General features: G+C 44.0%; 56 protein-coding genes, 4 tRNA genes and 1 other RNA gene (2 of these 61 running past the window's edge). 29 read left to right on the top strand and 32 right to left on the bottom strand.

The features are described 5' to 3' along the window. On the bottom strand, window positions 1-71 hold the start of the coding sequence (locus L2096_RS09810) for a hypothetical protein (RefSeq protein ID WP_004936107.1). The gene continues 256 nt to the left of window position 1, outside the view; only the first 71 of its 327 coding nucleotides appear in the window; it begins with the start codon at window positions 69-71; the stop codon falls past the left edge of the window. A 291-nt stretch (window positions 72-362) separates the two neighbouring features. Between L2096_RS09810 and L2096_RS09805 the strand changes: the two genes are divergently transcribed. From L2096_RS09805 to L2096_RS09755, 11 genes are all read left to right on the top strand, one after another. After that, entirely contained in the window at window positions 363-1,238 is an 876-nt protein-coding gene (locus tag L2096_RS09805; protein ID WP_250365315.1) for an urease accessory protein UreD, read from the top strand. Window positions 1,239-1,350: 112 nt separating this feature from the next. Next, window positions 1,351-1,653, top strand: a complete 303-nt coding sequence (gene ureA / locus L2096_RS09800) for an urease subunit gamma (protein ID WP_004936114.1) — start codon at window positions 1,351-1,353, stop codon at window positions 1,651-1,653. A 19-nt stretch (window positions 1,654-1,672) separates the two neighbouring features. Beyond that, window positions 1,673-1,987 carry an urease subunit beta gene (locus L2096_RS09795; protein WP_004936116.1) on the top strand — a complete coding sequence of 105 codons (315 nt, stop codon included), beginning with the start codon at window positions 1,673-1,675 and terminating at the stop codon, window positions 1,985-1,987. Window positions 1,988-2,011: 24 nt separating this feature from the next. Beyond that, entirely contained in the window at window positions 2,012-3,712 is a 1,701-nt protein-coding gene (ureC, locus tag L2096_RS09790) for an urease subunit alpha (RefSeq protein WP_104124426.1), read from the top strand. Between the two features lie 12 nt (window positions 3,713-3,724). Next, window positions 3,725-4,303, top strand: coding sequence for a histidine phosphatase family protein (locus tag L2096_RS09785; protein ID WP_004936122.1), 579 nt, complete (start codon window positions 3,725-3,727; stop codon window positions 4,301-4,303). Between the two features lie 11 nt (window positions 4,304-4,314). Beyond that, window positions 4,315-4,794, top strand: a complete 480-nt coding sequence (ureE, locus tag L2096_RS09780) for an urease accessory protein UreE (RefSeq protein ID WP_004936128.1) — start codon at window positions 4,315-4,317, stop codon at window positions 4,792-4,794. Continuing rightward, window positions 4,784-5,446 carry an urease accessory protein UreF gene (locus tag L2096_RS09775; protein WP_004936129.1) on the top strand — a complete coding sequence of 221 codons (663 nt, stop codon included), beginning with the start codon at window positions 4,784-4,786 and terminating at the stop codon, window positions 5,444-5,446. Before ureE ends, L2096_RS09775 begins: the two co-directional genes overlap by 11 nt. 68 nt (window positions 5,447-5,514) lie before the next feature. Beyond that, window positions 5,515-6,129 (top strand): urease accessory protein UreG, encoded by a 615-nt coding sequence (gene ureG / locus L2096_RS09770; RefSeq protein ID WP_004936147.1) that lies wholly within the window; start codon window positions 5,515-5,517, stop codon window positions 6,127-6,129. Between the two features lie 9 nt (window positions 6,130-6,138). Further along, a complete protein-coding gene (locus L2096_RS09765; RefSeq protein WP_151746102.1) occupies window positions 6,139-6,708 on the top strand; it encodes a HupE/UreJ family protein in 570 nt (189 codons plus the stop codon). A gap of 60 nt (window positions 6,709-6,768) precedes the next feature. Continuing rightward, window positions 6,769-7,227 (top strand): hypothetical protein, encoded by a 459-nt coding sequence (locus L2096_RS09760; protein WP_151746103.1) that lies wholly within the window; start codon window positions 6,769-6,771, stop codon window positions 7,225-7,227. A 188-nt stretch (window positions 7,228-7,415) separates the two neighbouring features. Beyond that, window positions 7,416-7,598, top strand: a complete 183-nt coding sequence (locus tag L2096_RS09755) for a hypothetical protein (RefSeq protein WP_025095247.1) — start codon at window positions 7,416-7,418, stop codon at window positions 7,596-7,598. Between the two features lie 96 nt (window positions 7,599-7,694). Here the strand turns inward: L2096_RS09755 and rsmD are convergent, their stop codons facing one another. Both rsmD and mrdA read right to left on the bottom strand, forming a co-directional pair. Next, window positions 7,695-8,243, bottom strand: coding sequence for a 16S rRNA (guanine(966)-N(2))-methyltransferase RsmD (rsmD, locus tag L2096_RS09750; RefSeq protein WP_088458736.1), 549 nt, complete (start codon window positions 8,241-8,243; stop codon window positions 7,695-7,697). Further along, window positions 8,243-10,276: a penicillin-binding protein 2 gene (gene mrdA, locus L2096_RS09745; protein ID WP_004946192.1), complete on the bottom strand. Its 2,034-nt coding sequence runs from the start codon at window positions 10,274-10,276 to the stop codon at window positions 8,243-8,245. The genes rsmD and mrdA overlap by 1 nt, the downstream gene beginning before the upstream one ends. 237 nt (window positions 10,277-10,513) lie before the next feature. Here mrdA and L2096_RS09740 point away from each other — a divergent pair, with 237 nt between their 5' ends. The 3 genes from L2096_RS09740 to adk all read left to right on the top strand — a co-directional run bounded on the left by L2096_RS09740 (window position 10,514) and on the right by adk (window position 13,151). Beyond that, window positions 10,514-11,032 carry a hypothetical protein gene (locus tag L2096_RS09740; protein WP_233746606.1) on the top strand — a complete coding sequence of 173 codons (519 nt, stop codon included), beginning with the start codon at window positions 10,514-10,516 and terminating at the stop codon, window positions 11,030-11,032. Window positions 11,033-11,095: 63 nt separating this feature from the next. Further along, window positions 11,096-12,412: a DUF445 domain-containing protein gene (locus L2096_RS09735; protein ID WP_250365314.1), complete on the top strand. Its 1,317-nt coding sequence runs from the start codon at window positions 11,096-11,098 to the stop codon at window positions 12,410-12,412. A gap of 79 nt (window positions 12,413-12,491) precedes the next feature. After that, a complete protein-coding gene (gene adk, locus L2096_RS09730) occupies window positions 12,492-13,151 on the top strand; it encodes an adenylate kinase (protein ID WP_004936171.1) in 660 nt (219 codons plus the stop codon). A gap of 288 nt (window positions 13,152-13,439) precedes the next feature. Here adk and nth read toward each other — a convergent pair whose 3' ends face one another. From nth to L2096_RS09660, 14 genes are all read right to left on the bottom strand, one after another. Continuing rightward, window positions 13,440-14,126: an endonuclease III gene (nth, locus tag L2096_RS09725; RefSeq protein ID WP_048763648.1), complete on the bottom strand. Its 687-nt coding sequence runs from the start codon at window positions 14,124-14,126 to the stop codon at window positions 13,440-13,442. Continuing rightward, complete coding sequence (locus tag L2096_RS09720) at window positions 14,127-14,924, bottom strand: RnfABCDGE type electron transport complex subunit B (protein WP_250365313.1); 798 nt, start codon at window positions 14,922-14,924, stop codon at window positions 14,127-14,129. It lies immediately after the preceding gene. 162 nt (window positions 14,925-15,086) lie between these two features. Beyond that, on the bottom strand, window positions 15,087-15,851 hold the full coding sequence (locus L2096_RS09715) for an META and DUF4377 domain-containing protein (RefSeq protein WP_250365312.1): 765 nt from the start codon (window positions 15,849-15,851) through the stop codon (window positions 15,087-15,089). A gap of 171 nt (window positions 15,852-16,022) precedes the next feature. After that, a complete protein-coding gene (locus L2096_RS09710; protein ID WP_004936181.1) occupies window positions 16,023-16,799 on the bottom strand; it encodes a dioxygenase family protein in 777 nt (258 codons plus the stop codon). A gap of 94 nt (window positions 16,800-16,893) precedes the next feature. Then, on the bottom strand, window positions 16,894-17,373 hold the full coding sequence (gene rlmH / locus L2096_RS09705) for a 23S rRNA (pseudouridine(1915)-N(3))-methyltransferase RlmH (RefSeq protein ID WP_004936183.1): 480 nt from the start codon (window positions 17,371-17,373) through the stop codon (window positions 16,894-16,896). A gap of 316 nt (window positions 17,374-17,689) precedes the next feature. After that, the gene (lon, locus tag L2096_RS09700) at window positions 17,690-20,116 is read right to left on the bottom strand and encodes an endopeptidase La (protein WP_004946209.1); all 2,427 of its coding nucleotides are present in this window, start codon (window positions 20,114-20,116) and stop codon (window positions 17,690-17,692) included. Between the two features lie 109 nt (window positions 20,117-20,225). Continuing rightward, a complete protein-coding gene (locus L2096_RS09695; protein WP_119025480.1) occupies window positions 20,226-20,891 on the bottom strand; it encodes a 5-formyltetrahydrofolate cyclo-ligase in 666 nt (221 codons plus the stop codon). Between the two features lie 164 nt (window positions 20,892-21,055). Beyond that, on the bottom strand, window positions 21,056-22,699 hold the full coding sequence (locus L2096_RS09690) for an ArnT family glycosyltransferase (protein WP_250365311.1): 1,644 nt from the start codon (window positions 22,697-22,699) through the stop codon (window positions 21,056-21,058). A gap of 5 nt (window positions 22,700-22,704) precedes the next feature. Continuing rightward, window positions 22,705-23,109, bottom strand: a complete 405-nt coding sequence (locus tag L2096_RS09685) for a GtrA family protein (RefSeq protein ID WP_250365310.1) — start codon at window positions 23,107-23,109, stop codon at window positions 22,705-22,707. Further along, window positions 23,093-24,073, bottom strand: a complete 981-nt coding sequence (locus L2096_RS09680) for a glycosyltransferase family 2 protein (protein ID WP_151814972.1) — start codon at window positions 24,071-24,073, stop codon at window positions 23,093-23,095. The genes L2096_RS09685 and L2096_RS09680 overlap by 17 nt, the downstream gene beginning before the upstream one ends. After that, complete coding sequence (locus tag L2096_RS09675) at window positions 24,073-24,867, bottom strand: ChbG/HpnK family deacetylase (RefSeq protein WP_151795763.1); 795 nt, start codon at window positions 24,865-24,867, stop codon at window positions 24,073-24,075. The genes L2096_RS09680 and L2096_RS09675 overlap by 1 nt, the downstream gene beginning before the upstream one ends. Before the next feature lie 345 nt (window positions 24,868-25,212). Continuing rightward, window positions 25,213-25,397: non-coding RNA, 6S RNA (gene ssrS, locus L2096_RS09670), on the bottom strand. Window positions 25,398-25,497: 100 nt separating this feature from the next. After that, entirely contained in the window at window positions 25,498-25,782 is a 285-nt protein-coding gene (locus L2096_RS09665) for a cell division protein ZapA (RefSeq protein WP_004936208.1), read from the bottom strand. After that, on the bottom strand, window positions 25,779-26,327 hold the full coding sequence (locus L2096_RS09660) for a hypothetical protein (protein ID WP_004936212.1): 549 nt from the start codon (window positions 26,325-26,327) through the stop codon (window positions 25,779-25,781). Before L2096_RS09660 ends, L2096_RS09665 begins: the two co-directional genes overlap by 4 nt. Before the next feature lie 64 nt (window positions 26,328-26,391). Between L2096_RS09660 and L2096_RS09655 the strand changes: the two genes are divergently transcribed. From L2096_RS09655 to L2096_RS09635, 5 genes are all read left to right on the top strand, one after another. Next, a complete protein-coding gene (locus tag L2096_RS09655) occupies window positions 26,392-27,024 on the top strand; it encodes a UPF0149 family protein (RefSeq protein WP_250365309.1) in 633 nt (210 codons plus the stop codon). Between the two features lie 54 nt (window positions 27,025-27,078). After that, window positions 27,079-28,404 (top strand): Xaa-Pro aminopeptidase, encoded by a 1,326-nt coding sequence (gene pepP / locus L2096_RS09650; protein ID WP_250365308.1) that lies wholly within the window; start codon window positions 27,079-27,081, stop codon window positions 28,402-28,404. 54 nt (window positions 28,405-28,458) lie between these two features. Continuing rightward, a complete protein-coding gene (locus L2096_RS09645) occupies window positions 28,459-29,634 on the top strand; it encodes an FAD-dependent monooxygenase (protein ID WP_250365319.1) in 1,176 nt (391 codons plus the stop codon). Beyond that, window positions 29,631-30,863 carry an FAD-dependent monooxygenase gene (locus L2096_RS09640; protein ID WP_250365307.1) on the top strand — a complete coding sequence of 411 codons (1,233 nt, stop codon included), beginning with the start codon at window positions 29,631-29,633 and terminating at the stop codon, window positions 30,861-30,863. Before L2096_RS09645 ends, L2096_RS09640 begins: the two co-directional genes overlap by 4 nt. A 172-nt stretch (window positions 30,864-31,035) precedes the next feature. Then, window positions 31,036-31,284 carry a hypothetical protein gene (locus L2096_RS09635; RefSeq protein WP_004936225.1) on the top strand — a complete coding sequence of 83 codons (249 nt, stop codon included), beginning with the start codon at window positions 31,036-31,038 and terminating at the stop codon, window positions 31,282-31,284. Window positions 31,285-31,329: 45 nt separating this feature from the next. Here the strand turns inward: L2096_RS09635 and rsmI are convergent, their stop codons facing one another. Beyond that, window positions 31,330-32,175 (bottom strand): 16S rRNA (cytidine(1402)-2'-O)-methyltransferase, encoded by an 846-nt coding sequence (rsmI, locus tag L2096_RS09630; protein WP_151791029.1) that lies wholly within the window; start codon window positions 32,173-32,175, stop codon window positions 31,330-31,332. 13 nt (window positions 32,176-32,188) lie between these two features. Between rsmI and L2096_RS09625 the strand changes: the two genes are divergently transcribed. The 4 genes from L2096_RS09625 (at window position 32,189) to L2096_RS09610 (ending at window position 35,202) form a co-directional block, all read left to right on the top strand. Continuing rightward, window positions 32,189-33,127, top strand: coding sequence for a penicillin-binding protein activator (locus L2096_RS09625; protein ID WP_250365306.1), 939 nt, complete (start codon window positions 32,189-32,191; stop codon window positions 33,125-33,127). Further along, window positions 33,124-33,546 carry a YraN family protein gene (locus tag L2096_RS09620; protein ID WP_004936234.1) on the top strand — a complete coding sequence of 141 codons (423 nt, stop codon included), beginning with the start codon at window positions 33,124-33,126 and terminating at the stop codon, window positions 33,544-33,546. The genes L2096_RS09625 and L2096_RS09620 overlap by 4 nt, the downstream gene beginning before the upstream one ends. 86 nt (window positions 33,547-33,632) lie before the next feature. Next, a complete protein-coding gene (locus L2096_RS09615; RefSeq protein WP_004946240.1) occupies window positions 33,633-34,325 on the top strand; it encodes a BON domain-containing protein in 693 nt (230 codons plus the stop codon). Further along, a complete protein-coding gene (locus L2096_RS09610) occupies window positions 34,315-35,202 on the top strand; it encodes an alpha/beta hydrolase (protein ID WP_250365305.1) in 888 nt (295 codons plus the stop codon). The genes L2096_RS09615 and L2096_RS09610 overlap by 11 nt, the downstream gene beginning before the upstream one ends. A 10-nt stretch (window positions 35,203-35,212) precedes the next feature. Here L2096_RS09610 and nudC read toward each other — a convergent pair whose 3' ends face one another. From nudC to dnaQ, 3 genes are all read right to left on the bottom strand, one after another. Next, a complete protein-coding gene (nudC, locus tag L2096_RS09605) occupies window positions 35,213-35,962 on the bottom strand; it encodes an NAD(+) diphosphatase (protein WP_004936241.1) in 750 nt (249 codons plus the stop codon). Further along, window positions 35,962-37,611, bottom strand: coding sequence for a chemotaxis protein (locus L2096_RS09600; protein ID WP_250365304.1), 1,650 nt, complete (start codon window positions 37,609-37,611; stop codon window positions 35,962-35,964). Before L2096_RS09600 ends, nudC begins: the two co-directional genes overlap by 1 nt. A 116-nt stretch (window positions 37,612-37,727) precedes the next feature. Next, entirely contained in the window at window positions 37,728-39,062 is a 1,335-nt protein-coding gene (gene dnaQ / locus L2096_RS09595; protein WP_250365303.1) for a DNA polymerase III subunit epsilon, read from the bottom strand. Between the two features lie 211 nt (window positions 39,063-39,273). On the opposite strand from dnaQ, the gene L2096_RS09590 reads away from it, so the two are divergent. The 6 genes from L2096_RS09590 (at window position 39,274) to L2096_RS09565 (ending at window position 49,351) form a co-directional block, all read left to right on the top strand. Next, on the top strand, window positions 39,274-42,483 hold the full coding sequence (locus tag L2096_RS09590; RefSeq protein WP_250365302.1) for a LysM peptidoglycan-binding domain-containing protein: 3,210 nt from the start codon (window positions 39,274-39,276) through the stop codon (window positions 42,481-42,483). Between the two features lie 40 nt (window positions 42,484-42,523). Beyond that, window positions 42,524-44,350: an extracellular solute-binding protein gene (locus L2096_RS09585; protein WP_228146730.1), complete on the top strand. Its 1,827-nt coding sequence runs from the start codon at window positions 42,524-42,526 to the stop codon at window positions 44,348-44,350. A gap of 15 nt (window positions 44,351-44,365) precedes the next feature. Beyond that, window positions 44,366-45,433, top strand: a complete 1,068-nt coding sequence (yejB, locus tag L2096_RS09580; protein WP_119689666.1) for a microcin C ABC transporter permease YejB — start codon at window positions 44,366-44,368, stop codon at window positions 45,431-45,433. After that, window positions 45,433-46,443: an ABC transporter permease gene (locus L2096_RS09575; protein ID WP_048764143.1), complete on the top strand. Its 1,011-nt coding sequence runs from the start codon at window positions 45,433-45,435 to the stop codon at window positions 46,441-46,443. Before yejB ends, L2096_RS09575 begins: the two co-directional genes overlap by 1 nt. After that, window positions 46,421-48,004 (top strand): ABC transporter ATP-binding protein, encoded by a 1,584-nt coding sequence (locus tag L2096_RS09570; protein ID WP_250365318.1) that lies wholly within the window; start codon window positions 46,421-46,423, stop codon window positions 48,002-48,004. Before L2096_RS09575 ends, L2096_RS09570 begins: the two co-directional genes overlap by 23 nt. A 102-nt stretch (window positions 48,005-48,106) precedes the next feature. Then, complete coding sequence (locus tag L2096_RS09565; RefSeq protein ID WP_004936266.1) at window positions 48,107-49,351, top strand: NADH:flavin oxidoreductase/NADH oxidase family protein; 1,245 nt, start codon at window positions 48,107-48,109, stop codon at window positions 49,349-49,351. Between the two features lie 99 nt (window positions 49,352-49,450). Here the strand turns inward: L2096_RS09565 and L2096_RS09560 are convergent. From L2096_RS09560 to L2096_RS09510, 11 genes are all read right to left on the bottom strand, one after another. Then, a tRNA-Glu gene (locus L2096_RS09560) sits at window positions 49,451-49,526 on the bottom strand. A gap of 24 nt (window positions 49,527-49,550) precedes the next feature. Continuing rightward, window positions 49,551-49,626, bottom strand: a tRNA-Glu gene (locus L2096_RS09555). 160 nt (window positions 49,627-49,786) lie between these two features. Continuing rightward, on the bottom strand, window positions 49,787-50,671 hold the full coding sequence (locus tag L2096_RS09550; protein ID WP_250365301.1) for a hypothetical protein: 885 nt from the start codon (window positions 50,669-50,671) through the stop codon (window positions 49,787-49,789). A gap of 104 nt (window positions 50,672-50,775) precedes the next feature. Then, window positions 50,776-51,684 carry a lipase family protein gene (locus L2096_RS09545; protein ID WP_250365300.1) on the bottom strand — a complete coding sequence of 303 codons (909 nt, stop codon included), beginning with the start codon at window positions 51,682-51,684 and terminating at the stop codon, window positions 50,776-50,778. 133 nt (window positions 51,685-51,817) lie between these two features. Next, window positions 51,818-53,233: an amino acid permease gene (locus tag L2096_RS09540; protein ID WP_004946267.1), complete on the bottom strand. Its 1,416-nt coding sequence runs from the start codon at window positions 53,231-53,233 to the stop codon at window positions 51,818-51,820. A gap of 126 nt (window positions 53,234-53,359) precedes the next feature. Next, window positions 53,360-53,435, bottom strand: a tRNA-Glu gene (locus L2096_RS09535). Window positions 53,436-53,741: 306 nt separating this feature from the next. Then, window positions 53,742-53,817, bottom strand: a tRNA-Glu gene (locus L2096_RS09530). Between the two features lie 18 nt (window positions 53,818-53,835). Further along, window positions 53,836-54,501, bottom strand: coding sequence for a ribonuclease T (gene rnt, locus L2096_RS09525; RefSeq protein ID WP_004936280.1), 666 nt, complete (start codon window positions 54,499-54,501; stop codon window positions 53,836-53,838). Continuing rightward, on the bottom strand, window positions 54,486-55,520 hold the full coding sequence (pyrC, locus tag L2096_RS09520; RefSeq protein WP_076032785.1) for a dihydroorotase: 1,035 nt from the start codon (window positions 55,518-55,520) through the stop codon (window positions 54,486-54,488). The genes rnt and pyrC overlap by 16 nt, the downstream gene beginning before the upstream one ends. A gap of 189 nt (window positions 55,521-55,709) precedes the next feature. After that, the gene (gene argG / locus L2096_RS09515) at window positions 55,710-57,053 is read right to left on the bottom strand and encodes an argininosuccinate synthase (RefSeq protein WP_004936287.1); all 1,344 of its coding nucleotides are present in this window, start codon (window positions 57,051-57,053) and stop codon (window positions 55,710-55,712) included. Between the two features lie 220 nt (window positions 57,054-57,273). After that, a protein-coding gene (locus L2096_RS09510; protein WP_004936290.1) for a LysR family transcriptional regulator crosses the window boundary here: on the bottom strand, window positions 57,274-57,671 show its final stretch. It continues 463 nt past the right edge of the window; the window shows 398 of its 861 coding nt (coding positions 464-861); its start codon lies off the right edge, out of view; the stop codon is at window positions 57,274-57,276.

Genomic DNA, 57,671 nt, shown 5'->3' with positions numbered 1-57,671 from the left:
ACTTCATTTGAGCTTCCGATTACACAACCAGAGAGTGCGGCACAACTTATTAATATTGTCAGGGTTTTCATTATCAGAACAATTAGGTTAGGGTGGTCGTTAAGCCCGCTATTCTATCGGTATTGTGGCGCTAAAACCTTGTCATTATTTGTGAAAATTGACTAAATTTTGGCTAATCAATATCACAAAATCATCTCAATCACTTGATTGAAAAAAATAACACAAGAAAAGTACCAAAAATTATGCTATTGAAATGTATGTAAAATAAACGTTTAAGCAATCCTTTTAAAAAATTGCCAATTCTTGGTGCAAAAATTGCTTAACTGATCAGACCAGTAGAACATGTCGCATAAAGGAACAGCATGAATCAGCCACAGGACTTTCACATCCAAAGATCCAAAGCTTTGTGGTATGCCCAACTCGAATTAGGCTTTCATGATGATGGTGAGCGCACCATTATGAAGCATAGAAAGCATCACGGACCTGTTCGGGTGCAAAAAATGCTATGGCCTGAAAAAACGGGTGTATGTCATGCAATATTGGTGCATCCACCAGCAGGTATTGCGGGGGGAGATCATTTAACTTTTCAGATATATACAGAAGAAGGCGCACATGCAGTTGTGACGACTCCAGGAGCTGGAAAATGGTATCGCACCAATGGTAAACCAGCTGCGCAACATATTTATTTAAATGCACGAGGACGTTCGATTTTAGAATGGCTTCCTCAGGAAACCATGCTCTACGATGGTGCAAATGCGCAGTCGGAAACCACCATTCATCTTGATCAAGCCGCCAGTTTTATTGGATGGGATATGCTGGTTCTTGGGCGTCAGGCTCGCGCGGAGACATTTTCTGACGGTGCTTATCGCAATATATTTACGTTATATCGTGATCAGAAACTACTGGTTGCCGACACACTGCGCTTTACAGGAAATGATCGCTGGTTACGATCATGTTTAGGCATGAACGGACACGCCGTAATGGCCAGTTTGTGGGCGGTTGCACCTGAAACACATCGCGCTAAAGTCGATCTTGAGCAGCATGTTGAGCTGATTCGAGAATTGATTATGCGTATGGATGCACCGGTAACACTGACGCTACTCGATGATGTGCTCTGTGCCCGTTATTTAGGTGATGATGTTCGGCAATGTCATGATGCATTTGCTGCCATACGCGCTCGATTGCGTCGTTACTGGCTCAATTTAGATGAAGAATTTCCGCGAATTTGGCGCACTTAATTGTAGGCGAGTAGTGGGTTTATCAACCAGAAGATAAATAAACAAAGCTTCAATGCCACATGTGTGCACATATTTTGCTTTAAAGACACTTAATGAAACTAGGTATATCGAAATGGAACTGAATCCAACCGAAAAAGACAAGATGTTGATTTTTACTGCAGGTTTGGTCGCTGAGCGTCGTAAGGCACGTGGTTTAAAGTTAAATTATCCTGAAGCAGTCGCATTTATTTCAGCAGCACTGTTAGAAGGTGCGCGTGATGGAATGAGCGTTGCAGAATTGATGCATTACGGCACCACCTTACTCAGTAAAAATGATGTGATGGATGGCGTGGCCGAAATGATTGCTGAGGTACAGGTCGAGGCGACTTTTCCAGATGGTTCAAAACTTGTGACGGTTCATCAACCCATTGTTTAATCATTCAGAGGAGAACATCATGATTCCTGGAGAAGTGCTCACTCCCGATAGTATTATTGAACTCAATGTCGGCCGACCAACGCTCAAAATCAGTGTTGCCAATACTGGCGACCGTCCTATTCAGGTCGGATCACATTTTCATTTTGCAGAAGCCAATGATGCACTGGAGTTTGATCGTGAACAAGCTAGAGGCTATCGTCTAAATATTGCCGCAGGAACCGCGGTTCGATTTGAACCGGGACAAAACCGAGAGATTGAATTGGTTGCACTGGCAGGCAAGCGAGAAGTATATGGATTTGCCGGTCGTGTGATGGGCGCACTGGACTCAGAATGAAAACAATGTGGAAGGCCTTTTAATATGAAAATGTCGCGTCGTGCATACGCTGAAATGTTTGGCCCAACGGTAGGAGATCGAGTCCGTTTAGCCGATACCGAACTATTTATTGAAGTAGAACAAGACCTCACCACTTATGGCGAAGAAGTCAAATTTGGTGGTGGTAAGGTGATTCGCGATGGCATGGGGCAATCGCAGTTACTTGCAGATCAAGTGGCAGATACCGTAATTACCAATGCATTGATTGTTGATTGGTGGGGCATTGTAAAAGCCGATGTGGGCCTTAAAAATGGTCGTATCTGGAAAATTGGTAAAGCTGGAAATCCAGATATTCAGCCAGACATTACCATTCCACTCGGCGCAGCAACAGAGGTCATTGCAGGTGAAGGGCAAATTCTGACCGCAGGCGGAATTGACACTCATATTCACTGGATTTGTCCTCAGCAGGTAGAAACGGCATTGATGTCTGGTGTGACTACTATGGTGGGTGGTGGTACTGGACCGGCAGCAGGAACGTCAGCCACGACAGTTACACCTGGCCCATGGCACATTGGTACCATGTTACAAGCCATTGACGATTTACCCATGAATATTGGTTTGCTGGGTAAAGGCAATATTAGTTTACCGGATCCGATTCGTGAACAGATTAAAGCGGGTGTGGTGGGGCTTAAACTGCACGAAGACTGGGGCTCGACGCCTGCTGCAATTGATAACTGCCTGAGTGTGGCCGATGAGTTTGATGTGCAGGTTGCTATTCATACCGATACACTCAATGAAGGCGGCTTTTTGGAAGAAACGCTCGGGGCATTTAAAAACCGAACCATTCATACCTATCATACCGAAGGTGCTGGCGGTGGGCATGCCCCCGATATTTTAAAAGCGATCGGGCAGGCCAACGTACTGCCATCTTCGACCAATCCAACACGCCCATATACTATCAATACCATCGATGAGCATTTGGATATGCTGATGGTGTGTCATCATTTGGATCCTGCAATTGCAGAAGATGTGGCATTTGCTGAAAGTCGTATTCGTCGTGAAACCATTGCAGCAGAGGATATTTTACAAGATCTAGGTGCTATTTCGATGATGTCGTCAGACTCTCAGGCCATGGGCCGCGTGGGAGAAGTGATTATTCGGACATGGCAAACTGCACATAAAATGAAGGTACAACGCGGCGCACTTGAAGGAGACAATGAGTTTCATGATAACAACCGAATTAAGCGTTACATCGCCAAATACACCATCAATCCTGCTATTACACACGGTTTAAGCCATGAAGTGGGGTCAATAGAAGAAGGAAAGTTGGCCGATTTAGTGCTTTGGAAGCCCGCATTTTTTGGGGTTAAACCCTCGATGATTATCAAAGGCGGGATGATTGCCGCAGCACCGATGGGCGATATCAATGCTTCAATTCCAACGCCACAGCCTGTGCATTATCGTCCGATGTTTGGTTCTTATCCACGTGCTGTACATAACACGTGTATCACCTTTTTGCCGCAAGTGGCAATTGATGAAGGCGTCGATCAGAAGTTGCAACTTAAAAAGTTGATCAGCCCGTGTAAAAACACGCGCAACATTACCAAACATGACATGAAACATAATACTTACTGCCCCGTGATGGATGTGCATCCTGAAACATACGAAGTGCGCGCCGATGGGGAACTGCTGACCTGTGAGCCAGCCGATGTGCTGCCAATGGCTCAACGTTATTTCTTGTTTTAAGGATAATATGACGTGATTTATTTGATTCGGCATGCACAAAGTAAAGCGAATGTAAATTTGAGATGTACATCTCATGCCAATATTGAATTGACCGAACAGGGCAAATTACAATCTGAGCAACTTGCAATTAAACTTCCGCATGCCGATCGAATTTTTATTTCATCCTTTACGCGCACGTTGCAAACTGCAAAGCCTCTTGCAGTAAGAGATCAGTTAAATCCAGAAGTTTTCGATATTCATGAGTTTTCATATTTGTCTGACGTTAAATGTCAAAATACAACACTTGAGGAACGTAAGCCATTTGTAGATGCTTACTGGACGTTAGCTGATCCATATTACAAAGATGCAGAAGATGCAGAGTCTTTTGCTGAGTTTTATCAGCGAGTTGAAAATTTTTCTGGGCTATTGAATGATCTAAAATATCTTTATCAAGTTAAAAACCTAATGATATTTAGTCATGGACAATTTCTTACTTTATTGAAATTGATCGCATTCGAACATCAAGAATTATCTAAAAATCTTATGAATGAGTTTCGTAAGCGTACGATTGATAATCCAATCCAGAACACAGATTTTTTTATTTACGCATAGGGTTTTCTCTTATGAAAATTTATACCCAACGTCTGGATGAAATTTCATCAGACCAAACATTTGAAACGGTCGAACTGAACTTTGATACCCGTCAAAAATCGCGTTTTCGTGCAACCTTAAAAGACGGTACCGATATCGGTGCCGACTTGCCGCGCACGGGTATTTTACGCAGTGGCTCATTTATTGCGACCCATGACGGCGATATTCTGCGTGTAGATGCCAAACCAGAACGTTTAATGCAGGTCACGGCCAAAACGGATTTTGAATTGCTCAAAGCGGCTTATCATTTAGGGAATCGTCATGTTCCATTAATGCTTACACCGTACGCGCTTTATTTTGAACCAGATCACGTACTGGCAGAAATGGTTGAAGGTTTGGGATTGGTTGTTAAAGAAGTTGAACATATGTTTGAACCTGAAAGTGGTGCTTATGCACAGCATGCACATGATCATCGTTTAAGCCCAATCAAGTCATTGCATCATGTCCATTAATGCTGCTCAACTGCTCAAGCTACTGACACTGTCTTCTACGGCATTGCCTGTAGGGGCTTACTGCTACTCACAAGGTGTAGAAAGCGCCATTCAGGTGGGGCTTGTGCATGATGAAGAGAGCAGCAGTGCTTATTTTGAAGAAGTGCTTGAGATGTTGCTGGTGCGCTTTGAGCTGCCATTGCTCAAACGGCTGATGCTACATTTTAATGATGACGAGCAGTTTTTAAAGTGGGCGCATCTCTATAGAGCGAGCCGTGAAAGTAAAGAGCTCTTGGCAGAATCCCAGCAATTGGCATTTTCTTTGAACGCTTGGATTAAGGCCGTACTCAAGATGCCTGTAGAGGTAAAAAAGCAGTTTGGTTTTGTACCTGTATATGCCCAGTTGTGCGGACGCCTTGAACTTAATCCGGCAGAGGTTTTAACAGCATATACCTTTAGCGTGCTTGAAAATCAGGTTTTGGCCGCAGTGAAAACGGTTCCACTTGGGCAAATGAGCGGCCAGCGAATTTTATGGCATTTACATGAAAAAGTGCCGCAAGCTGTCGAGCAGGCGTTGTTATTGCAAGACGACCAAATCAGTAGTGCATTGCCTCAGTATGCAATGCTAAGCATGCAACATGAAACCCAATATTCGAGACTATTTCGATCTTAACCCTTGATTTGGCAAAGTAATAAAATTGAACTGCTAAATCAAAATGTGACATTTTAAAGGAAATAAACATGACAGAACGTAGCCCATTACGCGTTGGCATTGGTGGTCCGGTTGGATCGGGTAAAACAGCATTGACCCTTAATCTGTGCCGTGCCTTACGTGAAAAATACAATATGGCTGTCGTCACCAATGATATTTACACTAAAGAAGATTCAAACTTTCTGACCCGAAACGAAGCCATGACACCAGACCGAATTGTGGGGGTTGAAACGGGTGGATGCCCGCACACCGCTATTCGTGAAGATGCATCCATCAACTTGGCTGCAATTGATGATCTTTGTGAAAAATTTGACGGTCTGGAACTCATCATTATTGAAAGTGGTGGAGACAACTTGGCTGCAACGTTTAGTCCAGAACTTTCAGATCTGACACTCTATGTGATTGATGTCGCCGGTGGAGAAAAGATTCCACGCAAAGGTGGCCCTGGCATTACTAAATCTGATTTATTAATTATTAATAAAACGGATCTGGCGCCAATGGTTGGAGCGAATTTAGACATTATGGAACAAGATGCCAAGCGGATGCGCGGCGATAAACCGTTTTTATTTTCGAACATGAAAACAGAAGATGGTTTAGCACAAATTATTGAATTTATTGAAAAGCAAGGGCTTTTTAAGGCTTAAGGAGGCGCCATGCGCTCAATCACAAAACAACTGCTCATCATCTTGATATCGGCTTTGCCTGTTGCAGCGATGGCACACCCCGGACATGCTTCACAAGCAGGTTTCTGGACAGGATTTATTCACCCCTTCACTGGACTTGATCATTTAACCATGGCAATCGGCTTTGGCGTATTGCTCTGGACAGTTGCAAAAAAATGGAAAGTTTTAGGTATTGTGGGGTTGAGTTTAAGCCTCGTTTTTGGTTTTGTTTTGGGCGCAAACGGTATTATCGCTGACGCGATTGCTGAATATGGCATTGTGACATCGTTAATCGTACTGGCTGTTGCACTGTGGAGTAAGTCTTATCGTGTATTGCCATTTGTTGCATTGCTAATGGCGAGCTTTCACGGTGCTGCGCACGGCGTTGAGCTTGCACCTCAAGGCCACGTCATTGCTTTGATCTCTGGTATGGTGCTCGGTATGGCAACGTTGTATACGATCGGCTTGGTGGTAGGTGAGTTGATCAATCGCCATGTACCGTACGGACGTAAAGTCTTGTCTGCTTTAGCCATGTTGGTCGCAATTATCGGTTTAGCCTAAGCGGTTTCATCTTGTCAAAAGGTAGCGTATGCTACCTTTTTTACTATATCTTTTTAAAAAATGATGAGGTTGTCTGTTTTATTAAGACTGACTGTATTGTTGGCATTAAGCTGTTATTCATCCTGGGGACAGGCTTATGATTTTTTCTCACAAGCAATGCCTGACAACACAGTGAATCTGGATGTAAATCTTGAAAATAAAGACTTGAATCAGGAGCAGAAGCACCTTGCCGAGCAACATGATCAAGAAGAAAACAATTATAAAGTGCTTAAAAATCTTTTCTATGCAAATGAGCGAATCAGTATTTATAACTATACGGTGTATAACATGGATGATTTGAAAAGTAAGATGATTGAGAGATCTCCCGATGCGGTTGGTCTACACGATTTATCTATTTCGTTTGGTTATGGCATGAGTTATCGACTTAAAGATGATACAAAGCTAGGCTACGAGTACGTTTCTAATTTTCCCTATGATCGTGGACAGTTGATCCGTTTTTTCTGGATTCGATCTTTTTAAGATTGGAGATATCTTTTTTTACCTAAGTAACATAAGACACATCAATTGATGATGAAGACACTATAATTTCTTCAACATTATTTAATGGCCTTAAATCAGACTAAACGCACTTATTAACAGTGAAGCAGTCGATGATGCTAAAAAGACTTCGTGTTTTCATTTCTGTTTTTTTAACTGTAACGAGTTTTATGTCGAGCTTATCTGTACAAGCACAAAGCTTTTCCGGATATCAAAATCAACTGTCGAATATGCACCAACCACGCTGGTCATTGCAACCAAGACAACAACTCGATGATGATGACGTCCGAGAGCGCCGTGAAGAGGAAATAGTGCGAGACGTGCGGCCGGTATGTTTAGATCGCCCTGACTAATCGAATGATTAAACCCATAGATCAAGAAGAGTTCACGATTAAACAATACCGCTTAAATACAAATAAGATTTTGACGCATTGTCGGGCGAATCATCGCTATAATTTTTTCTGATAAAGCCCTGCGCGCACTGTTCCGGCTTTGCTCGATTTAAGCAATTGCCATGTGTTGGGGAGTTGCAACTGAGTCAACTCCCGATCTGCTTCGACATAAATATAGGCATTTTCACGGGCCAGAGGATCAAGTAAAATAGCTAATTCTGTCCATAAATCTAGGCTGTAAGGCGGATCTAGAAAGATCACATCAAATTGCTGATTCAGTCTAGGTAAAACCTGCTGTGCGGTGGCGACTTTTAAGTCGCAATTTTTCGCCTCAAGTAACTGGATATTCTGCTTGAGAATTTTGGCCTGTAGCGTTTCTGGCTCGATCATCAGTACCGAAGCTGCTCCACGCGACAAAGCCTCAAAGCCCAGTGCGCCAGAACCCGTACAAACATCGAGCACGGCCGCATTTTGAATATCCCACATGAGCCAGTTAAATAATGTTTCACGAACACGATCTGGGGTGGGGCGTAAACCCTCGACACTGGCAAATGGAAGCTGTCGACGTTTCCACTGCCCACCAATAATACGTAACTGATTTTTCATTATTCTGAGATCTCTGCTGAGGCAGGTGCAGATACGGCACTGACCGAAGAGGCAGCAGTGTTTGGTTTCTGCTGTGGTTTATTGCGATTTGACACGGCATTTGGATCTGCTTCAAGTAAAGCACCGCTAGGAAGCTCGCCCGGCTTAATACCGGCTGTCATCAAGCCGCCACTCAGTTGATGATTGGCTGGTCGGATTGGATTTTTCTTGCGGGTCAGTAGCCAATAGTCAAATAATGGGCGCGAAAGCTGAGCTGCCGATCCACCATGTCGACCATTTTCCCACACCACAGCCACCGCAATTTCAGGGGTTTCAGCAGGTGCGAATCCAACAAATAGACCATGGTCGAGTTGGCGCTCAGACAAAATTGACTCGTTGTAGCGTTTACCTTGCGCAATACTTTTAACCTGAGCTGTCCCTGTTTTGCCTGCAATTTGATACATTGGTGTACGAATACCGCGACCTGTACCACTTTGAATCACATCAATCATGGCATCGCGCATATTGACCCAGTCCTGTTCTGTGCCATTAAACTGGATTTTACCGTCCGGTGCATTGTGTACCTTAAAGGGTTTGGCGCCATGTGCAGAACGAAGTACATGCGGTGTCACATGAGCACCGTGGTTGGCCATAATTGATGTAGCCATTGCAAGCTGGAGTGGTGTTGCAGTAAATGCACCCTGACCAATACTCACAGAAATCGTTTCGCCTTTGAGCCATTTCGATTTACGCGTGCGCATTTTCCACTCTGGATTTGGGTACAGGCCTTCACTCTCACTCGGTAAATCAACCCCTGTTTTTTGACCAAAACCAAATTGACGCATCCAAGCATTCATTTTGTCGATTCCCATCTGATACGACAATACATAGAAATAGGTATCGCAGGAATCGATAATCGATTTATGCAAATTCACCATTCCATGACCGCCTTTTTTCCAGTCACGGAACTTATGAGAATCTCCCGGAAGATGGAAATAACCCGGATCATAGATACTGGTCGACCAGTCTACAGTGCCATAATGAATGCCGCCCAATCCTTCCATCGGTTTAATGGTCGAACCCGGTGGATAGACCCCTTGTAAGGCACGGTTATACAGCGGCTGATCGAGATTGTCTCGCAAGGCACTGTAGTCCACATGACTAATCCCTGTCACAAATAAATTTGGATTAAAGCTTGGGCTAGATACCAGCGCCAGAATTTCACCTGTACGCGGATCCATCGCCACGATTGCACCACGACGACCGACCAGTTGCTCGGCAGCCACCACTTGCAAGCCGTAATCGATTGAAAGATAAAGGTCGTTACCTCGTACTGGTTCTTTACGCCCAAGATGACGCAAGATATTGCTGTGGGCATCGGCCTCGACTGATTCGTATCCTGGTGTTCCGTGTAACAAGTCTTCGTAGGTTTTTTCTACCCCGATCTTGCCAATCAGGTTGGTTCCAGCGTAGGTGTCTTTATTGAGCGTTTGAAGCTCTTTTTCATTGATGCGCCCCACGTAACCAATCACATGTGCAAACAGATCCCCGTGCGGGTAATAGCGAGTCATCTGTGTCTCGATTTTTACACCCGGAAAGTTATATTTCTGTTCACTAAACTTGGCAATATCTGCTTCGGTCAGATTGAGTTTAATCGATACGCGCTCAGTTTTACGTGCTGTTTTAATTCGCGTTTTAAAACGATCAATATCTTCTTGTGTAAGGGTAAGAATAGGCGTAAGTCGTTCGAGTGTACCATCGATATCTTCAACATCTGCGCGGCTCATGGTTGCCGTAAAGACCGGATAATTATCGGCCAGTAATACGCCGTTTCGGTCGTAAATGTAACCCCGAGCAGGAGGAAGAGGTTGCAGTCGAATCCGGTTTTTGTCAGAGGCTGTAGAGAACTCATCAAAATGCACAATTTGCAAATAGGCATAACGGCTCATCAACACCAGTAAGCAGCAACACACCAAGCCAATTGCAAAAAAGATTCGCCCTCGATACAGACGCTTTTCTTGCTGGTTATCTTTTAACGGAAAGTGCTGCTTCATACCAATAGACTTTAACTTGAACGACACAAATAAATAGCCGTAAAGTTTACCCTATCACGCTTATAAAACAGAGATAAATTTTAAGTATTCACCCACAATCGAGATCAGTTTTTTGACATTTGCGCCATCAAAATTGTAAGGTGCTGTATATAAGAACGAAACTATTTCTGTTAAAGTCACAAAACAGTTAAAGGAATGCTCTAAATTGAAGATGTTTGGAGAAACACGGAGAAAATAATGAAAAAAATATATTCATTTCTTGCTCTCTTAACCTTTAGTTCGGTGACATGTGCAAGTGTTCAGGATTATTTGCCTGAAGCAAAGTTGCAAGGCAAAGATGTTAGTCCGTTCAATGTCGGCTTGGGAGTCACCCAGCAACTGGCACATGTGAATGGCGAATGGGTCAATCCTTATGGCATTGCTTATTTAAAGGCAGGCGCCTATCTCAATGGCGATCATACCTTTGGCGGGCAAGTTGGCTTCCGTTATCCATATTATCTCACAGGCAAAAATCAAAATGGATACTACTTAGGTGTATATGCTGGTACGCTAGAAAGCCGCCGAGTCGACAATGATTACACCTCACGAGTCGGTGGTGGCGTCGATTTGGCGTATGTTTGGTTAAATAAAGATCGAATCAGTACCTTTAGTGTTGGCATTGGTGCCGCAGAAGCGTTAAAAAATATAGATGGGTCTACTGTAGTTGATACCAAACCTCAATTACAGTTTGCTTATACGCTAAGTTTTGGTCTTTAAAGTGCCGAGATTTCTTCATCATAAATACACCCATCAAGTAATAAAGAAATACGAGAGTAATGGATGTTAGATTTCATCAGTGATTTGTGGCAAACCTTTTTAAATCGACCTGATCATTTGGCGGTGATGAGTATCATCCCGGTGACTGCATTTGTGACATGGGCACATGTGTGGATGGCTTTAAAGATGGTCTTTTATCCAATTAACTTCTGGGGATTTCATCTAGGTCCGTTACCCGTGGGCTGGCAAGGAATTGTGCCACGTAAAGCGGGTCGTATTTCTGGCATCATTACCGACAACACGCTTTCAAAATTGGGTTCGTTGCGTGAGTTTCTAGAGGCCATGGACCCAGAAGATATGGCCAGAATTATTGGTGAGCAAGTCGGCTTTGAACTTGAGCACCTGATTGATGAAGTCATGATTGACCGAAATGCCGTGCTCTGGGAAAACTTACCTTATTCGATTAAACGCAGAATTTATGCTCAAGCGCATAAGCAGTTACCCGGTGTACTCCGAGAATTGGTTACAGAGTTGACTTTAAATGTAGAGTCACTGGTGAATATGCGTGAAATGGTCGTCAGCCAAATGGAAGGCGATCGCCGTTTAATGGTGAGAATGTTTTTAAAAGTAGGTCAGAAGGAAATTAACTTTATCTGGCATATCAGTGCACTAATTGGAATGTTTTTTGGTGTGTTTCAAATGCTGGTCTGGTTTTTGGTGCCATGGCACTGGACAGTGCCTTTCTGGGCGGCTATCTGGGGCTTTCTCACCAACTGGATTGCAATCTGGATGGTGTTTAATCCAATCGAGCCACACTATGTCCGTTATCCACAGTTTTTCCGCTTAACACAAGACCGTAAATTTCCATGGGTGGTGCCAGTCGTGCCGCGGATGGGAACTTATAATGTTCAAGGCGCTTTTATGAAGCGTCAAGAAGAAGTATCGGATGTATTTGCAAGTGTCGTCACTGAAGATCTGATTACCTTGAAGTCGATCATGACTGAAATGATGTATGGCAGTAAAAAAGACAAGACCCGTCGTATAGTTAAACGCCATATCAATGAAATAATGGAAACTCCATTGGTAAGAACCTCACTTCAACTCTCCTTAGGGCCACGCGAATATGCTAAACTCAAGACAGACTTGATTGATCGCTCAATTGAAATTACGATGGTGCCTGTATGCGACCCTGCGTTCAATGCGAGCCGTGCACAAAAAATATTTCAGATGTTTAAAGACCGTATTCGTGAGTTAACTCCAAAAGAGTTTCAAAACCTTCTACGTCCGGCATTCCAAGAGGATGAGTGGATACTGATTGTGCTTGGTGGGGTCACCGGATTTTTTGCAGGTTTAATACATTTGTTTGTCGCTTTCTTATAATTTAGATGCTGGTAGATGTGACACGAGGTGTCATACTCCAGAGCATCGTGATGATTGTTTTTAATGAGGATGCTTTCTTATGCGCATTATTTTACTCGGACCACCTGGAGCAGGTAAAGGTACTCAGGCTCAGTTGATCTGTAAGCGCTATGATATCCCACAAATTTCAACCGGTGATATGCTCCGTGCTGCAATTCGTGAAGGAACTGAACTTGGTCTAAAAGCCAAAAGTGTAATGGAGTCTGGTGGTCTGGTATCAGATGAACTGATCATCGGTTTGGTAAAAGAGCGTATCGCGCAACCTGACTGTTCAAATGGTTGTATTTTTGATGGTTTCCCACGCACTATTCCACAAGCTGAAGCGCTGGAAAAAGAAGGGATCACAATTGATCACGTGATTGAAATTGCGGTACCAGACGAAGAAATCGTAAAACGTCTTTCTGGCCGTCGTCAGCATCCAGCATCTGGTCGTGTTTACCACATCGAATACAATCCACCGAAAGTAGAAGGTAAAGACGATGTAACAGGTGAAGAACTGGTACAGCGTCCAGACGATCTAGAAGAAACCATTCGTAAGCGCCTTGGCTCTTATCACAGCGAAACTGAGCAATTGGTTGGCTTCTATCAAGGTCGTGCGGCATCTGGCGAAAATGCACCAACCTATGACAAGCTTGATGGCTTACGTACAATCGATGTTGTACAAAAAGATCTATTTGCTATTTTAGACAAAACTAAATAATTCGTTTGGTTTTTGCTAATATAAGAGAGTCCTGAGCATTCAGGGCTCTTTTCTTTTTTGAGGATATCTGTTTGCTAAAGATCGCATTAATCTTTTTGGTGGTGATAAGTCTATTGGTTTTGTTGTTTCTGCTCTATCAAAGCCAGAAAATGCTACGTCAAGTGCAAAAACAAGAGCTTGCAGAAAAACGTTTAAATCAGCAAAACAAGCGCAAAATACTGCACCCAAAGCTCAAACAAAAAAAGTGAGTGCATCGCTCATGCAAACACTTTTATTTTTGAAAAAAAATTAAGGTGTTGCTTGGATGGTCACAGCGCGCTCTGCACCATAAGCATAACGCTCTGGCCAGTTACATACATCGGATACTACACATTCTGCGCATTTTGGCTTTCTGGCCACACAGCAATATCGTCCGTGCAAAATTAGCCAGTGATGCGCATCAGTAATAAATTCTTTTGGAATAACTTTAATTAGACGGTGTTCCACCTCAAGCACATTTTTGCCCACAGCTAAGCCTGTGCGGTTTCCTAAACGAAAAATATGTGTATCGACTGCCATGGTGGGCTGCCCAAATGCGGTATTTAACACCACATTTGCGGTTTTGCGTCCCACACCTGGAAGTGCCTCAAGCTCTGCTCGGGTTTGAGGAACCTCACCTTGATGTTTTTCAATTAAGATTTGACAGGTTTTAATCACATTTTCAGCTTTGGCATTATATAAGCCAATGGTTTTTATATAAGTTTTTAAGCCTTCAACACCCAAGGCATAAATTTGTGCGGCAGAATTGGCCACCGGAAACAGTTTGTCTGTGGCTTTGTTTACACTTACATCGGTGGCCTGAGCCGAAAGCATGACCGCAATCAGTAATTCAAATGCATTACTGTAATTTAACTCAGTTTGTGGGTGAGGGCGCTGTGCTCTAAGGCGCTCAAAAAACGTCTGGATCTGTTTTTTGGTCATGTTTTTAACTGGCATTTAATTCCCCTGAAGCAGATTCAGTTGTTGTTGCAATTGCTCAAGTTGCTGCTGTTTCTTTGCATCTGCTCGAACGCTTAATTGCTTTTCCAGTTTTTTAATTTGGGTGCGAAGCTTGGCAAGTTCAATCGTAATAGATGCATCCTGTTTTGTGACTGTTTTAGCTGCAGCTTCAATACGTTCAATTGAAGGCAGTTCATCTATCCACTGCGAAAACTGAGAAAACAATTCGGTGTCAATTTCTGCACGAACAATCGGGCCTTTGCGGTCGATACGGCGGCGTTCTTCACGTTGAATGTGCGCATAATAACGTTGTCGAAGTTGCTGTTGTTCCTGTTCTTGTTGCAAAGCAGTAGGAAGCGGCGCAGTATCTTCAAACAGTTCGATACAATCCACAGGGCATGGTGGAATACAAAGCTCGCATCCTGTACACAGATCCGTCAAAACACTATGCATCAGCTTGCCGCTGCCAATAATCGCATCGACCGGACAGGCACTGATGCACTTGGTACATCCAATGCATTCATCCTCACGAATGATTGCTTTCATACGCTGCGGGCGCCCATCGGACTGAATTGGCCAGACACTTTTTTCTGCAGGCAGTGGCGGGCGGTTGAGTCGAGCTGCAAGAGCATCTGCAACAGGTTGACCGCCCGGAATACATTTATTTGCCGCTTCACCTTCTAAAATGGCCTTTGCATAAGGCAGACATCCATCTCGATGTCCGCACAAACCACATTGAGTTTGCGGCAAAATACGGTCTATTTCGCGTAAAAGTGCAAAAGCGTTATTGGTCATAAGAGAAAAATATTCAGTACAAAAAGGAATGTCAGCTTAAGCCCGGCATTTTAGCACAGAAGTCGCTATATGACCCCGTAATCCAGTAACACTTATTATTCAAAAAAAGGCCTGATCGCAGTGATCAGGCCTTTGAGTGTCTGGATTGAATCATCCGCTGGCTTATTTGGACTTCACCATTTCTTGCTCAACGGTCATGTCATGGATATAGACATATTTAGATTGATCTGCCGCAGGATTTTTTCGTTCATAGCGTTTTACACGAACAATTACGCGTTGATCTGCACGATGTTGAAAGCCCTCGATTTGATCATAAAATAACGACCAGTCTTTATCAACTTGGGTTTTAATCCCTTTATCGTCATATTTAATTTCGCGAACTTGCAGACAAGTTTGCGGTGCAACACCTGTACACGATTTAGTTTCAGGTGCAATTTCCAAGAAAATGATTTCGCCCTGAGACTGATATTTGGTTTCTGGTGTCATGCTGCCTTTAAACTCAAATGTTTGTCCTGCGGCATTGGTTAACATCAGACTTGGCTGTTCAATTGAGCGAGTATCGAGTTTGAAATGAGTGCTTTTGTCGCTAAGAAGGTTAGCTGCAAACTGCTCATTTTTCATCAGTGCTGGCTCGCATGCTTTCATGGTAGAAGCCAGCGCTGAAGTCACGAGTTGCTGGTCGTTAAGCTTCCATGTACCACCTTGGTTGTTACACCCTGTATGAATACTCAAGTTCTGATCGCTAAAACTTAAGATAATCGGCTGTGGCGCACCTTCAGGTTGATACGACCATGTATAAGCAGTTAAGGCTTTAGTGGCATCGACTTTTTTTTCTTGAACAACAGAAACAGGCTGGGTTTGATTCATTGATTGGCAGGCCATAAGTGAAAATGGCAAAAGAGCAAGAATTAAATATTTAATTTTCATGGAACAACATTCTTTCAATTTAAGGCCTAAATCCTAACGAATTTATTGCAGAAAAAAAGACACATCTATTAGGCTTTAAGTGTAATAAATGTATCTATTTTGCAACATAGAAGGCACCTAAACTTACAAAGTTTTAATTTTTGCTTAAGTTTAATGCAAATCTTTAAGTGATTAATCGAAACGGTAAATGTCCATCCCTAAAGATCCCATCGAAAAACTACTGTGAACGATAGAGAAGCGATTCCCTGTACCCATAGCAAAAAACAAGGGTGCAAAATGTTCGATGGTAGGGTGGTTACGCTCGATGTGAGGTAGGTCTGGCCAGTTTAAGATGGCATCATAATCTTGGTGGGTCAGCTTATTCACCACATGATTTCGAAAGCCAGATGCCCATTCTGGAATATTTTGCAGATTGCCTTGCCAGCGCAATTCGGCCAGATTATGAGTGATGCTTCCCGATCCGATCAGTAAAATTTGTTGTTCTCGCAGCGGTGCCAGTGCTTGTCCAACTGCATAAATTTCATCTGAATTGAGTTGCATGGGCAGCGAAATTTCAATGACAGGTATATCTGCCTCTGGATACATATGCAGGAGCGGCATCCAAACCCCATGATCGCGGGGCCGTGTGCTGTTGGCATGTGCGGTCAAATGTGCATCGGCTAAACGCTTTAATATATCTTCTGCCAATTCCGGTGCACCAGGTGCAGGATAATGAATACGATACAACTCAGCCGGAAAGCCACGAAAATCGTGCCATGTTTGGGGGCGGGTTGATGTGCTGACTTCAAGCGACTGACTTTCCCAGTGCGCAGACATCACCACAATTGCTTTCGGTTTTGGCAAGTTAAAACTCAACCGGTGCAGGGCAGGCCCCACTTGTTCGGGGTCGACTGCCAGCATAGGAGAGCCATGGGAGATAAACAAGCCAGGGAGTGTTTGTGGACTCATATGATGCTGTACCTAGTAGACAAGTCTGCTGCACATTTTGCTGTACAGCAAAAGATTCATTTGAACGACTTATCGGGGCATACACTTAACTGCATTAAGCCCGATGATAAGGATGATTGTGGTTAATGCTCATGGCTCTGTATAGCTGTTCGATCAGCAATACACGCACCAGTGGATGTGGCATGGTGAGCTTAGACAAAGACCAGTGCCATGCAGCAGCCTGACGAACCTGATCGGAAAGACCATCAGGCCCGCCAATCGCCAATGCAATATCCTGTCCGTCTTGCATCCAGCCCTTCATGGTCAGGGCGAGTTTTTCTGTGCTTAACTCACGGCCGCCGACTTCAAGTGCAATCAGCACTTCACCTGGTTTTAGGGCGTTTAAAATACTTTCACCTTCGAGTTGACAGTATTTTAAAATATCGGCCTGCGAGTCATTTTTACCCCGTTTTGCCATAGGCAGTTCAATCACTTGTGTTTGAACAAACGGTTGGATGCGTTTGAAATAATCTTCAAAACCCGTGAGTACCCATGCTGGCATTTTTTGACCAATGGTGAGAAGACGGATTTTCATTACAATACTCACAGGTGAAATCATCGGTATCAGTATAACGATAAAGCCCCGAATGATCATGCCTCGCCGTGCAGATCGTATTCAAATGTTTAGCCACTAAACAACACGAAGAAATTCAGGTAAAAAAACGCAGCCCAAAAGCGTGAAGGACTGCGGTTAAAAGGGCCACCTGTCTGGAGAATCAGATGACCACACTGGAAAAATGAAACAATCATAATAAGTACCCTTAAGATTATTATGGGTATTATTGGTTAATTTTCAACCTATATAATGTAAAAAAGAGAGCCGAAGCTCTCTTTTTTATAACCAACTGGAATTAGTGACGTGCTGCTTTTGATTCTTCAACAGGCTTCACAATAGGTGCTTTTACCAAAGGTTTAGGCTGTTCTGTCAAAGCTAAAGGTAAGATTTCATCAATGCTTTTCACTGCTTTGATTTCTAAACCTTCTTTAACATTGTCTGGTATTTCAGCCAAATCACGCACGTTATCTTGTGGAATAAAGACCAACTTGATACCACCACGGTGGGCAGCCAACAGTTTTTCTTTCAAACCACCAATACGCAGTGCATTCCCACGTAGAGATGTTTCACCTGTCATGGCAATGTCGGCACGGATCGGAATACCAGTAAATGCCGATACAAGTGCGGTAGTCAGTGCCAAACCAGCAGACGGACCGTCTTTTGGTGTAGCGCCTTCAGGCAAATGCACGTGAACATCGGTTTCTTCAAAGCGAGAGGCTTCAATACCCAATTCGTCTGCACGTGTTCTCACTACCGTCATGGCCGCAGTAATCGACTCTTTCATCACATCACCAAGCGAACCTGTTGTAATGAATTTCCCTTTACCTTTGACGGCTGCAACTTCAATGGTGAGTAACTCGCCACCGACTGATGTCCATGCCAAGCCGTTTACACGACCGACCTGAGCCTCTTCTTCTGCAATACCAAAGTCAAACTTGTGTGGACCAAGATATTCTGGAAGCGTTTCTTGAGTCACATCGATATGCAGATTTTTACTCTTTTTGCTGACCGCTTCTTTAACCACTTTACGTGCAATCTTAGACACTTCACGCTCAAGGCTACGCACACCTGCTTCACGTGTGTAGCGTCGTACAATGTCACGAATCGCTTCTTCATGAACAGTCAATTCACTGCTACGTAAACCGTTATCTTTGATCGCTTTAGGAACCAAGTAACGGTCAGCAATATTAACTTTCTCTTCTTCGGTGTAGCCCGGAAGACGAATCACTTCCATACGGTCTAACAACGCTTCTGGAATGTTCATGCTGTTTGCAGTACAGATAAACATCACTTCAGACAGGTCAAGGTCAAGATCAAGATAATGATCGTTGAACTTATTGTTCTGTGATGGGTCAAGTACTTCTAACATGGCAGATGCAGGGTCACCACGATAGTCTTGCGCCATCTTGTCGATTTCATCGAGCAAGAACAATGGATTTTTTACACCCACTTTGGTTAGAGACTGCACGATTTTACCTGGCATCGCACCGATGTAGGTACGACGATGCCCGCGAATCTCGGCTTCGTCACGTACACCACCAAGTGCCATACGCACAAACTCACGACCTGTGGCTTTTGCGATCGATTCACCCAGTGAGGTTTTACCCACACCTGGAGGGCCGACCAAGCACAAAATCGGGCCACGTAACTTTTTCACACGCGATTGAACAGCAAGATATTCGACAATACGGTCTTTGACATCATCAAGACCATAGTGATCTGCATCTAGAATTTCCTGCGCTTTTTTCAGGTTAATGCTGACTTTGCTTGCAGTATTCCAAGGCGTATCTAGAATCACTTCAAGATAATTACGCACTACCGCTGCTTCACTTGAAGCTGGCTGCATTGCTTTTAGTTTACGAAACTCGGCTTCTGCTTTTTTGCGCACATGTTCAGGCAAATCTGCTTCAGCAAGACGTTTTTCAATTTCTGCAACATCGTCTTCTGCGCCGCCGTTCATATCGGAAAGCTCGCGTTGAATCACTTTCATTTTTTCATTGAGAAAGTATTCGCGCTGATTCTTTTCCATTTGGCGTTTGACGCTGTCATGCAAGGTCTGCTCAATTTGCTGCTCGGCAGATTGTTGTACCAAGTAGCTGGTCAGCTCTTGCAAGTGTGCTTCAAATTCGTTGTGCTCGAGAAACTTTTGCTTTACATCAATGTTTAATGGCACGCGTGTGGCCACAAAAAACATCAGTTGCAGCAAATCTTCAATTTTATTTGCTGCCGCAACAAGTTCACGTGCATTACGCAGTTTTGCTTCAGCATATTGAGCAAACAAAGTACGTAATTCCTGCAAACGCGTTTCTTGAGTCGCGGAATCGCTATCAACCGTCATTGGGCTCAATTGATGTTCAGCAGTCAAATAACTGTCTTCATCAATAATTTTTGTGAGTTTTGAACGGTATAAACCTTCAATCAAAACCTTGATACAGTTTTCATCATTTTCGTGATTCACAACTTGCACAATCTTCGCGACGGTACCGTATTGATAAAGGTTGTCGTGATCAATTTCTTCTGTGAGAGAATCCTTTTGTGCAACTACAAATACTAAATTGTCACTGTTACGAGCCACATCAACTGCATTGATCGATTTTTCACGACCTACAAATAGCGCAATTTGCATGTGTGGATACACCACCACATCACGTAGTGCTAAGAGCGGTAATACACTTGGAACCTGAGGCTCTAAGGTTTCTACATTCATAATATTTTCAGACATGGGCACTCCTAATGAGTGACAACGAGGTTGCCATGTTTTTATAGTGATGGGTATTTTAAAAATTACAAGGGCATGACAATCGAAAATGTCAAAAAATTGAGCAAATCGCTCAGATTTTTTTTATCAAGCTGATAGTTTTTTTGAATGGGCGTTTGAAAATATAGCATTTTTTGGGTGTAACCAGTGCATCAAGTGATTGATCCCACGGGGCACGTTGAATATTTTGAGCAATATACTGAAACTCATGTGCCAGTCCGAGACGGATTGGACGCTTCGGTGCGATGGATAATGTTTTATCGTAAAACCCGCCACCCATGCCCACGCGTGAGCCTGTAGTGTCACAAATCACCAGTGGCATTATCACCAGATCAAGCTTGGAGATCGGTTGCCCGCGTGTCGCCATAGGTTCGTACATACCTAAACGATGCTTTGTAAAACGATGGTTTTGGTATTGATGCTTAGAAATTTCAACCCAAACCAGTCGCTGATTCATGGCGCAGACTTTAGGTAGAAACACCTTAATGTTTCGCTTGAAACACTCTTGAATCAGCACTTGTGTCCGAATTTCTCCAAAGGCATCTAGGTAAATGCCTGCACGCATAATAGACTGACGAGTTCGATCAAGAAAAAAACGAAACTGAGCCAGTACGCGTTGCGCTGCACGTTGCTGTGCAAAGCGTGAACTTTGCCGACGCTGTTTGGCAATGTGTCGGCGTAGTTGCTGTAGTGCTGAACCGGAAAGTGGTGCTGTAGCGTGAGGCACAACTGATGTCATTGGATGTATCCCGAGCTTAGGTTTTGATCAGCTTGTCATGCCATATAATTGCTTATAGCTTAGCGGGCTCTTACATAAAATTAAAGTACGTTAAAACTGGATCTGCCACTGATTGAACAGACCCGTGTATTTATTCATTTTGATCAAGCGTGTCTTTAGTTATGTCATTCATTAAAAATCAGCACATCAAAATTTCGATTATGAATAACCTGTTTGGCTTGTTGTTCAAGTGAATTGTCATGCGATGAGCTAATCACAATCATCGGCGCTTTACGGTCAATTGCGCCATTTAATTGCGCTCTAGTCCATAAGTAAGCCCGACGTTCTGGTTCAAATTGCAAACCATCCGAGAGTTCCTGTGCGTAATTATCCGATACATTATTTTGCCAGTCAGTGACCACATACACAGGCTGTTTCAAGTCGAGTAAGAAAGGCAGGTCGTAGTAGTAACGATCGTAAAATACCACTTTGGTATTGGGATGAATGTACGCCGTGAAATTGATTTGATCGTGATTATTTTTAATATCAAAAATGCGTGTGGCGAAAGGCACCACACTACACAGCACAATCAGGCAGGCAGCCACATAATGTGCATATTCGAGTTTATGCCGATGGAGTAGCTGTAAAAATAACAGTGGAGAATACACCAGCAGTGCTGCCATTAAGGTAATTTGCCACTTTTGTACACTCGATAAATTAAAATCCAGTGGAATGAAGTACAACGTAGCGGCCAGAACAAATCCCAGCAAACAAACAAAAGCTGCTGGCGCGTATTTTTGCATGCGGGTCAGTTGTTGAGTATTCAGAGTTGATTTCTCAAAAGCTACTGCACACAAGATAATCAGTGGAGTGAGTGCCGGTAAAATATAGCCTGCAAGTTTTGACGGTGGAATAGAAAAAAAGATGACAACAGACACCAACCACCAGATCAGTAATTGCCCAACCGGGTTTAATCGCTGTTGGTGCAGCATGGTGCGAAGGCCTGTCCATCTTAAGGTGAGTAACCATGGCAATAGGCTCACCAGTAAAATGACCAAGTAAAAAAACCACGATTGCTTGTTGTTGAACTGATTAGAATGGAAACGGTTAAATTGTTGATCGATAAAAAAGTAATGCAAAAAATCTGGATAAATTTGCTGCATTTGATACAGCCACGGTAGGGTAAGTGCCGCCAGAAACAACAAAGCAAAAGGATTAAAAAACGCCGGGATACGCTTATATTGCCGGGTGTAAAGCAGCCATGGAAGCAGAATCATTCCGGGAATTAAAATGCCGATCAGCCCTTTGGTTAAAAAGGCAGAGGCGGCAAAAAAGTACCCCAAGAACAGCATGGCTTTTCGATTGCACAAACTAAAATCGACCAGACAAAACACCGATAAGGTGATGCCTGTTGCCAGCAGTAAATCATGATTAACGTATTGACTGCTCCCAAAGAAAAGCAAATTGGTTGCCATCATCAAGATGCTCAGTTCGGCAATTTTTTGAGAGAGATATTTACGAACAAACAGGTAGGTTCCAATCAAAAGCAAGCTTGCCGCCAGTACAGGAACCAAGCGCACCACCCAGACATGCACACCAAAAATATGCATCGCAATACTGCTCAACCAGTGCAGCATAGGGGGTTTGTGAATAAAGGGCAGACCATCCAAACGTGGAACAAGCCAGTCGCCAGACTCAAACATATGGCGGCTGATATCTGCATAACGGCCTTCATCGGGAATTGATAAAAAGCGGACCGTGGCGCATACAAATAGCCAAACAGAAATTAAACCGAGCTTGATCGGTGAGGTACCTAACCATGACGGCATACAGGCTATCCTTCTGGCTGAAAGGCAAAAATTCGATTCAATAAAAAAGTAAAGACTGAGCTAAAACCAATTGCTGTCAATACACTGAAAGCGGTGGGCAAGTGAAAGGTTTCTTTCAGACTAAGTACCAGTGCTTCATTCAATAAAAATCCGCTACAGGCGACCATCAAGAAACGAAACATCATTTGGCGATGCTGGGCATTTGAAGTCGCAAAGGTAAAATAGCGATGTCCAAAATAACTCATCCAAAAAGCCACGCCAAAGCCAGCCAAATTCGACCAAGCAATCGCAAGCCGTGTCTTTTCAAGTATGATCACGACTGTCACATGAATGGCGGCAGCACACAGCCCAATGAGGCAAAAACGAATAAACTGCGCACTGATATGTTGATTTTTAGGGTTCAGATGCATGCGGTTTAATTTCGGGTAACGTGTGGGGATGCTTAAATTGCGAGAATTCGCCAGACACAATATAGCGTGGGCGGTTTTTAACTTCGGCATAAATACGGGCGATGTATTCGCCTACAATTCCCAAAAATAACAGCTGAATGCCACCAAGTAAGGTGAGTGCAATGACCAATGTTGCCCAGCCTGGTACACGAACGCCTTCGACCAGTGTTTCAATCAGAATCCATCCACCATAACTCATGGCAATGAGTGCCATTAAAGCCCCTAAATAAATACTCAAACGAAGGGGAAGATCTGAAAACCCGGTCAAACCAGACATGGCAAGACGAAATAATGACTTGGCATTGAATGTTGACGTGCCATGCTGACGTTCTTGTTCTGAAAAATGAATACCAATACTTTTAAATCCAACCCAAGCATACAAGCCTTTCATATAACGATTTCTTTCTGGTAAGCGGCGAATGGCATCGACGACCTTGGCGTCCATCAATCGAAAGTCACCTGCATTTTCAGGAATATCGATTGGAGAGCTAAGATTTAAAACTTTATAGTATTGATTGGTTAGTATGCGTTTTAACCAAGACTCACTGCTTCGATTGCGAATGCCGTACACCATATCGTAGCCATTCTTCCAAAGATTAATCATGGTCGGAATGGCATCTAGAGGATGCTGAAAATCGGCATCGATCAGTAAAGTAATTTCACCAGTCACCCGATCTAAGCCTGCACTCAATGCGGCTTCTTTACCAAAATTGCGCGACAGTTCGAGTACAATCAGTGGATAATGATCCACCATAGATTGTAAGACGTGAAGCGTATCGTCTTGACTGCCGTCATCGACCACAATAATTTCATAATGCAATTGTTGCTGATCCAGCGATTTTGCCAGCGCAGGAATAAATGTTTTTAGGTTCTCTGCTTCGTTATAAGCCGGAACAACACAAGACAAAAAAGGAGAAGTGTGCATTAGATTGCTCCTAATGGACCAAGCTGGATATGGTGATGTCGGCAGTCTTGCTGAAATTGTGCTGAGTCGAAGTATTCAAACTCGCGTACACGTGCAGCATGAATCGGGTCATGACTAGACTGGCTGTGGGAAAGTGCAGGGTGACACATGATTAACAGTTGATCTTGCGCTTGAGCAAGCCACTGCTGGTTCAAAAGCGCATAAGATTGGGCATCAAAACTATAAATACCAGCAAAGGTAGAATTTTGGTGAATATTGTAATGCTGACACATCTCGCTAAAACGTGTAGCACCGAGTAATTTGAGTAGCGTGACTTTGATTCGCGTATTTGGCGTTAAAACAGGGTGGCGCAGACTGCGTACCCAGCCTTTAAATTGCTGTTGATTGAGAAATTTAAATAAAGCTTCACGAATAATGGGAAACTGATGTACATGCTGGTGCCCATCGACAAAATCAGGCATTCGACCTGTCGCAGAGCAAAATAATTCCCACTGACGAGCAATGCTGTCGCGAACTTTAGTTTGTGAAAGCTGGCCGGTCCATGCGCCGAGCATGAGTTTCGGTAATCGCTCGGTATAATCCTGAACGCCAAAGTCTTGGGTAAAATTTAGATGTAATCCAATTTCGGCAGTTGTATCAAGACTTGTTAATACTTTGGCATCTTGAAACCAAGAGGGTGATTGAGTCATGCATGAGGTGGCATGAATGCGCTCTTTTTCAAGCAACGATAGAATCGCCGATGAAATTTCGGGACGCATAGAAAAATCGTCGGCACAGTAACACACTTTAGCCATTGCTTCGTCTCATCTTAACGGTCAAACATGTGCAGCAGGGTTACCTGACATGTTTTGTATAATGATGACTATCGAGGCAAAGACTTAAGCCTAAATTAAGTGCAAAAAATTGAATCTTTATAGAATCTAATGAGAAGTGTTATTTAATTTGATATTAAAGCTGAAATTAATATTTACTTGTTAAGCGAGCATGTCGCGCTCAATTGAGGAATGATTTAAGGGGATATTGACTACATACAAAAGGGAAAGGGTTATCGGCTGTGTTTGGGTATTGCTGCGATGATAAAGAAAAATAATAAAGAGGAATTAAACGTAAAAAAATTATAATTAAATGATTTAAAAATAAATGCCTCCGAAGATGCCGCTGCCTGTCATTACCCTTGAACCCTTAAGTTCAAGGTGGAAGCGACGCATACTTGCTGGGTTTCCTACTCGCGGTAGGCATACACTCTAAATATGCAGAACGCTATCCTAAAGTGATAGTATCGGCTCAGGGGATTCTGACGCGCTGGCGAGCATCCCAGAGACAGATTCAGTATAACCGATCTGAACTCAATGGCAATTCCCTTGCCACAGTGTTATGTAAACTTAGTTTTCAAGTGGTGAACGTTTGCGCGAAATTGCACAGTTCTATAGGCTTTTTTCTACATCCTGTAAAATTGCGTCTAACAATCGCTCGCAATGTTCATACTCTTGCAATGATTTATTGAGGCTGAGTACTTCTTGGGTCAATTGAAGCGCGACCATAATGACCAGCTTGTTGTGTTCAACGCGCGGCGCACTGCGGCGCATTTCATTAAAACGCTCATTCAGTACTTCAGCAGCACGTTCAAGCTCATCACGTTTTTCAACTGTGGTATTCAGACGAAAAATTTGTTCGATTAAACGTAGTTCGACGACCACTTGATCGCTCATGGATGAATCTCCTCAGTAGGGTCGGCGAGTTGCTGGATTTCCTGAGCATGTTGATCTTGTGCCGTACCCAAAATTGCAAGTCGCTGAATAATCGCTTCAACCTTTGATTTGGCCAATTCATTTTTTTTCAGCAACCGATCACGATCTTGTTGTAACTCTTGAATCTCTTGCTGGGTTTGGCGCTGATGTGCTTGTAACTTTTCTTTTGTAACACGTAAGTCGTTGCGCTCTGCCAAAATTTCCTGAAAACGATTTTTCAGATCTGTACAACTTTTTTCCAAACGGCTGTAGCGGTCTGCAAGTGCCGTGGCATCTGTGTTAAGTTGCTTAAACTGGCCTTGAAGTTGGGAAAGCTGATCATTTAAGGTCTCAATTTCCTCTTGCTTGGCCGTAATGATGCTATTTTTTTGCACGATTTGACTATGATGTTGGGCTTCAGTTTCATCTTTCGTCTTTACGAGCGCTTCGTTGTCACGCTCTAAATGAAGTAAACGCGTTTTTAAAACGCCAACATGCGCTTGAAGTCGCTGTAATTGTTCTAACATAACATAGTCGCACAGAATTGCAATCAAAGGTAATATATACGAAGTATAGAGATTGGATAAGCGAATGCAAGACGATATTTCAGGTTGGAACGAGTGGAACCAAAATTTTGAAGGAATTAAGGAAATTTCAAGCCCTAGTGAGTTACATGGCTTGCTTACAGGTATAGTTTGTGTGACAGAAGCACCGACCAGAGATGAATGGTTACAAATTTTAGCAACGCTAAATGTACCGACTTTAAACGATCAGGCGCTGTCTGTGCTGTCCGATGAAGCTGAAGACGTTGCGCATGCGCTCGCCGAAGATGAGCTGGACTATTTACCTATGCTTCCAGATTCAGAGCATCTTTTGCAAGAGCGAGTACAGGCACTTGCAGATTGGTGTGCTGGCGTGGTACTCGGCTTTGGTTTGGCTTCCGGACACATCCGTTCAGATGAAGTTGAATTGATTGAGCATCTCCAAGATGTTGCAGCAGTCGAATTTGACGAATCAGACAACGATGAAGAAGGCGAAATGGGTTACGAAGAACTGTATGAGTTCGTTCGTTTGATTCCGGTCAGCTTATCGATTGGCCGTAAAAAAATCCCTGTTTCAGAAAGCTCATTGATTAAAAGTTTTCAGTCAAAGTTGAAAAATACATCTGAATCTGATGAAAATCAGAGTATTGTTGAAATGTTTACACCACATCGTCCAAGCTAATGCTTGGGCGCTGCCTTACCATTTAGACATTATCCATATAGATTATAAGAGCACATGAAACTGACCCAAGCAGATTTTGAACGTCGTCGAGACCGCCTCGCTGAGCAGATGGGGCCAAACAGTATTGCAATTATTGAAACCAGTCTAGTGGCGTATCGAAATCGTGATGCGGATTATAAGTTTCGTGCAGATAGTAGTTTCTTTTATTTAACTGGATTTGCCGAGCCTGAAGCTGTAGCAGTGATTGAAACAGGTGAAAGTACAGCAGATTACACCTATAGCCTGTTTTGTCGTGAACGTAATCGTGAGCTTGAAATCTGGAATGGTTATCGTGCAGGTGTCGATGGTGCGGTTGAAGATTATGAAGCAGACGAAGCCTTTGCGATTGATTTGCTTGACGAAGAAATCATCGAGAAGTTATTCAATAAGGGCGCCATTTATTATCGAATCGGGCATCGAGCTGAATTTGATGCGCGCGTAAGTCAATGGATTAAACAGGCTCAAGATCAAGACAAACGCGGCGACGGTGCGCCGTCTCAAGTGCTTCAACTCGATCGCCTCTTAGATGAAATGCGACTGTTTAAGTCAGAAGAAGAAATTCAATTGATGCAAATCGCATCGGCCATCAGTGCACAAGCGCATACTCGTGCCATGCAAAAGGTTCATCCGGGTATGATGGAGTATGCACTTGAAGCTGAATTGAACTATGTATTTAATCAAAATGGCTGCGTTCCGTCTTACAACAGCATTGTTGGTGGTGGAGCCAACGCCTGTATCTTGCACTATGTTGAAAACAATCAGCCGCTCAATGATGGTGATTTGGTGCTGATCGATGCAGCATGTGAATACCAGTGCTACGCATCTGATATTACGCGTACTTTTCCAGTCAATGGTCGTTTTAGTCCAGAGCAACGCGCGCTCTATCAAATCGTGCTAGACGCACAGTATGCCGCGATCGATCAGGTGCGAGTCGGACGGTCGTATCGTGATCCACATGAGGCCGCAGTGCGTATCATCACACAAGGGTTACTTCAACTTGGACTGATGCGCGGCGCAATCGATGAACTCATCGAAAAAGAAGCCTACCGTCAATTTTACATGCATGGCACCGGACATTGGTTGGGGATGGATGTGCATGATGTAGGTGCCTACAAAGTGACTGGCAAATGGCGAAGTTATGCGCCAGGTATGGTGGTCACGGTTGAGCCGGGTATTTATATTGCGCCAGATGATGAAACGGTGGATGAAAAATGGCGCGGTATCGGCATTCGAATTGAAGATGATGTCGTGGTGACCGAAGATGGCCCACTAATTCTGACGCAAAATGTGGTTAAAGAAATCGATGCAATTGAAACACTTATGGCTCAAGCGAAACGATAAAAATCGAGTAAAGGAGAAATCGCAGTGCAACATGTGATTATTGTCGGTGGTGGAATGGTGGGATTGAGCCTCGCGCTCATGCTGGCAAAACAAAATATTGCAGTAAAATTGCTTGAAGCCATTCAGTATCCAGATTACGACGACGAAAATCTGGCTCCCTATCACTCAAGTTTCGATGCACGAAACACGGCACTATCACGCCGAAGTGTACAAATTTATCAAAAGTTGCAACTGTGGGATGCGCTACAGCAACACGCAACGCCTATTTTACAGGTTCATATTACCGAAGAAGGCAGTTTTGGCAAAGCAAGACTGGTGGCCTCACAAGAAAAAGTCGAAAGCTTTGGACAGGTCATTGAAAACGCATGGTTGGGGCGTGTACTACTTACACAGGTACGCCAGCATGAACTCATTGAGCTGATTGATGGCGTCAAAGTAACGTCATTAAAACAAGATCAGGACTTTGTCTATTTAAATGCCGAGCGTGAACACGAGCAGCTTGAGTTACAAGCAAAACTGGTCATTGCCGCCGATGGTCGTGATTCATTTTGTCGTCAGGCTTTAGGCGTGGGTGCCGATGTTCGAGATTATGATCAAGTGGCGATTGTGACCACGGTACAAACCTCCAAACCACACGAGCAGATCGGATTTGAGCGCTTTAGTGCGTTGGGTCCACTGGCATTATTGCCTTTGCCCGGCGAGTCGCGACGCTCTGTGGTCTGGCCTGTAAAAAAAGGCACCGAAGACGAATGGTTAGGTGAGCACAACGATCAGCATTTTCTAAATGCTTTACAAAAAACCTATGGGGATCGGGCAGGAACTTTTGAAAAAACTGGACGACGTTTTAGTTACCCGCTGTCACAAGTATTGGCGCATAAGCAGGCTGTAGGTCGTGTGGTACTTATGGGTAACGCTGCGCATACGATTCATCCGGTCGCTGGGCAGGGCTTTAACCTATGCCTACGAGATGCTGACGTATTGGTGCGCCATCTGCTACAGCAATTGAGTAAGTCTGACGATATCGGTGAGCCAGAAAATCTGCTGGCTTATGAACAAGCCCGATTAAAAGATCAGCAACGCGTGATTAAATTCTGTGATTCGGTGGTACGTGGCTTTAGTAACCAAAATCCGGTACTCAAATTATTGCGAAATACCGGGCTGGTGGCTTTTGATGTTATTCCGGGCATTAAGCCATTAGTTGCCAATTACGCAATGGGGTTAAAAGCATGACACAAATGCACGATGTTGTGATCGTCGGCGGTGGGCTGGTAGGCGGACTGACAGCGCTATTGTTGGCTCAAGGCGGCGTTCGTGTCACCGTCCTCGATGCTGCTCCTGTACTTTCACGTGAACACATTGAGCGTGAAGTAAATCCACGAGTATTGGCTTTGAGTCAGGCCACCATTCATTTGTTAGAGACCGTTGGAGTCTGGAGTGCTATTTCACGTCATATGCCGTATTCGGGCATGCAGGTGTGGAATAAAAATGGCTACGGTGAAATTCAATTCGGACATGCGAGCGAGCAGACACCACATCTGGATCAGGCATTGGGTTCGATGGTGGAACCGAGTATTGTTAATTTTGCAATCCAGCAAAAAATGCGTAAAGTGATTGCAGATTATCGGACGCAGATTCGTGTCAAGCGCATCGAATCTGTACAGTCGGGCTGGCAGCTTGAGCTTGAAGATGGTTCAGTTTTGCAGACTCGTTTGCTGATTGGTGCAGACGGTCCAAATTCGTTTGTGCGTAACCAAGCCATGATTGATCTGGATGTGCTGGATTATCGTCAGGCCGCAATTAGCTGTGCCGTGAAGACAGCGCAGCCACATCAGCATGTGGCTCGCCAGCTCTTTTTGCCGACCGGGCCATTGGCATTCTTGCCGATGGCCAGTATCGAGTCAAATGAAAAGGGATTTTGGCAGTCGATTGTGTGGACATTGCCAGAAGATTATGCCGAGGAATATGCTGCATTAGGCGATCAGGCATTTGCGGATTTACTTAAACAAGAAAGTCAGCATATGTTGGGTCAAGTGCATGAGGTACGTTCGCGTGCAACGTTCCCGCTGATCGCCCGTGCTGCAAAACAATACATCAAACCAGGATTGGCTTTGGTTGGAGATGCAGCGCATGTGATTCATCCTCTGGCTGGTCAGGGCGTCAATATCGGTTGTTTAGATGCAGCACTACTCTGTGATGTGCTGCTACATGACCGGGCGCGTGGTGTATGGGCACATGAACAAACCTTGCGACGTTATGAACATGCGCGTAAAGGGCAAAACGATGCCATGATGCATGGTATGTCTGTGATTGGCTGGCTGGAATCCCAAACGCTATTTCCAGTGATTGCAGCGCGTAACGCGGGCTTAAAATTTGTTGATGAGCATGAAAATCTAAAAAATGCTTTCCTACAGCAGGCCACAGGATTGAGTTTACTCGCCAAAACCCGTTATGCACATTAGGACTTAAACGGTAATTTTTAATCAGTCATTGATCAATGATTACAAATTAGTTTAAAAAAATACGAAATTGGTGTAAAAGCCTCTTTGCGAATACGCAAGAGATTGTTAAATTTCTTCGTAATTTATGAGTAACGTTCATGATGTATGAATCGGTCATTGAGGGGAGAAAAAAATGACGGATATGAATGAATACGATGAATCAGAAGATGCGGCAGTCGATGAAGATGAAGCCAAAGCTGCTGAACATGGTGCCAACGATGAAGAATCAAGCGGAAACGATGCAGATCTTGCAGAAGCTGAAACGCTGACAGTGACAGCCAAGCAAAAGCAAAGACAAGCGCTTGAAGATGAAATTGCGGCATTTCTAGCAAAAGGCGGAAGTATTACCCAAGTTCCGCCAGATGAAGACGCCCGAGATTAATCTGAATCCATAAAAAAAGCATCAATCATGATGCTTTTTTTATGCTTAATTGAGATCGGTCTGGGTCAGTTCTAAAGCGCGTTGATAGGCAATTTTTTTCTTGATGCCGGTCAGGTCGGCGGCAAGCTGAGAGGCAGCCTTCACAGAAAGATCCTCTAAAAGACGCGTCAGTAACTGATCCAGTTTTTCTTGCTCCATGTCTTTTTCAACTGGATTACCGCCTACAATCAGTACAATTTCACCTTTTTGCTGATTATGATCATGCTCTACAAAGCTGACCAACTCACCTAAACTCATTTTTTTTATGGTTTCAAATGTTTTGGTGATTTCACGTGCGAATCCGACAGGTCGCTCGGCACCAAAAACCTGCATCATATCTTTGACACAATCTAGAATACGATGCGGTGCTTCATAAAAAATCAGGGTTTGTGTTTCATCTTTTAGCTTTTCAAGCTGAAGCATGCGCTGAGAAGATTTAGACGGTAAAAAACCCTCAAAACTAAAGCGATCACTCGGTAGTCCGACAGCACTCAGGGCTGCAACGGCTGCACAGGCACCCGGCACGGGTACTACGCGAATCTTGTGCTCTTGAGCAGCACGAACCAGTTTAAAACCTGGGTCACTAATGAGCGGGGTACCTGCATCACTGATCAGGGCAATATTTTCACCCGCTTTTAAACGTTGAATCAGTTCATTAATTTTATGATTTTCATTGTGATCGTGGCATGCTGTCAATGGAGTTGTTATATTATAATGCTTAAATAACTGAGCAGACTGACGCGTATCTTCTGCGGCAACCAAACTGACCGATTTTAAAGTTTCGATGGCGCGATACGTCATGTCATCTAAGTGCCCAATTGGGGTCGCTACAACAAATAACTGAGCACTCATAAGGTTTTACTCCATGCTACATAATAAAAAGACTTGGCTGCTGATGTTTTTTGCAGCTTTTGTTTCACAGGCACACGCCGAAGTGATCGTCATTCTACCTGAAACCGGACCTATGGCGCGAGCCGCGACCAGTATTAAGCACGGTTTTTTGAGCGCTTACGCGCAATCAAACCACAAAATACCCATCAAATTTGTTAACTCAGATCAGCAAAACATGAAGTCTATTTTCAGGCAGCATGTAGGCAAAAAAACTGAAATGGTGGTTGGGCCACTGGCTCGGCAAGATGTTGAAGAGGTGATGAAGCTCAACCCCAAAGTAAAAGTGCTGGCCCTCAATGAAGTGGGTGCCGAAGCAAAAAACGTGATTCAATTTAGTTTGTCCAAACAAGATGACGCAGGCTCGATGGTCGATGTGTTGCAAAAAGATAACATCACGGATCTCTTGGTGCTGCGTCAAAATGGCAGAGAAGCCGATACCGAACTGTATTACATCTCGCTGGTTTCGCAATTTGGTCATCGTGTACAACCGATTCAAACGTTACCGGCCAAGCTTAAAAAAGGTCAGGGTTTAATGTTGATGGGCGATTCTGCATGGCTCAACCAACTGGGCAAGCTACCCAAACGCGGAGTATATGCACAAGCCATTGCCATTGAAGAAAATAAAGCGATTCCAGAGGGGCTAACCTTTTGTGATGTACCTGCCTTATACGAGCATCAATGGAACGATGTATACCATGCCTATTTGCAAAAACCTGAACCGATGCCGTATCAGCGTTTAATCGCCTTTGGTGGAGACGCGTGGATGCTGACTGAACAATATGTACTTAATCCTGCCATACAGGATTTTCGACTCAAGGGCCGAACGGGCGATTTAACTGCACAGGGCGATCGGATCAAGCGTAATGTGCATTGTTATCAAAAAACCAAGCGTTCGCTTGTGGTTCTCAAATGACACAGTCTTCACATCATGCTGAGCCGCATGCTCACCACTTGGGTGTATGGGCAGAACAAGCGGCTTTAACCTTGCTGCAAGCGCATGGATTTCAGTTGGTGCAGCAAAATTTTCGCTCGCGCCGTGGTGAAATTGATTTAATTGTGGCCAAAGGGGATGAGCTGGTTTTTGTTGAAGTCAAAGCACGCACCCAAGGGAGTTATGCGATGGCAAACGAAGTACTCATGTATTCACAACAACGTAAAATCATTAAGACGGCGCAGTATTTTTTGAATAAGTATCCACATTATCAGCAGTTTTACTGTCGTTTCGATGTGATTTGTTTTGATTTCCCCTACAAAATTGCAAAAACAGTACAGCAAGATTTTTCTAATCTTCGCTATGATCGACAGTGGATCGAAAATGCGTTTACTTTGTAACTAGAGTTATTTACTCTTTGGGGCATGTAAATGCCGTAAATGTTCGCCGATTGTTTTAAAAAAGAGTGTATAGGGAGTCTTGCTCAGTGGTTAAACGAATTTCAATACTGATGTTGTGCGTAGCAAGTTTATCGGGATGTGCAAGTTTCATTTCGGGTGGAACAGGTTCAGCACCTGTAGGCACAGAGAGCGGTGCGCGCAGCTTAGGGCAGGTGTTTATTGATTCTTCTATCAAGCGCACAGCGACCATTAATTTGTATAAGCTAGACCCTCGCTTTAAACAGTCACGCGTCAACATTGAAAGCTTCCATAGCAATGTACTGTTGACAGGGCAAGTTCCCGATGAATCATTACGTCAGTTGGCTGAAGACAATGTTAAAGCCATGAGCGATGTCAAAACTGTCCATAACTACATTACGGTTGGCCCGCAAATTGGCTATAGTACCATTATGCAAGATACTGCCGTGACCGCAAACACCCGTGGACTACTGGTGCGTGCACCTGTAGTTTCAGATTCTAAAGTCTTGGTTCAAACCGAAGATGGCGTGTTATACGTGATGGGGCGTTTAAATACTGCAGAAATTAATGATCTGAATGATGTACTACAAAAAGTCGGGAATGTGACTAAAATCGTAACCCTGATCGACAACATTGAACAATCAGCCGGTACAGTTGCTAGCTCGACTGTTGCGACACCACTGGTCAATTCGGTACAGCCAGAAGTACAGACGCCGGTGGCGATTGATCCAAATCAAAACGGAACCACCAATGCTCAATAAACCGCATCAGCTTTTGGAGCAACTTGGAAAGCAGGTCGAATGGGTGAAAGAGCAATGTAAGTCGGTGCGTGTTTATGATCTTGGAAGTTATGCGCTCAACCGACTTACGCCTAAATCGAGCTATAGCTGCACTGAAAATATTGCTTATGGCTTGAAAGCACGTCAGCGACTCGATCTGTACCGAGCCAACAAACCTTTAGCACATCGTCCACTGGTGGTTTTTGTGCATGGTGGTGCATGGCAGCACGGTGATAAAAAAGACTATGTGTTTTTAGGTGAAAGCCTTACGCGTGAAGGCTACGACGTCGCGATCATTAATTATCATCTGGCGCCACAATCTATTTTTCCTGTATTTATCGATGATTTAGCCGTGGCGCTCCAATATCTTGATCAACATCAAGCGCGTTTGAATATTTCAGCGCAGCAGATCATTTTGATGGGCCATTCATCTGGCGCATTTAATATTATGTCGCTGGTGTACCATCCCCAGAGGCTTGTGCTTGAGTGTTACGAGCAGATTAAAGCAATTGTCGGATTTGCTGGGCCTTATCATTTTGATTATAAAGGCGACCCACTCGCTGAAGATGCCTTTGATCAGTCGGTGCCCTATCAGCAGGTCATGCCGTATTATTTTGTGAAAAAAAATCATATTCGGCATTATATGTTTCTGGCTGAGAACGATCATATCGTCAAGCAAAGTAATAGCTTAGATATGCAGCAAGTGTTGGTACAGGCTGGAAACCACAGTCATATCAGTGTGATTCCTAAAACGGGACATATCACGATCATTGCAACATTGTCGAGTTTGTTTAGCCGTTATTTCAAAACCAAACGAACGTTACTCAATTTGCTTAAAGAGACACATCCCGTTAAGTAAAAACAGCCAATTACATTGGCTGTTGATGAATCACATGCATAATCATGGCGTACGCAATACTGCCTTTAAATGGAATTTCTGGCAGTTCATCAAACTTGAAAAACTGTGCGTCACTAATTTCTTCTTCTTGTAATTTGATCTCGCCCGATTCATATTCAGCCTGAAAGGCGAGCATTAAATTACTTGGAAAAGGCCAAGGCTGGCTCGATAAGTAACGAATATTTTTAACTTTCAGTCCGACCTCTTCAAGCGTTTCACGTTGAACAGCTTCTTCAAGTGTTTCTGCAATTTCCACAAAGCCTGCAATCAGACTGTACATATTGGTCTTGTTATTGGCATTTTTGGCCAACAAAATTTCGTTGTCGCCTCGGGTAATCACCGTAATCACACACGGTTGGATTCTTGGATACTGATTGTAATGACAAGACGGGCAAGTCATTGTGTATTCAGTAGCATGCTGTTCAGTTTCATGCCCGCAACGGCTACAAAACTTGTGATTGCGGCGCCATTCAAGGAGTTGGACCGCACGGCTTGCCTGCAAAAATTCGTCGGTCGACCATGTCGAAACCAGTTGACGAATCGGCACCAGCTTAAATCCGGCAGGAATTTGATCGTCAGTCTTTAAATCCCGCGCAATAACATTGTCGCCCGTGCCCAGCTTTAAATCGCCAGTCATGGCCTCAACGCTAGGAAGTTTATGGTTTTCATCAACGAGAAGTTGTTGATTATGAAAGATGTAAGCTAGTGATAACTCAGACATTAGGCAACCGCTGATTGAAAGTGAGAGGAGTGTCTTAATGCTACCTCAAAGGTGGCACGTAAGACAGGTTGTTTGGTTTTTAAATTATCGATGAACAGATCCAGACAGGCCAAAATATTCAGTAAACGGCTCATATCATCGTGTTTTAAATCGCTGTGATTGCTTTGCAGCGCACCCATAAACTGTGCACTATCATGTAAGGCCTTGTGTAATTCTTTCGCACCTAAAAAGAGTGCTGCGCCTGCAAGCTCATTTAACTGCTGCTGCATGGTGTCAAGGTCCAGTGCTGTAGCCTCCGTGGCTTGCGTCGCTTCTAGCGCATGTGCCGCGGCATTGACCACCAGTTTGGTTTCATGTAACAGCGCGGCATGCGCATCATCTAAACGATCAAGTGAAATATTCATATTGTGCGCACGTAGCTGCAAGCGATTAGAGGTATAGTTCCGCTCTAAAATACCAATCGAATTCATGGCAGATAAAATACTGCGCATTAGCTGCTGGGCATAGCCATCGTGAGTCAGAATATCTGGCTGATTAAGGTGCTCGGCCTGTTGTGCCAGTGCACGATTGGCTTCGTGTAGGTTTAATACTTTAAACACATTCGCCAGATGAGACAGTTGAGCTTGTAATTCCTGAATTTTTTCAGGTGTCATACTTAAATAGTTGTATTCGATTTCGTTGCGAATTTGTGTCATTGATTCATTGATTAACTGGCACACTGCATGAATGGTGTCATAGTCAGGACCATACAAATGTGAACTCAAGACCTGTAATTGGGTATCGGTCAGTTGATCATCTCCAATACGTAGCTGGCGGCGTAATAGTTCGGAAATCGCATCGTCCTGACTCACGCACAGGCTGATAATATTGGCCAAATCGGTGATAGAAGCTCGAAATTCATCTGGCTGTTCAAAGAATTTACCTATATTGCTTTCGAGTTGAATCAAGATTCTTAGACGCGCATCACTCAAGATTAGCTGATCAATATGATCAAGTGCCACATAAACCAGTTGCCAATATTGCTTGGCATGATGTTTTTTAGCGGCGTTGGCCAGATATGCACCAATCAACTTAATTGCTTGTAAATCCAGTGTGGTTTCGCTGTGCTGGATGAGCTTGTGCAAAGCGTGCTTATATAACTGATGCACGTATTCGGATTGCTCAAGTTTAGGCGGTAAAGGCAGGGATAAATCACTTTTAAATGCATTTAAGCGGGTAATGAGTCGTTGACCTTCTTGCGTGAGCGGTTTGCCAAGAGCAAGCTCAAGTCGATTCAGCGTATCGAGCAGAAATTGTGGTGCTTTAACTTCATGCAAAGCGGTAAATTCGATATAGCGCTTTAACATGGTGGTGCCTTCACTAAGTGCCGCCATCGTGGTGGCGTCGGTGAGGGCAGGCGCTTGCATGATTTTTCGGACCAATAATGAAATATAGCCGATCATTTGTGACAGATGTCCCATATCAATCAGCTGTAAAACTTGTGCACACTGGTCAAAGTGCTCAAGCGTCTCTTCAAGTTCAAACGGAATCTGTTGTTCATCGTGAAGTGTTTGGATTGCGATTTCAACACGCCGAACTGAATCATCAATTTCTTTTTTTATCGTTAACAATGCAGAAGGGTCGAAGCGAATAGAAACTTGTGAAGACATAAAAACTGCACCACTTTATAATGTTATGAGCGTCCAGACGGCGCGACTAAAAGATCAACCTGACTATACCTCAAGTTGATCGGCTTGCATCATCTGTTGTAAAAAACTTTTGGGTTTTATTTTGCAAACAAGCAGGCGGCCCCATTTTTTTCTTCGTAGCGCTGAACCCATTCATTGTGACGTGCCAATTCTTCTTCGGAGGGTTGAATCACTGGAAGCTGAAAATCGACACGTGCACGTTTTGACTGACCTTGCTCATTTTCACTTTGTGATAGGGCATCCATATCAAATGAAACCTGACCACCGGTCATGGCCAAATAGACATCCGACAAAATTTCCGCATCGAGTAACGCGCCGTGGAACGTACGGTCTCTTGCCGGAATTTCGTAGCGTCTGACCAAGGCATCGAGCGAGTTTTTTTGCCCCGGATGCTTATTTTTGGCCAGTGCCAAGGTATCGGTGACTGTGCACACCTCAGACAATGCAGGTAATCCTGCACGAGTAAACTCCATATTCAGGAAGTTCATATCGAAGGTGGCGTTATGTGCAATAATCTCTGCACCTTTCAGATATTCAAATAGTACGTCCGCAATCTCGGCATACTTGGGTTTATCTGCAAGAAACTCGTCGGTAATCCCGTGGACATTAACCGAATCGCCTACCGGCTTCTCTGGATTAATGTAAATATGAATCGAGCTGCCCGTCAGTTTACGGTTGATCATTTCGATCGCACCGACCTCGATAATACGATCGCCATCTTGGTAATAAAAACCTGTGGTTTCGGTATCTAGAATGAGCTGGCGCGGGCCTTGTGCATGCACCTGTGCAGGCGTGACAACAATAAACGGGTGAACCTGATTTTGCTCGGACTCACTTGGTATATTGTCCAGTTCTGACTCGTCGTGTGCCTCAATATTCTCTTCAGGTTCTACCTGATCGAGGTCAAAACCGAACGGATCGTCGAGCAACCAGTCATTTTCAGGTTTTTTTTTAGTATCTTCAGTGGTTTTAGATTGAGTGTGAAGCTCAGCGGCGATCTGGGCTGCCCCTTGGTTTGCGAGCGTATCGGCCATTTCATTTCCTGCGTGGCCAGCGTGACCCTTAATCCAGTTCCACTCAATTTGACGACCTTGACAAATCGCATCAAGTGCCTGCCAAAGATCAGGATTTTTAACGTCTTTCCAGTTTTTCTTTTTCCAGCCATGAATCCATTCGGTAATGCCTTGTTTGACATAGTTTGAATCGGTCCAAATAATCAAGCTGGCATCTGCTGGACAAAAACGAATGCCTTCAATTGCAGCGGTCAGTTCCATGCGGTTGTTGGTGGTGGTTGGCTCGCCACCACACAGTTTATGCTCACCTTGCTCGGTAATGATATACGCACCCCAGCCACCTAAGCCGGGATTGCCTTTACAGGCGCCATCAACATAAAGGGTGATTGTTTGTGACATAAGAACCAGACTCGACACGTAAAACAAAGGAAACAATGGGTATTGTATACGCAAACGAAGCGATTCTCTGCGCTCTAAGGGGTGTTTTTTTAATTTCTTGTAACATTTCCACTCAAATCACGCTAAATTATTGCCTTGTCTCGACGGCATGCTTCACTACAATGGCATATTTAAAGAATTAAACTTTACGCGAGTTGTTTGGAACATCTATATGTATAAATCTACCACAATGATGTGGCCTTTTTCAGTCGCCTCACTTTTCAAATATACGGTTCTTGGTTCTGCAATAGCAGCCATAGGTCTTACAGCCGGATGTTCTTCAACTCCAGAAAAAACACACAGCAAATCGACGCATAAAATGGGTTCAGGCTTTTTAGATGCCAGCAGCTTGGATTCTTTAGAAGATTTACTCTCGGCGACTGACATGCGAGCAGTAGAGGGCGACCGTCTATTAATTTTAAAGCACGGTGACGTTTGGAAACGCATGACCGTCGGATTTAAGATGGACGAAACCCATTGGGACCCACGTATTGAAGCACAGCGTAGCTGGTTTATTTCGCGTCAGCCTTATTTAGATCGCTTGAGTGCGCGTGCCAGTCGCTACTTATACCACACCGTAAAAGAAGCAGAACGCCGTGGTTTACCGACCGAGCTTGCACTGTTACCGGTCATTGAAAGTTCTTACGATCCAGCTGCGACCAGTAGTGCGGCGGCGGCAGGACTATGGCAGTTTATCCCAAGTACCGGCCGTATTTACGGCTTACGTCAAACCAGTCTCTACGATGGCCGCCGTGATGTTGTTGAGTCGACGCGTGCAGCTTATGAGTTTTTAGGCAGTTTATATAACCAGTTTGGCTCATGGGAGCTGGCACTGGCGTCTTATAATGCCGGACCGGGACGTATTCAACAGGCCATTAACCGAAATCAGGCGGCAGGCTTACCAACCGATTACTGGTCGCTGAAACTGCCTGCGGAAACCATGAACTATGTACCGCGGTTCCTTGCGGTGGCTCAGATTATTAAAAATCCAAAAGCATATGGTGTGTCATTGCCGCCAATTGCCAATCGTCCGCACTTTCGTGAAGTCACCTTAAGTGGTCCGGTAGACCTCAATCAAATTTCAGCGGTAACCGGTTTAAGCCGTACCGAGCTATATGCTCTTAACCCAGGTTACCGGGGGGATGTGATCGATCCGGCCAGCCCAATGCGGATTTTGATTCCGGCCGATTTAAGCCCATCGATTGACACCAAACTCAGAGCGTTAAAACCTTCATCGTCATCTGGTATGTGGGCCGCGAATACCGCAGCACCTCCAGCGTCTGTCACGGTCACTACAACACCAAGAAATACAGGAACGTCCTCGGTGACCACCTCGACCACCCCTGTATTGACTGCCAGTAACACCAAGCCAGCGGTAAAGAATACGACCACTACAGTCGCTTCAACAACCACGCGCCGTATCAGTACTCCGCGTGGTGCAGACGAACTGGCTGCTTTTGCAGCGAGTGCTGATGTACCGAGTGCACCGCGTATTCCAGTTGCAGTGACACAAAAAGCCAATGTGAAGCCTGTGACTACTGAACCACCAATTTCAAAAACCGAACGTGCTGATATTGTTGCTGCGATTCGTTCTGAAGGTCAGAAGGAGACTGTTGCACAAGCGTTGGAGCCACAACCAACTCAAGCAGAAAAAGATCAAGTGGTTGCCGAGCTTTCTGCATTAGCACCGAAAGGCACTCAAATTGTCGATCCGCTAGATGGTAAGATTAAGCTTACTGCGATTCAGACCAGTCAATCCGTTGCCGATCAGCAAGGCAAAGAAGTCACCAAAGAATTTGCGTATCCGAAAGCATTGGCAGAAACCGTCAGTGCCAGCGATCAGGATGTACAGCGTAATAGCAACAAGCCGTATATCAAAACGGATACCGATATTGTTGTGGTTCAGCCGAAAGGAAAGCGCTCTACCTATACGGTTGTTTCAGGCGATACGCTGGCTATCATTGCCATGAAAAACGGTGTGAGCTGGCGCGACATTGCAAACTGGAACCAGATCGATCCGAATCGTACATTGTATGCAGGCACTACGCTGTATTTGTATGATGCCAAACCACAAGCAGAATCTGCTTCTAAAACCGAGACGATTCCAGATACCTATACCGTTAAAGCCAATGACAGCCTGACCGCAGTGGCAGAACAGTTCGGTTTGAGTGTTAAGCAATTGGCCGATCTAAACGAGCTAAGTGTTACCAGTGGTTTGTTTGTGGGCCAAAAACTAAGCTTAAAAGAGAAAAAAGGCAATACTACGACGGCCTCGGCTAAGCACAATAGCGATACGAAATCGACCAAACGCACGCCAACCAAACTCTACACTGTAAAACGTGGTGAATATCTCAAACAGATTGCAGATCGTTATGGACTCTCTAATCAGGAACTAGCGGATCTGACCACAGGATTGAATGCAGGAAGTAATTTATATATTGGTCAGAAAATTAATGTTCCATTGCACGAAGTTGCCGAGGAAGAGAGCAGTGTAGCGGCCAAGGCAAGCAAAAATGCGCCTTCGATTAAAACCGAAAGCTATAAAGTACAGCGCGGTGAAACCTTATCGAGTATTGCCAGCGCTACAAAAACGAGCTTGAGTGAGTTACTTGAGCTAAACAATATGAAATCTGCCTCTGGCTTGAGAGCTGGTCAAAGCATCAAGATTCCGGCTGGTTCGACCACACCTGAAGAATATACGGTTCAATCGGGTGATAGCTTAAATGCGGTAGCGAGTAAATTTAATTTACAACTGGATTACTTGGCAGAGCTGAACGGATTAAACCGTACAGCAGGGCTTCGCGTTGGGCAAAAGCTAAGACTCACGGGCGATGTACCATCAAGCTCAAGCAAGAAACCTGCGGAGCAGGCTGTTCCTGAGGTCTACACCGTTAAATCGGGTGATACGCTGGGCGCCATTGCCAGCCGTTATAACCTCGATGCCAATGATTTGATGAAGCTCAACGGTCTACGCAGTTCTGGCCTGCAAGCAGGACAAAAGCTCAAATTAAGCGGTGAAACTGAAAAACAAGTCAGTGCCAAAGCCGAGCCAAAAGCAAAATCCAATGCCAAAGCCTCGACCAAAACCGAGTCTTATACGGTCAAGTCGGGCGAGTCGCTTAATAGTATTGCCAGTCGTTTAGGCATGTCATCTAAAGAGCTGGCCGATTTGAATGACTTGAGTGCCCGCGCGAGCTTACAGCGTGGTCAAACCTTACAAGTTCCAAAAACAATCACGGAGTATAAGGTCAAGCGCGGTGATACCCTGATTGGACTTGCCAGTAAGTATGGCATGGCATTGGCTGAACTGGCCGATCTAAATGATTTACGTCCTTCAAGTTCACTTCGTATTGGAGATGTGATTAAGGTTCCCAATCTATAATTTTACTGGACGATAAATGCACGCCAAGAATGCATATGTAATGAAAACACTTAGCCTCGCATTGGGGCTTGGTGTTTTTTCTTTAAGTTGTTTTGCCGCCGTTACCACCACACCCTATATCGCCATTCGTACCCAGCCCAAATATCAAGCACTAACGCACATGCCTTATGCCAACCCCAAGGCACCCAAAGGCGGAATCTTAATTCAGTCGAGTAATGGCACCTTCGATAATTTGAATAGCATGAATGGCAAGGGCAGTTCGACCGACGGTATTAATTATGTCTTTGACAGTTTGATGTCTAGCTCGCTAGATGAACCCGGGGTAATGTATCCCTTGCTGGCTAAAACGGCCACCTTTGATCAACAGCACCCAAGCTTCGTGATTTTTGATTTAAATCCGCAAGCACGTTTTAGTGATGGCTCTCCTCTGACTGCCGAAGATGTCAAATTTAGCTTTGATACGTATCAAACCAAGGCCAATCCGGGCCTGCAAATGTACATTGCAGATCTGGCCAAAACCGAGGTGCTGTCGAAGTACCGCATCAAGTTTAGTTTTAAGTCCAAAAGTAATCTTGAAATGCCGATGATTTTGGCCAGCCTACCCATTTACTCAAAAAAAGACTGGCAGCATAAGGACTTCACTCGAGTCACGCTCCAGCCGATTTTAGGGTCGGGGCCTTATTTGATTGAGCGCATCGATCCGGGCCGAAGTGTTACGTACAAACGTAATCCTAAATACTGGGCTAAAGATTTAGCCGTGAATCAGGGGCGCTACAATTTTGATCGCTTAAAATATGTCTATTATCGTAATTTAGACATTGCATTTGAGGGGTTTAAGTCGGGCCAATACACCTTGCATGAAGAATTTATGTCGCGTAAGTGGGTGACAGGCTATGACTTCCCGGCGTTTAAGTCCGGCATGATTAAAAAATATGTCTTTGAGCACCGTAATCCCATGACGACACAAAGTATTGTCATGAATACGCGGCACAGACCTTTAAGCGATATCAAGTTAAGACGTGCCATCAGTTATGCCTACGATTTTGAATGGCAAAATAAAGCTTTGTTTTATGGTCAATATCAACGTCTACAGAGTTATTTTAATAACAGTGAACTGGCTGCAACAGGAACGCCATCTGCGGCAGAGCAAAAAATTCTAGCGCCTTTCTTGCCCAAACTTGATCCGATTGTGCGTGAGGGTGTTTTGGCCAATTGGCGTTATCCTGTTTCCGATGCCAGTGGCTTTAATCGTAATAGCTTGCTTAAAGCAAGACAGTTACTAATTGAGGCAGGCTATACGGTTCAGCATCAGACTTTAAAAGATAAACAGGGGCGTCCTGTTCAGCTTGAGCTGTTGATTCATCAGGACAGTTTACAGCGCACCCTGATGCCTTTTGTTCGCAATTTAAAGCGCTTGGGCATTACGGTGAATATCCGTTTGGTCGATACGCCACAATATGTGGAACGCATGCGCCGCAATGACTTCGATTTAACCACAATGGCCTTGCCACAATCTTTAACACCGGGCAATGAGCAGGCGCAATTTTGGGGAAGTGCAGCGGCCAATCAGGTTGGAAATTATAATTATTCTGGAATTCAGGATCCTGTCATTGATGCGGTGATTCAGCGCGTAATTCATGCCAATTCACGAGATGAGCTGGTGGCCAGTACCAAGGTATTGGATCGGTTGCTTCGGGCTGGTTATTACCAGATTTTGACCTATGGAAAAGCGGGTAACTGGTATGCATACTGGGACATGTATGAACGTCCTAAAGTGAAGCCAGCGTTATCGGTAGGTTATGATTACTGGTGGTCCAATCCTGAAAAAGCACAGCGTGTTGCCCGCTATTTGCGTAAACAAGAATAATCAAGGAGTATGCGCATGGGTGCTTATATTATTAAACGTCTGTTCTTGATTATTCCGACATTATTTCTGATTTTATTGATCAATTTTGTCGTGGTGCAAATTGCACCGGGTGGACCAGTCGAGCAAGCTATTCAGCAGGCAGAAAGTTTTTCAGGTGTAAAAACCGGGGGAGAAACTGCTTCTGTCAGTACAGATACCCATTATCAGGGTGCGCGTGGTCTGACGCCCGAAATGGTCGAAAAAATTAAGGCGCAATATGGATTTGATAAGTCTGCACCAGAACGTTTTTGGCTGATGTTGAACGGATATTTGCGTCTTGATTTTGGAACCAGTTTTTTTAAAGATAAACCTGTTACGCAGTTACTATTTGAGAAAATGCCGGTCACCATTTCTTTGGGGTTATGGAGTACTTTGCTGATTTATCTGATTTCAATTCCGCTTGGCATTCGAAAGGCACGCCAGCATGGATTAATCTTTGATAAGTCGACATCTATTTTGCTAGCGGTTGGTTATGCGGTACCTACTTTTGTATTTGGGGTACTGTTGATCGTATTTTTTGCGGGCGGTTCATATTTTCAGTGGTTTCCACTGCAAGGACTGGTTTCGGAAAATTTTCAGAATTTGAGTTTACTCAATAAAATAAAAGACTATTTCTGGCATATGGCATTGCCTTTAACCACCATGTTGCTGGGCGGATTTGCGGGTTTAACCTATCTAACCAAATACGCCTTTATGGAAGAGCTAGGAAAGCAGTATGTGCTGGCAGCACGCGCCAAGGGTTTAAGTGAAACGCGGGTTTTATACGGGCATGTTTTTCGAAATGCCATGCTGATTGTGATTGCGGGTTTACCTGAAGCATTGATTGGTATTTTCTTTGTGGGAAACCTGTTTATTGAAATTATTTTCAATTTAGATGGGATTGGTTTATTGGGTTTTGAAGCGATTACGCAGCGCGATTATCCGGTGATTTTTGGCACGTTGTTTTTATTTACTTTACTTGGGCTGCTGCTCAGACTGGTCAGTGATGTGCTGTATCAAATCATCGATCCGAGAATCAATTTCGACGCGCGAGGAGCAAAATAATGTCTCCAGTGATGCAGCAGCGTCTTGCACGTTTTAAACAAAACCGGTTAGGTTTTATCTGCTTAATTGTTTTTGCAGTGATTTTTGTACTGGCGATTTTCTCTGAATTAATTGCCAACGACAAGCCTTTGGTGGTGAAGTATCAACAATCCTATTATTTTCCAGTGATCCAGTCCTATCCAGAAACAACTTTTGGCGGGATATTTGAAACCGAAACAGATTATAAAGATCCAGCCGTGCAGCAACTCATCGATCGTGATGGATGGGCACTTTGGCCTGTGATTCCATTTTCATATCAAACGCCTAACCTAGAGCTGGCTGTGCCTGTGCCATCGCCTCCGTCGCAGCAAAACTGGCTGGGGACAGACGATCAGGGCCGTGACGTATTGGCGCGTATTTTATATGGCTTGCGCGTGTCTCTTTTATTTGGATTTGCCTTGACTCTCTGTGCCGCCTTTATCGGAATTTTGATTGGGGCACTACAGGGCTATTATGGTGGCTGGGTCGATTTGATTGGTCAGCGGGTGCTAGAGGTGTGGGGCGGATTACCCATGCTGTTTATGGTCATGATCTTGGTCAGTATGTTTACCCCAAGTGTCTACTGGTTATTTGTGATTATGCTGCTGTTTGGCTGGACGGCATTGGTGGGGTTGGTGCGGGCTGAATTCTTGCGCGCTCGAAATTTTGACTATGTACGCGCTGCACGTGCTTTGGGCGTAGCTGATCGGACTATCATTTTCCGGCATATTTTACCCAATGCCATCAGCTCAAGCCTCTCCCAATTGCCGTTTATGCTTACTGCCAATATTACTGCGCTAACGGCACTGGACTTTTTGGGCTATGGTTTACCTCCAGATGCTGCATCATTGGGAGAACTGCTGCTACAAGGGAAAAATAATCTCAATGCACCGTGGCTGGCGCTCTCTGGCTTTTTTACGCTGGCGCTGGTTTTGTCATTATTGATTTATGTCGGAGAGGCCACGCGTGATGCATTCGACCCAAGACGCTAATACCCCATTATTACAGGTTGAGCATTTACGCATTGCGCTAGATGCTCATCAGCTTTTAGTCGATGACTTAAGCTTCGACTTACACGCCGGGCAAACCTTGGCAATCGTGGGGGAAAGTGGCTCTGGTAAATCGATTAGCAGTCTGGCTTTATTGGGTTTACTTCCAGAGCAGCTTCAAATTTCGGGCACTGCACATTTTCACGATCAGAATTTATTTAAGCTCACAACTCAAGGGTTACAGCAGCTTCGGGGCAGTAAAATTGCCATGATTTTTCAAGAACCCATGACTGCACTGAATCCGCTGCATCGAGTTGAAAAAATCGTGGGTGAAATGCTCAGACTTCGTGGCTGGTCAAAAGCACGTGTTCGTGCGCGTGTGATTGAATTGCTCAATGATGTGGGAATCCCAGAGCCAGAGCAAAAGCTTAGACGTTATCCGCATGAGCTGTCTGGCGGGCAACGCCAGCGCGTCATGATTGCCATGGCACTGGCACAACAGCCTGAAATTTTGATTGCCGATGAACCCACCACAGCGCTTGATGTGACCTTACAAGCGCAGATTCTGGACTTGCTCAAGTCATTGCAGCGCCAATCTGGTATGGGATTGATCTTGATCAGTCATGATCTGAACTTGGTAAAACGCTATGCCGATGACGTGATTGTAATGAATCAAGGTCGGGTCGAAGAACAGTCTACAGCGAAAGAATTGTTTGAGCGACCACAGACAGCCTATACACGTCATCTGCTTGATCACGACTTTGGACGTGCACTTCCGATGTCATCTGATCAAGAAGTTTTAGGCGTTCATCATCTTTCGGTGAAGTATCCGCTTCAAAACAGCTTATTCTGGCGAACTCAAAATTACTTTAGCGCACTGGCACCGCTGAGTTTTCAGCTTCAGCAAGGCAATACCCTTGGGATTGTGGGAGAAAGTGGTTCGGGTAAATCCACATTGGCACTGGCGATTACGCGATTGATTGAAAGTGATGGCGAGATTGTATTTCTTGGAGAAAATCTGAATCAACTGAAAGAAAGCCAACTGCGGCCTATTCGTCAATCGATCCAGATGGTATTTCAAGATCCGTTTAGTAGCCTGAATCCGCGAATGAATGTTGCACAAATTGTTGGAGAGGGGCTGGCATTAAAGCGTGTTGCCGCACATGAGCGAGAAGCATTGATCGATGCTGCGCTTGAGAAGGTTGAGCTAACACCAGCGTTCAAGCATCGTTATCCGCATCAGTTATCTGGCGGGCAGCGACAACGTATCGCTTTAGCAAGAGCTTTGATACTTCAGCCAAAACTGATTGTGCTCGATGAACCGACCTCAGCCTTAGACCGCACCACACAGCGCGCGATTGTAAAGTTGCTGCGCCAGCTTCAAGCAGATGAACACATTAGCTATGTGTTTATCAGTCATGATTTACAAGTGGTCAGGGCGCTTTGCCAGCAGGTGATGGTGCTCAAGCATGGCACCGTGATGGAATTTCAAGACACTGAAACTTTATTTGTTTCACCACAAACGGACTATACCCGGCAGTTGCTTCAAGCCAGTCAGTATTAATAATTTGACAATATATGTTGTCAGTTTGTCGGTTTTGGCTTGACAGTAGGCCTGTTTAAACTAAATTGATAAGAAAACAGCTACAACTTGCCGAGCAATGTCATGAATCAAATCGCTGAGCCACTTAAAATACGCAATACCACTTTTAAAAACCGAATTATCAAAGGTGCGATGAGTGAAGCACTGGCCAATGAAGCAGGTCAGCCAAATACCTTACATTACGGACTCTATGAAGCATGGGCCAAAGGTGAGTTGGGTTGTGCCATAACGGGTAATGTGATGGTTGATATTCGTGCCAAGAATGAGCCAGGCGTTGTAGCCATTGAAAATGAACGTGATCTGGCTCAGCTTAAGCACTGGGCACAAATTGGTAAACAGTATGGCATGGTGCAGTTGATTCAACTTTCGCATCCGGGGCGTCAGTGTCCAAAAGGTTTAAACAAAGAAACCGTAGCACCATCGGCAGTGCCATTTAGCGCCGCATTGGCACCACTCTTTGCAACACCGCGTGAACTTCGCCACGACGAAATTGAAGAGATTATACAGCGCTTTGCCAAAGCAGCTTCCGTGTGTGAGCAAGCAGGTTTTGAAGGCGTGCAACTACATGGTGCGCATGGTTACTTGATCAGTCAGTTTTTATCGCCACTCACCAATAAACGCCAAGATCAATGGGGAGGCAGCATTGAAAACCGTATGCGCTTTTTGCTTGAAATTTACCGTGCGGTACGCGCGGCCACATCTGAAGATTTCATTATTTCAGTCAAACTCAATTCAGCAGATTTCCAGCGTGGCGGTATTACAGAAGAGGATGTAATTGCTGTCTTTAAGGCAATTGATGCTGCGGGTATCGATATCATCGAAATCTCTGGTGGGAGTTATGAAGCACCCGCAATGGCCGGAGTAAAAGCAGATAAACGTAAAGCCAGTACCATTGCACGTGAAGCTTACTTTTTAGATTTTGCAGAAAAAATTCGTCAGCATGTGTCATGCAAACTGATGGTGACTGGTGGCTTTCGTACAGTTGAGGGAATGAATGCAGCTTTAAAAAGTGGTGCATGTGATTTTATCGGGATTGCGCGCCCGTTTGCAGTAGAGCCTGATTTGACGCAGCGTCTTATTGCAGGGCAGGATGTAAGATATGCAGTAAAACCGATTAAAACTGGCTTACCTTTTGTTGATAAGATGGCCATTATGGAAATTATCTGGTACGCCGCGCAGTTTAAAACCATTGGAAAAGGCAAAACGCCAAATCCAAAACTATCGCCTTTATTGGTCTTTCTAAATTATGCCAAAGGCAATATTAAAGCGGTCATTCAGGGACGTGTGAATTCGAGAAAATCTGCATAAGTCATAGTTAAGGGTTTTAGGTCTAATTAAGATTTAAAACCTAAAATAAAAAAGCCTCACATTTTGTGAGGCTTTTTTTATGATCTTAATGATCGAATTTGGCGTCCCTACGGGGATTCGAACCCCGGTTACCGCCGTGAAAGGGCGATGTCCTAGGCCTCTAGACGATAGGGACTTATAATGAGGCTGTATCTGAAATTGGCGTCCCTACGGGGATTCGAACCCCGGTTACCGCCGTGAAAGGGCGATGTCCTAGGCCTCTAGACGATAGGGACGTTTCAGAGGTGGGCGTATATTAGGTTTAATTCCTGAGTCTGTCAAACTGTTTTCCTAAAAAAAACTGTAATTTAGCGATGAGTGTTTAAAAATACCGCATTTCATTTATTTTAAATCAAAAAATCAAACATAATGAATATATTTTGAGCTGAATATCGTTTAGCGGCTCTGACAACTTTCGATCAGTGCTTTGAGCACCTCAATATTTTGCAAATAACCAGAAATCTCATGTGGATGTGCACTCGAAGTCGAAATTTCATGATTCAAAATAGGTGGATCAAAATCGAATGGGGGCTTTTCAAGTGGAAATGCTGTGAGAAAATCATCATGAGAATAAAAATTATGCCACACACCATGTAGACATTCGGGGTAACTGATCGGCTGTATGAGGTGTTGCTGAATGACACGAAACGCCAGAGGGGAGCCAAGTGTAATAAAGCCTTGGATATTAGAGATATTACGCATTTGGCGTAGCAGATTATAGGCAATCACCGATCCTAAGGAGTGCGCCACAATAATACACGGCTGCTGAACAGGAATACCAATACGTATACGTTGATGAACACGTTGCATGAAACTTTGATTTGCCAAATAACAATAAGTTTCGATCAGAAATGTATGCATCAGCTCTTCATGTAATGTTGGAAAGTGATCTAGAAGTACCATCAGTTCTTTTAAAGATTGATCTTTTGCGGTCAAGCGCTCATCAAGCAATTTCTTCTTTATCATTGCTAAATCAAATAGATGTGCATGCCCACTGGCTTGTTTTTCTTTAAAAAGAGCGAATGAGGGAATATGAAGATGAGCAGGCAAGTGAAGTGAGAGCAGTGATTTAGGTAAAAATGTATCGAGGTCAAGGCGATTGCTTAAATGAAATTGGGTCAGTAAATCGCCATAAAAAGGAAAATGCAACTGATGTGAGTCGAATTGAAACAACAAATGATTCCGGCTTAGCCCATGCTTGAGCACGCTGAGCCAGTGCTTACGTAGGCTCTGTGCATTCAATTGCTGCTGATTCATACCATGAATAAACACAATATGCATAGTGATACTTTTTATGGCCTATAGATTGAGCTTACATCAAAAAAATGTAGCGCTTTGTGTGGCTTGTTGAGTTGAAGTGTTGATTCAAAATCTGGCACTACTTATTAACCGTAATCCAGATAAAGCGCCGGATCTGGATAAAGCGGTTCTACAATACGCTCAATGACGGAAGGATGTTGTAGGTAGCCAATAATTTCATGCGGACGATTGACAAAGGTTGAAATCAATTGATTCTCAATTGGAGGATGAAAATCAAATGGTGCCTGATCGAGAGGAAAGGTGGTGAGATAATCTTCTTGCGAATAGAAATTGTGCCAATCTCCTATAAGCGATCTAGGACGTTCTACTGGCATGTTGAGCTTCGATTGAATCACCTGAAAGGCCAGTGGTGAAGCAAGCGTAATAAAGCGTTGTACGCGTATGTGAGGCAATTGCTGTAATAGGTTGTACGCGATGACTGTACCCAGAGAATGCGCCACAATAATATACTCATCGTCGCTGTCAAAGGCAGATGCAATACGCTTGTGTACATCCTGCATAAAGTCTGGACTCGCCAGATATAAATACGCCTCAATAATCAGTTTTTGAATCACGCTTTCATGTAATTTGGGAAATTTGTTGAGCAGCACCACAAATTCTTTAAGTACGCGATCTTTGGCTAAATGTGAAAAAAGATAAAGTTTTGAAGTAAATGAAAGTTCTTCGTCGGTGTCAGATGTGAGTGAAATGAGCGGCTGGCTGTCATCTACAGGCTGAGATTCATGTGGAAGTAAAAAAGGCAGATGCCATTCTTGCCAAGTATCTCCAAGTAAATTGATCGGCTCAGTACTAAAACTGAGCATGTGCTTAAACAGTAAATCACCATAATAAGGAAAGGAGATATCCAGCGTATCGAGTTCGATGTGTTTTGCAGAATGATTCAGCCCAAGTTGAAAGATATTCAACCAGTAGTCTTGAAGCTGTGAGGCATCCATTTTTTGTTGCTGGGCGCCATGAACAAATACAATTTTCATCGTGATCAGGCTTATTTATTCTTATATTGACTTAAAATTTACAGAAGAATGATGCGCTAAACCAGTGATCTAAATAAAAAAAGTGTAGCGATTTTGCTACACTTTCCAATGAGTATTGTACCTTTTAACCGCTTTAGTTTTGATTACGGTAAAATATGTAGTGACTTAAATAACAACCCGCCACAAAGATCAAACAACCAATAAAACCAGGAAGCATCTCAGGATCAAGTGCCATACTTAAGCCAGTAATCAAGCAAAATACAAATCCAAGAATCGGTAAAACTGGAAACAGCGGTGCAGCAAATTTGAGCTCAGATACACTGTGGCCATCTTTATACCATTGACGTCTAAAGTTGAACTGACTCCAGCAAATACTCATCCAGACAATTACCATGGTAAAAGCCGCAACGCCCAGTAAATTTTTAAAGATAGTCTCTGGTGCAAACTGCTCAGACAATAATCCCGGTATCGCACCAAACATCGTCACAATGAGGGCAATAATTGGCGTACCACTGGTGGTGAGCTTAGAGAAAATAGACGGTAATTGCTTTTGGCTCGAAAGCGACCACATCATACGAGAAGCAGCATATAAACCAGAGTTTGCAGCCGATAGCAGCGCCGTGATAATCACAAAACGGATAATATGGTCTGCATACGGAATACCAATATATTGAAATACCGTCACGAACGGACTATTACTCACACCATGATTGCCTAAGCCAGTTGCCTCATAAGGCAACAGTGCGCTAATGACCACAATAGTGCCCACAAAGAAAATGAGCAAACGCCAGATGGCTGCATTAATGGCTTTGGGTACATTGACTGCCGGATCTTTAGTTTCACCTGCCGCAACGCCAATCAATTCTGTGCCTGAAAAGGCAAAGTTAACAATCAGCATGGTTGCAAAAATAGGCATCAGACCTTGAGGAAACCAACCATGACTGGTGAGATTGCTAAACAGCGGTGCAGTTTGATAGCCCTCAAAATGAATCAGACCAAAAATGGCCAATAGACCCAATATAATAAAGCCGATCACGGTCAGTACTTTCACCAACGATAACCAGAATTCAGATTCGGCAAAAATATGCGTGGAGCTGAGGTTGAGTGCAAAAATGGTAATTGCAAAAACACTGGTCCAGATCCACATCGAGATATGGGGAAACCATTCTTGCATGAGTAATGCCGCGGCAGTAAATTCGGTACCTAGCGTGGCTGTCCATGTCAGCCAGTATAACCACGAAATCATGTATCCTGTGCCTGGCCCGATATAGCGTTTGGCATAGGCACCAAATGACCCAGACACTGGCATATGTACAGCAAGCTCACCCAAACACAGCATGACCATATATGCAATCAGACCGCCCAGCATATAGGCGATCACAGCACCAATCGGGCCTGTTTGGGTAATCACTTCGCCTGAGCCTAAAAACAGGCCTGTGCCAATCGCACCACCTAATGACAGCATGACCAAATGACGAGTACTCATGGCACGTTTTAATGGAGCAGCACTGCTGAGTACTTGTTGGTCTGTAGAGTCTGGCGGCAGCATAGACAATATCGCTTCAAGATGAAAGAAAGCGCTATTTTAGTGAAAAAACTGAAATGTGCAATGCAGCATGAGTCAAAGAATAGACAGTGAGATAAGCAAAAAGAGAAATACAACAGAAAAATAAGATGGCGTCCCTACGGGGATTCGAACCCCGGTTACCGCCGTGAAAGGGCGATGTCCTAGGCCTCTAGACGATAGGGACGTTGCGAGGTGTGCGTATAATAGGAAGTTTAATCTGTGCTGTCAATTTGCATTGCAAAGAAAAAGGCAGAAATGTGATTAAGTGAATAAAAAATAGCTAATCGTATGAATATTGGGCAGTTTTTTAAATTTAGTTGGCGGGTGACTGTTCAGTCGAAGTTTTCTTAGGTGCGTCATGCACGATATAAAGATAAAGCGCAGAAGGCAATAAAATGAGTATAGCGATCAAAATCTTTTTCAGCATGACATGTCTCGGTTTGAGCACAGGTAAACAGTATAAAAGAAAATGCAAGAGAGAAAAATAAGATGGCGTCCCTACGGGGATTCGAACCCCGGTTACCGCCGTGAAAGGGCGATGTCCTAGGCCTCTAGACGATAGGGACGTTGAGGATGGCGGTATCTTATTGATCCGCCACGAGTGTGTCAAGTAGGTGTGGAGAGAGTTTGTTTAAAATATAGCAAAACAGTTCGGCTGTCTTTTGCGTATCGTATAGCGCAGAATGTGCTTCCTTGCCATCAAACTCAATACCTGCCTGTATACATGCCTTGGCCAGTACTGTTTGTCCAAACGTAACTGCACTTAAGGTCACCGTATCGAATACCGAAAAGCTATGAAACGGATTTTGATTTTTAGTGCTGGTACGTGCAATTGCAGCTTGCAAGAAGCCCAAATCAAAATGTGCGTTGTGGCCTACCAGTACAGCATGAGTACACTGCTGTTGCTTACGCACTTCATGAATCGACTTGAATATACGTTTGAGCGCTGAACGTTCATCTTCTGCCATGGCCATGCGCATCGGATTAAACGGATCGATCCCGATAAAATCGAGCGAACGACGATCAAGATTTGCCCCTTCGAATGGATTGATATGGGCCTGATAGGCTTCACCCGGTACAAATTGCCCGGCTTCATCATAGACGATTGGAATACAGGCGATTTCAAGCAACGCATCGGTATGCGCATTGAAACCCGCTGTCTCGACATCGACAACAACGGGCAAGAAACCACGAAAACGCTGACCAATCACAGGAAGAGTGGAGGTTTCTTGAGTCACACTTTTCTCCATTGAATGGTTTTACCTGCATAGAGTGGAATAATTTTTTCACCCTCAAGATAGTCCAGTTGTTCTGGAATCACCTGATCTTCTTTAACCAAGGTAATGGTCGAGGTGTTGCGTGGCAGGCCATAGAAGTCGGCACCAAAATGGCTGGCAAACCCTTCTAAGCGCTCAATCTTTCCAACCTGATCAAATGCCTGTGCATATAATTCGATGGCTGTCGGTGCACTGTAGCAACCTGCACAACCACATGCATTTTCTTTGGCATCTTTCGAATGTGGTGCGCTGTCGGTACCCAAAAAGAATTTTGGATTGCCGCTAGTAGCCACTTCAATCAAGGTTTGTTGATGCGTTTGACGCTTTAAAATTGGAAGGCAATAAAAATGCGGTTTGATCCCACCGACCAGCATATCATTACGGTTAAATAGCAGATGCTGTGGCGTGATGGTGGCAGCTACGTTGCGGTCTTGTTCTAAAACAAAATGCGCGGCTTCACTGGTGGTAATGTGTTCGAGTACCAGTTTAAGTTTTGGAAACTGTTTGAGTAACGGAGACAATACTTCGTCTAGAAAGCGCTTTTCACGATCAAAAATATCCACATGGTTGTGAGTGACTTCACCATGTAGTAACAGTGGTACCTGATGCTCTTCCATTTGCTCAATTACAGCATAGACTTTGCGGATATCGCTTACGCCATTATCTGAATTGGTGGTTGCACCTGCTGGGTAAAGCTTAATCGCGTTTACAAATTCGGAAGCCTTGATTTTTTTGACTTCGCTCGCTGGGGTGTGATCGGTAAAGTAAAGCACCATACGCGGATCAAAATGAACACCTTCTGGAACATGCGCCATGATTCGTTCACGGTAAGCCAAGGCTTCTTCCACTGTTTTGACAGGTGGGACAAGGTTCGGCATACAAATCGCGCGAGCAAACTGGTTAGCTAAATCTGGAACAGTACGTTGAAGTGCGATTCCGTCACGTAAATGCGCATGCCAATCGTCTGGCTGCAGAAGAGTAATCGTATCCAAGGGAATTCAAGCTGCAAAATAAAACAGATGATAATGCAAAAGCCCTGAAAATGGTAACAGGAAATGCTTACAATTCACCTCAAATTGCTTCAAGTGACTGCATCTAAGCGGATTTTTAATCAAAAAGTTGGTGCGTGCAGAAAAAATAAAAGCTGTCAGGTGACAGCTTTTATTTGAGATTTCAGACGATTATTTCGTTTTAGTCTCTAATTGTGGTACAGCTGAGCCTTGACCAATCGAGAGTAGGCCCGAGTTGGTATAAATGCCCAATTTTGCACGTGTATCGGTAATATCCAGATTACGCATAGTCAACTGGCCAATACGGTCCATTGGCGTAAACATCGAATCACCTTTTTCCATGGTTAAGCGTTCTGCTTCATAGGTCAGGTTTGCAGATTCAGTGTTCATGATGGTGTAATCGTTACCACGACGTAATTCTAAAGTCACCGTACCCGTAATGGCTTTTGCAACCCAACGCTGTGCAGTTTCACGCAGCATCAGTGCTTGTGAATCGAACCAACGGCCTTGATACAACAAACGACCTAAACGTAAGCCGTTGATGCGGTATTGTTCAATGGTATCTTCGTTGTGAATACCCGTCACCAGACGTTCGTAAGCAATATGCATAAGTGCCATGCCCGGTGCTTCATAAATACCGCGTGATTTTGCTTCGATAATACGGTTTTCAATTTGATCCGACATACCTAGGCCATGACGTCCACCAATACGGTTGGCTTCAAGAATCAATTCAACCGGATCTTCAATACGCTGACCATTGAGGGCAACTGGCATGCCTTCTTCAAAAGTAATGCTGACTTGTTCAGGCTGAATTTCAACGTCATCTTTCCAGAACGCAACACCCATGATCGGATCTACAATCTTGATACCGGCATCAAGGTATTCGAGATCTTTCGCTTCATGGGTTGCACCTAGCATGTTCGAGTCGGTCGAATATGCTTTTTCTTTCGACATTTTGTAGTCAAAACCATTATCGATCAGGAACTGTGACATTTCTGCACGGCCACCTAGTTCGTCAATAAAGGTTTGGTCTAACCAAGGTTTGTAAATTTTCAAGTTCGGGTTGGTCAGCAAACCATAACGATAAAAACGTTCGATATCGTTACCTTTGTAGGTCGAGCCGTCGCCCCAGATATTGACATCATCTTCTTTCATGGCAGTGACCAACATGGTCCCAGTAACCGCACGACCAAGTGGCGTGGTGTTAAAGTAAGGTACACCGCCAGTGCTGATATGAAATGCGCCACATTGGATTGCTGCAATACCTTCAAGTGCAAGCTGCAAACGGCAGTCGATCAGACGAGCTTTAACTGCACCGTACTGCTCAGCTTTCTTTGGAATCGCATCATAGTCATCTTCATCGGGCTGACCTAGGTTTGCTGTATATGCATATGGTTCAGCGCCTTTTTGTTTCATCCACAATAGAGCAGCTGAAGTATCTAGACCACCAGAGAAGGCAATCCCCACTTTTTTGCCTACAGGTACATGCTGCAAAATGGTTGCATTATCAGTCATTACTAATCCTAACGTTTATAAAAAGACCTAAAATGATGGTCATGAGAATTCACAATGGCGGGTATTGTAGCACTTTTTTTTATTGATTTTTTCCGATAATTCACTCGACCATCTGAAAAAAACAAAATTATGTTTTCGCTTGGAAGGCTGGCATCAAAGGCTGCGCGGCGCAGGCTGCTCGCGATATTTTATAATAGCCACATTATACCTATGCAGATTTTTAGTTCACCTCAAGAGATTCATTTAACTCGATGAACTGTTTTTCAATCGGGGTGAATACGTGATCATGCCGTGCAACCAAATAGAGTCCAATATTACGATATTGATCTGGAAGCTCTTTGTAATACTGGATGTCGTATTTTTTTAACAAAGATTTTGCAATCATGGAAACACCCATTCCCAATTGTGTAAAATTTATAAGTGCTTGATAATCATAAATATGAACCAATTCGCCTTGGCTTAAATTACGCTCTGTATAAATTTTATTGAGTGTGGTGGCATAGCAGCATTCTTCACAGGCCAGCAGAATATTTTGATGATCAAGACAATCGTCTAAAGATTCATGATTAATCATATTTTTACCAATAATCACCAGTTCATCTTGTTCCTTTAAACGGT

Source organism: Acinetobacter sp. ACZLY 512, from assembly GCF_023614015.1.
GTDB lineage: Bacteria > Pseudomonadota > Gammaproteobacteria > Pseudomonadales > Moraxellaceae > Acinetobacter > Acinetobacter soli.
The sequence above is the reverse complement of the archived record's forward strand: the minus strand, read 5'-3'. Positions and strand labels throughout refer to the sequence as shown.

Bases quoted from the DNA above. Each gene is read 5' to 3' on its own strand.
- L2096_RS09805 (WP_250365315.1), top strand. From the start codon at position 363: ATGAATCAGCCACAGGACTTTCACATCCAAAGATCCAAAGCTTTGTGG.
- ureA (WP_004936114.1), top strand. From the start codon at position 1,351: ATGGAACTGAATCCAACCGAAAAAGACAAGATGTTGATTTTTACTGCA.
- L2096_RS09795 (WP_004936116.1), top strand. From the start codon at position 1,673: ATGATTCCTGGAGAAGTGCTCACTCCCGATAGTATTATTGAACTCAAT.
- ureC (WP_104124426.1), top strand. From the start codon at position 2,012: ATGAAAATGTCGCGTCGTGCATACGCTGAAATGTTTGGCCCAACGGTA.
- ureE (WP_004936128.1), top strand. From the start codon at position 4,315: ATGAAAATTTATACCCAACGTCTGGATGAAATTTCATCAGACCAAACA.
- L2096_RS09775 (WP_004936129.1), top strand. From the start codon at position 4,784: ATGTCCATTAATGCTGCTCAACTGCTCAAGCTACTGACACTGTCTTCT.
- ureG (WP_004936147.1), top strand. From the start codon at position 5,515: ATGACAGAACGTAGCCCATTACGCGTTGGCATTGGTGGTCCGGTTGGA.
- L2096_RS09765 (WP_151746102.1), top strand. From the start codon at position 6,139: ATGCGCTCAATCACAAAACAACTGCTCATCATCTTGATATCGGCTTTG.
- L2096_RS09760 (WP_151746103.1), top strand. From the start codon at position 6,769: ATGATGAGGTTGTCTGTTTTATTAAGACTGACTGTATTGTTGGCATTA.
- L2096_RS09755 (WP_025095247.1), top strand. From the start codon at position 7,416: ATGTCGAGCTTATCTGTACAAGCACAAAGCTTTTCCGGATATCAAAAT.
- rsmD (WP_088458736.1), bottom strand. From the start codon at position 8,243: ATGAAAAATCAGTTACGTATTATTGGTGGGCAGTGGAAACGTCGACAG.
- mrdA (WP_004946192.1), bottom strand. From the start codon at position 10,276: ATGAAGCAGCACTTTCCGTTAAAAGATAACCAGCAAGAAAAGCGTCTG.
- L2096_RS09740 (WP_233746606.1), top strand. From the start codon at position 10,514: ATGAAAAAAATATATTCATTTCTTGCTCTCTTAACCTTTAGTTCGGTG.
- L2096_RS09735 (WP_250365314.1), top strand. From the start codon at position 11,096: ATGTTAGATTTCATCAGTGATTTGTGGCAAACCTTTTTAAATCGACCT.
- adk (WP_004936171.1), top strand. From the start codon at position 12,492: ATGCGCATTATTTTACTCGGACCACCTGGAGCAGGTAAAGGTACTCAG.
- nth (WP_048763648.1), bottom strand. From the start codon at position 14,126: ATGCCAGTTAAAAACATGACCAAAAAACAGATCCAGACGTTTTTTGAG.
- L2096_RS09720 (WP_250365313.1), bottom strand. From the start codon at position 14,924: ATGACCAATAACGCTTTTGCACTTTTACGCGAAATAGACCGTATTTTG.
- L2096_RS09715 (WP_250365312.1), bottom strand. From the start codon at position 15,851: ATGAAAATTAAATATTTAATTCTTGCTCTTTTGCCATTTTCACTTATG.
- L2096_RS09710 (WP_004936181.1), bottom strand. From the start codon at position 16,799: ATGAGTCCACAAACACTCCCTGGCTTGTTTATCTCCCATGGCTCTCCT.
- rlmH (WP_004936183.1), bottom strand. From the start codon at position 17,373: ATGAAAATCCGTCTTCTCACCATTGGTCAAAAAATGCCAGCATGGGTA.
- lon (WP_004946209.1), bottom strand. From the start codon at position 20,116: ATGTCTGAAAATATTATGAATGTAGAAACCTTAGAGCCTCAGGTTCCA.
- L2096_RS09695 (WP_119025480.1), bottom strand. From the start codon at position 20,891: ATGACATCAGTTGTGCCTCACGCTACAGCACCACTTTCCGGTTCAGCA.
- L2096_RS09690 (WP_250365311.1), bottom strand. From the start codon at position 22,699: ATGCCGTCATGGTTAGGTACCTCACCGATCAAGCTCGGTTTAATTTCT.
- L2096_RS09685 (WP_250365310.1), bottom strand. From the start codon at position 23,109: ATGCATCTGAACCCTAAAAATCAACATATCAGTGCGCAGTTTATTCGT.
- L2096_RS09680 (WP_151814972.1), bottom strand. From the start codon at position 24,073: ATGCACACTTCTCCTTTTTTGTCTTGTGTTGTTCCGGCTTATAACGAA.
- L2096_RS09675 (WP_151795763.1), bottom strand. From the start codon at position 24,867: ATGGCTAAAGTGTGTTACTGTGCCGACGATTTTTCTATGCGTCCCGAA.
- L2096_RS09665 (WP_004936208.1), bottom strand. From the start codon at position 25,782: ATGAGCGATCAAGTGGTCGTCGAACTACGTTTAATCGAACAAATTTTT.
- L2096_RS09660 (WP_004936212.1), bottom strand. From the start codon at position 26,327: ATGTTAGAACAATTACAGCGACTTCAAGCGCATGTTGGCGTTTTAAAA.
- L2096_RS09655 (WP_250365309.1), top strand. From the start codon at position 26,392: ATGCAAGACGATATTTCAGGTTGGAACGAGTGGAACCAAAATTTTGAA.
- pepP (WP_250365308.1), top strand. From the start codon at position 27,079: ATGAAACTGACCCAAGCAGATTTTGAACGTCGTCGAGACCGCCTCGCT.
- L2096_RS09645 (WP_250365319.1), top strand. From the start codon at position 28,459: ATGGTGGGATTGAGCCTCGCGCTCATGCTGGCAAAACAAAATATTGCA.
- L2096_RS09640 (WP_250365307.1), top strand. From the start codon at position 29,631: ATGACACAAATGCACGATGTTGTGATCGTCGGCGGTGGGCTGGTAGGC.
- L2096_RS09635 (WP_004936225.1), top strand. From the start codon at position 31,036: ATGACGGATATGAATGAATACGATGAATCAGAAGATGCGGCAGTCGAT.
- rsmI (WP_151791029.1), bottom strand. From the start codon at position 32,175: ATGAGTGCTCAGTTATTTGTTGTAGCGACCCCAATTGGGCACTTAGAT.
- L2096_RS09625 (WP_250365306.1), top strand. From the start codon at position 32,189: ATGCTACATAATAAAAAGACTTGGCTGCTGATGTTTTTTGCAGCTTTT.
- L2096_RS09620 (WP_004936234.1), top strand. From the start codon at position 33,124: ATGACACAGTCTTCACATCATGCTGAGCCGCATGCTCACCACTTGGGT.
- L2096_RS09610 (WP_250365305.1), top strand. From the start codon at position 34,315: ATGCTCAATAAACCGCATCAGCTTTTGGAGCAACTTGGAAAGCAGGTC.
- nudC (WP_004936241.1), bottom strand. From the start codon at position 35,962: ATGTCTGAGTTATCACTAGCTTACATCTTTCATAATCAACAACTTCTC.
- L2096_RS09600 (WP_250365304.1), bottom strand. From the start codon at position 37,611: ATGTCTTCACAAGTTTCTATTCGCTTCGACCCTTCTGCATTGTTAACG.
- dnaQ (WP_250365303.1), bottom strand. From the start codon at position 39,062: ATGTCACAAACAATCACCCTTTATGTTGATGGCGCCTGTAAAGGCAAT.
- L2096_RS09590 (WP_250365302.1), top strand. From the start codon at position 39,274: ATGTATAAATCTACCACAATGATGTGGCCTTTTTCAGTCGCCTCACTT.
- L2096_RS09585 (WP_228146730.1), top strand. From the start codon at position 42,524: ATGAAAACACTTAGCCTCGCATTGGGGCTTGGTGTTTTTTCTTTAAGT.
- yejB (WP_119689666.1), top strand. From the start codon at position 44,366: ATGGGTGCTTATATTATTAAACGTCTGTTCTTGATTATTCCGACATTA.
- L2096_RS09575 (WP_048764143.1), top strand. From the start codon at position 45,433: ATGTCTCCAGTGATGCAGCAGCGTCTTGCACGTTTTAAACAAAACCGG.
- L2096_RS09570 (WP_250365318.1), top strand. From the start codon at position 46,421: ATGCATTCGACCCAAGACGCTAATACCCCATTATTACAGGTTGAGCAT.
- L2096_RS09565 (WP_004936266.1), top strand. From the start codon at position 48,107: ATGAATCAAATCGCTGAGCCACTTAAAATACGCAATACCACTTTTAAA.
- L2096_RS09550 (WP_250365301.1), bottom strand. From the start codon at position 50,671: ATGCATATTGTGTTTATTCATGGTATGAATCAGCAGCAATTGAATGCA.
- L2096_RS09545 (WP_250365300.1), bottom strand. From the start codon at position 51,684: ATGAAAATTGTATTTGTTCATGGCGCCCAGCAACAAAAAATGGATGCC.
- L2096_RS09540 (WP_004946267.1), bottom strand. From the start codon at position 53,233: ATGCTGCCGCCAGACTCTACAGACCAACAAGTACTCAGCAGTGCTGCT.
- rnt (WP_004936280.1), bottom strand. From the start codon at position 54,501: ATGGAGAAAAGTGTGACTCAAGAAACCTCCACTCTTCCTGTGATTGGT.
- argG (WP_004936287.1), bottom strand. From the start codon at position 57,053: ATGACTGATAATGCAACCATTTTGCAGCATGTACCTGTAGGCAAAAAA.